54 protein-coding genes (1 of these 54 running past the window's edge) are annotated in these 57,671 nt (G+C 45.7%); 36 read left to right on the top strand and 18 right to left on the bottom strand.

The genetic code is table 11. From position 1 onward, the window contains the following. Positions 1-1,092, top strand: partial view of a 2-octaprenyl-6-methoxyphenyl hydroxylase gene (gene ubiH / locus ABUE30_RS15990; RefSeq protein ID WP_408624838.1) — the 3' portion only. The gene continues 99 nt to the left of window position 1, outside the view; the window shows 1,092 of its 1,191 coding nt (coding positions 100-1,191); its start codon lies beyond the left edge, outside the window; the stop codon is at positions 1,090-1,092. A gap of 147 nt (positions 1,093-1,239) precedes the next feature. Further along, on the top strand, positions 1,240-2,427 hold the full coding sequence (locus tag ABUE30_RS15985) for an FAD-dependent monooxygenase (RefSeq protein WP_408624837.1): 1,188 nt from the start codon (positions 1,240-1,242) through the stop codon (positions 2,425-2,427). 18 nt (positions 2,428-2,445) lie between these two features. Here the strand turns inward: ABUE30_RS15985 and rimK are convergent, their stop codons facing one another. From rimK to ABUE30_RS15970, 3 genes are all read right to left on the bottom strand, one after another. Beyond that, positions 2,446-3,366 (bottom strand): 30S ribosomal protein S6--L-glutamate ligase, encoded by a 921-nt coding sequence (gene rimK, locus ABUE30_RS15980; RefSeq protein WP_408624836.1) that lies wholly within the window; start codon positions 3,364-3,366, stop codon positions 2,446-2,448. Beyond that, positions 3,363-3,788: an ATP-dependent zinc protease family protein gene (locus tag ABUE30_RS15975; protein ID WP_408624835.1), complete on the bottom strand. Its 426-nt coding sequence runs from the start codon at positions 3,786-3,788 to the stop codon at positions 3,363-3,365. The genes rimK and ABUE30_RS15975 overlap by 4 nt, the downstream gene beginning before the upstream one ends. Positions 3,789-3,967: 179 nt before the next feature. After that, a complete protein-coding gene (locus ABUE30_RS15970) occupies positions 3,968-5,197 on the bottom strand; it encodes a multifunctional CCA addition/repair protein (protein ID WP_408624834.1) in 1,230 nt (409 codons plus the stop codon). A gap of 73 nt (positions 5,198-5,270) precedes the next feature. Between ABUE30_RS15970 and ABUE30_RS15965 the strand changes: the two genes are divergently transcribed. Beyond that, entirely contained in the window at positions 5,271-6,830 is a 1,560-nt protein-coding gene (locus tag ABUE30_RS15965) for an AAA family ATPase (protein WP_408624833.1), read from the top strand. Further along, complete coding sequence (locus ABUE30_RS15960; RefSeq protein ID WP_408624832.1) at positions 6,827-7,417, top strand: general secretion pathway protein GspB; 591 nt, start codon at positions 6,827-6,829, stop codon at positions 7,415-7,417. Before ABUE30_RS15965 ends, ABUE30_RS15960 begins: the two co-directional genes overlap by 4 nt. A gap of 19 nt (positions 7,418-7,436) precedes the next feature. On the opposite strand, the gene ABUE30_RS15955 is transcribed toward ABUE30_RS15960, so the two are convergent. The 4 genes from ABUE30_RS15955 to ABUE30_RS15940 form a co-directional block, all read right to left on the bottom strand. Then, the gene (locus ABUE30_RS15955) at positions 7,437-8,843 is read right to left on the bottom strand and encodes a sugar porter family MFS transporter (RefSeq protein WP_408624831.1); all 1,407 of its coding nucleotides are present in this window, start codon (positions 8,841-8,843) and stop codon (positions 7,437-7,439) included. Between the two features lie 320 nt (positions 8,844-9,163). Beyond that, positions 9,164-9,778, bottom strand: a complete 615-nt coding sequence (locus ABUE30_RS15950) for a TIGR04211 family SH3 domain-containing protein (RefSeq protein ID WP_408624830.1) — start codon at positions 9,776-9,778, stop codon at positions 9,164-9,166. Between the two features lie 138 nt (positions 9,779-9,916). Further along, a complete protein-coding gene (locus ABUE30_RS15945; RefSeq protein ID WP_408624829.1) occupies positions 9,917-11,182 on the bottom strand; it encodes an inorganic phosphate transporter in 1,266 nt (421 codons plus the stop codon). 24 nt (positions 11,183-11,206) lie between these two features. Then, positions 11,207-11,887 carry a TIGR00153 family protein gene (locus ABUE30_RS15940; protein WP_408624828.1) on the bottom strand — a complete coding sequence of 227 codons (681 nt, stop codon included), beginning with the start codon at positions 11,885-11,887 and terminating at the stop codon, positions 11,207-11,209. 281 nt (positions 11,888-12,168) lie between these two features. Between ABUE30_RS15940 and ABUE30_RS15935 the strand changes: the two genes are divergently transcribed. The 3 genes from ABUE30_RS15935 to glnE all read left to right on the top strand — a co-directional run bounded on the left by ABUE30_RS15935 (position 12,169) and on the right by glnE (position 18,528). Then, positions 12,169-13,665: a CYTH and CHAD domain-containing protein gene (locus ABUE30_RS15935; RefSeq protein ID WP_408624827.1), complete on the top strand. Its 1,497-nt coding sequence runs from the start codon at positions 12,169-12,171 to the stop codon at positions 13,663-13,665. Positions 13,666-14,146: 481 nt separating this feature from the next. Next, positions 14,147-15,676, top strand: coding sequence for a methyl-accepting chemotaxis protein (locus ABUE30_RS15930; RefSeq protein WP_408624826.1), 1,530 nt, complete (start codon positions 14,147-14,149; stop codon positions 15,674-15,676). Further along, positions 15,673-18,528, top strand: a complete 2,856-nt coding sequence (gene glnE / locus ABUE30_RS15925; protein WP_408624825.1) for a bifunctional [glutamate--ammonia ligase]-adenylyl-L-tyrosine phosphorylase/[glutamate--ammonia-ligase] adenylyltransferase — start codon at positions 15,673-15,675, stop codon at positions 18,526-18,528. Before ABUE30_RS15930 ends, glnE begins: the two co-directional genes overlap by 4 nt. Positions 18,529-18,577: 49 nt before the next feature. Here the strand turns inward: glnE and lpxL are convergent, their stop codons facing one another. Continuing rightward, complete coding sequence (gene lpxL, locus ABUE30_RS15920) at positions 18,578-19,549, bottom strand: LpxL/LpxP family Kdo(2)-lipid IV(A) lauroyl/palmitoleoyl acyltransferase (protein ID WP_408624824.1); 972 nt, start codon at positions 19,547-19,549, stop codon at positions 18,578-18,580. A 99-nt stretch (positions 19,550-19,648) separates the two neighbouring features. Between lpxL and hldE the strand changes: the two genes are divergently transcribed. Then, on the top strand, positions 19,649-21,076 hold the full coding sequence (hldE, locus tag ABUE30_RS15915) for a bifunctional D-glycero-beta-D-manno-heptose-7-phosphate kinase/D-glycero-beta-D-manno-heptose 1-phosphate adenylyltransferase HldE (RefSeq protein ID WP_408624823.1): 1,428 nt from the start codon (positions 19,649-19,651) through the stop codon (positions 21,074-21,076). 90 nt (positions 21,077-21,166) lie between these two features. Here hldE and ABUE30_RS15910 read toward each other — a convergent pair whose 3' ends face one another. The 3 genes from ABUE30_RS15910 to ABUE30_RS15900 all read right to left on the bottom strand — a co-directional run bounded on the left by ABUE30_RS15910 (position 21,167) and on the right by ABUE30_RS15900 (position 25,140). After that, the gene (locus ABUE30_RS15910) at positions 21,167-22,600 is read right to left on the bottom strand and encodes a carbon starvation CstA family protein (protein ID WP_408624822.1); all 1,434 of its coding nucleotides are present in this window, start codon (positions 22,598-22,600) and stop codon (positions 21,167-21,169) included. 133 nt (positions 22,601-22,733) lie between these two features. After that, entirely contained in the window at positions 22,734-23,453 is a 720-nt protein-coding gene (btsR, locus tag ABUE30_RS15905; protein WP_408624821.1) for a two-component system response regulator BtsR, read from the bottom strand. After that, positions 23,431-25,140, bottom strand: a complete 1,710-nt coding sequence (locus ABUE30_RS15900; protein WP_408624820.1) for a LytS/YhcK type 5TM receptor domain-containing protein — start codon at positions 25,138-25,140, stop codon at positions 23,431-23,433. The genes btsR and ABUE30_RS15900 overlap by 23 nt, the downstream gene beginning before the upstream one ends. A gap of 216 nt (positions 25,141-25,356) precedes the next feature. Here ABUE30_RS15900 and ABUE30_RS15895 point away from each other — a divergent pair, with 216 nt between their 5' ends. The 6 genes from ABUE30_RS15895 (at position 25,357) to rplS (ending at position 29,670) form a co-directional block, all read left to right on the top strand. Then, positions 25,357-26,439, top strand: coding sequence for a 3-deoxy-7-phosphoheptulonate synthase (locus tag ABUE30_RS15895; RefSeq protein ID WP_408624819.1), 1,083 nt, complete (start codon positions 25,357-25,359; stop codon positions 26,437-26,439). Beyond that, a complete protein-coding gene (gene tyrA, locus ABUE30_RS15890; RefSeq protein WP_408624818.1) occupies positions 26,432-27,565 on the top strand; it encodes a bifunctional chorismate mutase/prephenate dehydrogenase in 1,134 nt (377 codons plus the stop codon). The genes ABUE30_RS15895 and tyrA overlap by 8 nt, the downstream gene beginning before the upstream one ends. 134 nt (positions 27,566-27,699) lie before the next feature. Continuing rightward, positions 27,700-27,951 (top strand): 30S ribosomal protein S16, encoded by a 252-nt coding sequence (gene rpsP / locus ABUE30_RS15885; RefSeq protein ID WP_408624817.1) that lies wholly within the window; start codon positions 27,700-27,702, stop codon positions 27,949-27,951. A gap of 28 nt (positions 27,952-27,979) precedes the next feature. Next, positions 27,980-28,507, top strand: coding sequence for a ribosome maturation factor RimM (gene rimM / locus ABUE30_RS15880; protein ID WP_408624816.1), 528 nt, complete (start codon positions 27,980-27,982; stop codon positions 28,505-28,507). Positions 28,508-28,516: 9 nt separating this feature from the next. Next, a complete protein-coding gene (gene trmD / locus ABUE30_RS15875) occupies positions 28,517-29,278 on the top strand; it encodes a tRNA (guanosine(37)-N1)-methyltransferase TrmD (protein WP_408624815.1) in 762 nt (253 codons plus the stop codon). Between the two features lie 38 nt (positions 29,279-29,316). After that, the gene (rplS, locus tag ABUE30_RS15870) at positions 29,317-29,670 is read left to right on the top strand and encodes a 50S ribosomal protein L19 (protein WP_408624814.1); all 354 of its coding nucleotides are present in this window, start codon (positions 29,317-29,319) and stop codon (positions 29,668-29,670) included. A gap of 251 nt (positions 29,671-29,921) precedes the next feature. Here the strand turns inward: rplS and ABUE30_RS15865 are convergent, their stop codons facing one another. Both ABUE30_RS15865 and mutH read right to left on the bottom strand, forming a co-directional pair. Beyond that, entirely contained in the window at positions 29,922-30,245 is a 324-nt protein-coding gene (locus ABUE30_RS15865; protein ID WP_408624813.1) for an isoamylase early set domain-containing protein, read from the bottom strand. Between the two features lie 139 nt (positions 30,246-30,384). Further along, the gene (gene mutH, locus ABUE30_RS15860) at positions 30,385-31,047 is read right to left on the bottom strand and encodes a DNA mismatch repair endonuclease MutH (RefSeq protein ID WP_408624812.1); all 663 of its coding nucleotides are present in this window, start codon (positions 31,045-31,047) and stop codon (positions 30,385-30,387) included. Positions 31,048-31,721: 674 nt separating this feature from the next. Between mutH and rppH the strand changes: the two genes are divergently transcribed. The 3 genes from rppH to lgt all read left to right on the top strand — a co-directional run bounded on the left by rppH (position 31,722) and on the right by lgt (position 35,478). Further along, positions 31,722-32,267, top strand: a complete 546-nt coding sequence (gene rppH / locus ABUE30_RS15855; RefSeq protein ID WP_408624811.1) for an RNA pyrophosphohydrolase — start codon at positions 31,722-31,724, stop codon at positions 32,265-32,267. A gap of 74 nt (positions 32,268-32,341) precedes the next feature. Next, positions 32,342-34,603 (top strand): phosphoenolpyruvate--protein phosphotransferase, encoded by a 2,262-nt coding sequence (gene ptsP / locus ABUE30_RS15850; protein ID WP_408624810.1) that lies wholly within the window; start codon positions 32,342-32,344, stop codon positions 34,601-34,603. 77 nt (positions 34,604-34,680) lie between these two features. Continuing rightward, the gene (gene lgt / locus ABUE30_RS15845) at positions 34,681-35,478 is read left to right on the top strand and encodes a prolipoprotein diacylglyceryl transferase (protein ID WP_408624809.1); all 798 of its coding nucleotides are present in this window, start codon (positions 34,681-34,683) and stop codon (positions 35,476-35,478) included. Positions 35,479-35,546: 68 nt separating this feature from the next. Here the strand turns inward: lgt and ABUE30_RS15840 are convergent, their stop codons facing one another. Continuing rightward, positions 35,547-36,398: a thymidylate synthase gene (locus ABUE30_RS15840; RefSeq protein ID WP_408624808.1), complete on the bottom strand. Its 852-nt coding sequence runs from the start codon at positions 36,396-36,398 to the stop codon at positions 35,547-35,549. A 207-nt stretch (positions 36,399-36,605) separates the two neighbouring features. Between ABUE30_RS15840 and nhaA the strand changes: the two genes are divergently transcribed. From nhaA to ABUE30_RS15820, 4 genes are all read left to right on the top strand, one after another. Then, positions 36,606-37,778 carry a Na+/H+ antiporter NhaA gene (gene nhaA / locus ABUE30_RS15835; protein ID WP_408624807.1) on the top strand — a complete coding sequence of 391 codons (1,173 nt, stop codon included), beginning with the start codon at positions 36,606-36,608 and terminating at the stop codon, positions 37,776-37,778. 36 nt (positions 37,779-37,814) lie between these two features. Further along, a complete protein-coding gene (locus ABUE30_RS15830; RefSeq protein WP_408624806.1) occupies positions 37,815-38,165 on the top strand; it encodes a hypothetical protein in 351 nt (116 codons plus the stop codon). A gap of 100 nt (positions 38,166-38,265) precedes the next feature. Beyond that, positions 38,266-39,168, top strand: coding sequence for a transcriptional activator NhaR (nhaR, locus tag ABUE30_RS15825; RefSeq protein WP_408624805.1), 903 nt, complete (start codon positions 38,266-38,268; stop codon positions 39,166-39,168). A 5-nt stretch (positions 39,169-39,173) separates the two neighbouring features. Continuing rightward, on the top strand, positions 39,174-39,476 hold the full coding sequence (locus ABUE30_RS15820; RefSeq protein ID WP_408624948.1) for an ArsR/SmtB family transcription factor: 303 nt from the start codon (positions 39,174-39,176) through the stop codon (positions 39,474-39,476). A gap of 42 nt (positions 39,477-39,518) precedes the next feature. On the opposite strand, the gene rpsT is transcribed toward ABUE30_RS15820, so the two are convergent. Continuing rightward, positions 39,519-39,779, bottom strand: coding sequence for a 30S ribosomal protein S20 (gene rpsT, locus ABUE30_RS15815; protein ID WP_408624804.1), 261 nt, complete (start codon positions 39,777-39,779; stop codon positions 39,519-39,521). Between the two features lie 183 nt (positions 39,780-39,962). On the opposite strand from rpsT, the gene murJ reads away from it, so the two are divergent. From murJ to ABUE30_RS15765, 10 genes are all read left to right on the top strand, one after another. Next, positions 39,963-41,540: a murein biosynthesis integral membrane protein MurJ gene (gene murJ / locus ABUE30_RS15810; RefSeq protein WP_408624803.1), complete on the top strand. Its 1,578-nt coding sequence runs from the start codon at positions 39,963-39,965 to the stop codon at positions 41,538-41,540. Positions 41,541-41,585: 45 nt separating this feature from the next. Beyond that, a complete protein-coding gene (gene ribF / locus ABUE30_RS15805) occupies positions 41,586-42,548 on the top strand; it encodes a bifunctional riboflavin kinase/FAD synthetase (protein ID WP_408624802.1) in 963 nt (320 codons plus the stop codon). Continuing rightward, entirely contained in the window at positions 42,545-45,361 is a 2,817-nt protein-coding gene (ileS, locus tag ABUE30_RS15800) for an isoleucine--tRNA ligase (protein ID WP_408624801.1), read from the top strand. Before ribF ends, ileS begins: the two co-directional genes overlap by 4 nt. After that, the gene (gene lspA, locus ABUE30_RS15795) at positions 45,324-45,854 is read left to right on the top strand and encodes a signal peptidase II (protein ID WP_408624800.1); all 531 of its coding nucleotides are present in this window, start codon (positions 45,324-45,326) and stop codon (positions 45,852-45,854) included. The genes ileS and lspA overlap by 38 nt, the downstream gene beginning before the upstream one ends. Positions 45,855-45,857: 3 nt before the next feature. Continuing rightward, on the top strand, positions 45,858-46,301 hold the full coding sequence (gene fkpB, locus ABUE30_RS15790) for an FKBP-type peptidyl-prolyl cis-trans isomerase (RefSeq protein ID WP_408624799.1): 444 nt from the start codon (positions 45,858-45,860) through the stop codon (positions 46,299-46,301). Next, a complete protein-coding gene (ispH, locus tag ABUE30_RS15785) occupies positions 46,301-47,236 on the top strand; it encodes a 4-hydroxy-3-methylbut-2-enyl diphosphate reductase (RefSeq protein WP_408624798.1) in 936 nt (311 codons plus the stop codon). The genes fkpB and ispH overlap by 1 nt, the downstream gene beginning before the upstream one ends. Before the next feature lie 125 nt (positions 47,237-47,361). Further along, positions 47,362-47,829: a prepilin-type N-terminal cleavage/methylation domain-containing protein gene (locus ABUE30_RS15780; RefSeq protein ID WP_408624797.1), complete on the top strand. Its 468-nt coding sequence runs from the start codon at positions 47,362-47,364 to the stop codon at positions 47,827-47,829. After that, positions 47,826-48,743: a PilW family protein gene (locus ABUE30_RS15775; RefSeq protein WP_408624796.1), complete on the top strand. Its 918-nt coding sequence runs from the start codon at positions 47,826-47,828 to the stop codon at positions 48,741-48,743. The genes ABUE30_RS15780 and ABUE30_RS15775 overlap by 4 nt, the downstream gene beginning before the upstream one ends. Next, complete coding sequence (locus ABUE30_RS15770) at positions 48,710-49,141, top strand: hypothetical protein (RefSeq protein WP_408624795.1); 432 nt, start codon at positions 48,710-48,712, stop codon at positions 49,139-49,141. Before ABUE30_RS15775 ends, ABUE30_RS15770 begins: the two co-directional genes overlap by 34 nt. After that, on the top strand, positions 49,120-49,554 hold the full coding sequence (locus tag ABUE30_RS15765; protein ID WP_408624794.1) for a type IV pilin protein: 435 nt from the start codon (positions 49,120-49,122) through the stop codon (positions 49,552-49,554). The genes ABUE30_RS15770 and ABUE30_RS15765 overlap by 22 nt, the downstream gene beginning before the upstream one ends. Here ABUE30_RS15765 and ABUE30_RS15760 read toward each other — a convergent pair. Further along, positions 49,516-49,965, bottom strand: coding sequence for a GspH/FimT family pseudopilin (locus tag ABUE30_RS15760; protein WP_408624793.1), 450 nt, complete (start codon positions 49,963-49,965; stop codon positions 49,516-49,518). The genes ABUE30_RS15765 and ABUE30_RS15760 overlap by 39 nt on opposite strands. Before the next feature lie 251 nt (positions 49,966-50,216). Here ABUE30_RS15760 and ABUE30_RS15755 point away from each other — a divergent pair, with 251 nt between their 5' ends. Continuing rightward, the gene (locus ABUE30_RS15755; protein ID WP_408624792.1) at positions 50,217-50,555 is read left to right on the top strand and encodes a P-II family nitrogen regulator; all 339 of its coding nucleotides are present in this window, start codon (positions 50,217-50,219) and stop codon (positions 50,553-50,555) included. Between the two features lie 62 nt (positions 50,556-50,617). Here the strand turns inward: ABUE30_RS15755 and ABUE30_RS15750 are convergent, their stop codons facing one another. Next, positions 50,618-51,358: an outer membrane protein assembly factor BamD gene (locus ABUE30_RS15750; RefSeq protein ID WP_408624791.1), complete on the bottom strand. Its 741-nt coding sequence runs from the start codon at positions 51,356-51,358 to the stop codon at positions 50,618-50,620. A 126-nt stretch (positions 51,359-51,484) separates the two neighbouring features. Here ABUE30_RS15750 and rluD point away from each other — a divergent pair, with 126 nt between their 5' ends. The 3 genes from rluD to clpB all read left to right on the top strand — a co-directional run bounded on the left by rluD (position 51,485) and on the right by clpB (position 55,968). Then, the gene (gene rluD / locus ABUE30_RS15745) at positions 51,485-52,456 is read left to right on the top strand and encodes a 23S rRNA pseudouridine(1911/1915/1917) synthase RluD (protein ID WP_408624790.1); all 972 of its coding nucleotides are present in this window, start codon (positions 51,485-51,487) and stop codon (positions 52,454-52,456) included. Between the two features lie 41 nt (positions 52,457-52,497). Continuing rightward, positions 52,498-53,217: a peptidoglycan editing factor PgeF gene (gene pgeF / locus ABUE30_RS15740; RefSeq protein ID WP_408624789.1), complete on the top strand. Its 720-nt coding sequence runs from the start codon at positions 52,498-52,500 to the stop codon at positions 53,215-53,217. Between the two features lie 177 nt (positions 53,218-53,394). Continuing rightward, on the top strand, positions 53,395-55,968 hold the full coding sequence (gene clpB, locus ABUE30_RS15735) for an ATP-dependent chaperone ClpB (RefSeq protein WP_408624788.1): 2,574 nt from the start codon (positions 53,395-53,397) through the stop codon (positions 55,966-55,968). A gap of 31 nt (positions 55,969-55,999) precedes the next feature. Here the strand turns inward: clpB and ABUE30_RS15730 are convergent, their stop codons facing one another. Beyond that, positions 56,000-56,272, bottom strand: a complete 273-nt coding sequence (locus ABUE30_RS15730; RefSeq protein ID WP_408624787.1) for a hypothetical protein — start codon at positions 56,270-56,272, stop codon at positions 56,000-56,002. Positions 56,273-56,424: 152 nt separating this feature from the next. On the opposite strand from ABUE30_RS15730, the gene pssA reads away from it, so the two are divergent. Continuing rightward, entirely contained in the window at positions 56,425-57,300 is an 876-nt protein-coding gene (gene pssA, locus ABUE30_RS15725; protein WP_408624786.1) for a CDP-diacylglycerol--serine O-phosphatidyltransferase, read from the top strand. The last annotated feature ends 371 nt before the right edge of the window (positions 57,301-57,671 follow it).

The raw sequence follows: 57,671 nt of genomic DNA, 5'->3' as shown, positions 1-57,671 counted from the left end.
ATGCCACTGCGAGTTGCTTTGATTGAAGCTCAACCGCTTAATTATGGGAAGCATCCCGGGTTTGATGGCCGCGCGATTGCGCTCTCTGCTGGCAGTATCAGTGTCTATCAAGGATGTAACTTCTGGTCTCAGCTAGCTCCTTTTAGCGAATTTATTCAGCAGATCCATGTTTCTGATCGCGGCCATTTTGGGCACGTTGATATGCATGCCAAGGAGTATGGTTTAAGTGAGCTGGGTGCAGTCATTGAGCTCAGTCATGCAGGCGAGCAATTGCATCAAGCGTTGAGCCAGCTTAATCATGTCACTCTTTTTTGTCCGGCGACAGTCGCTAAGGTGCAGGCAAGCACTGCGTCGATACAGGTTAAATTATCTGACAATCGAGTGATTACTGGCAAACTATTGGTTGGCGCCGATGGGAGCCACTCACAAGTGGCGCAGCAGATGCGCTTAAATAGCCAGCTGTTAGATTTTGGCCAAAGTGCCATTATTGCTAATGTCGCTTGTCCTAACCCCCATCAACATCATGCTTATGAGCGGTTTACCCCGCATGGGCCAGTCGCTTTATTACCAATGCAAGAGCAACGCTGGTCGCTGGTGTGGTGTGTCCCACGCAGCCAGCAGCAACATTGGCTTAATGTCGGCGATGAAGAATTCTTAGCGGGGTTGCAAAAAGCATTTGGCTATCGAGTCGGGCATTTTCAGCGCGTTGGTCAACGCTCGGGTTATCCGCTGATTTTAACTCAGCGTCAGCGCGTGTTTGCTCAGCGTAGCGTTATTATTGGCAACGCTGCGCACAGTTTGCATCCTATCGCAGGGCAAGGATTTAATCTGGGGATCCGCGATGCTGCAACGCTCGCAGAACTCATGGTTTTAGCTGATGATCCCGGCGAGTTTGCGCTTTTAAATCGTTATCAAACGCAGCGCTGTCAAGACATAGAGACAACCGTTGGATTAACTAGTGCATTAGCGCTGGGTTTTGCCAGTACCGATAAGCTCAGCGTGATCCCACGTAATATTGGATTATTATTAATGCAACATTCGGCGAGTTTAAAGTCGAAACTGGTGCGCCAGACGCTTGGCTATACGCAATGACCTAAAACATGATGGCTGCCGCATAGGCGTGAGACGAGGGGCGTGCCCATATGGCGAATTTAAATATTCTTTCATCATCGAGTCATCTGTCCTAAGTGAGTCGCTAATGCCGGATCGTGCTCACTATCAGTTAATTGAGAGGAAGTAATGAACACCTTTGACATCGTTATTTTAGGGGGCGGCATGGTTGGCCTAGCTTTGGCTCGGGCGCTGGCTGATAGCCCTCTGTCGCTCGCTGTTGTTGAGCCATCCATTCCTAAACCATTAGCCAACGAGCGAGATTTTTCACTGCGAGTGAGTGCTATTAGCCCCGCCAGTGCGCAGTTTTTAGATGAGCTTGGGGTGTGGTCGGCATTGATGGAACAACGCGTCCAACCCTATAAAAAAATGCATGTTTGGGAAAAAGACAGCTTTGCGAAAATTGATTTTGATTGTCAGCAGGCCATGCTTTCGAACCTCGGTCACATTATAGAAAATGAGATCATTCGGGATGGTTTATGGCAACAAGTTTGCGGGCAAGCAAACGTAACGATTATTGATGAGCGTTGCCAGCAACTTGAACGCGGCCAACGTGAAGCTTGGTTGCAATTCGAGCGCTTTGGGATGGTGAGTGCTCAGTTAGTGGTGGGGGCCGACGGCGCTCATTCTTGGCTGCGTCAGCAGTGCGATGTGCCTGTGACTTTTTGGGACTATCAGCATCATGCGCTGGTTGCTTCGATTCATACTGAGCTACCTCATCAAGAATGCGCTCGGCAAGTCTTTAGCGCTGATGGGCCGTTAGCTTTTTTGCCGCTGAGCGATCCTCATCAGTGTTCGATTGTGTGGTCGTTGCCCCAAGCCCGGGCGCAAGCGTTGCAACAGATGTCCTTGGAGCAGTTTAACCATGAGCTTATGGTTGCGTTTGATCAAAAACTTGGTATATCGACGCGGGTGAGCGAACTGCAAGCTTTTCCATTACGGATGCGCTATGCCCGGCAATTTGCCGGTGATCGCTTCGTGCTCGTTGGCGATGCCGCGCATACTATTCACCCGTTGGCAGGACAAGGTGTGAATTTAGGTTTTGCCGATGTACAGGCGTTAGCCATGACGATAAAAACATTGGCTGCTAAAGGTGATGATCTTGGCAAACATCGTTTATTAAGAGCTTGGGAGCGTGAGCGAAAAGCGGATGCGATGGTCATGATCGCTGCCATGGAGTTTTTTAAGCAGCTCTTTGCCGGCGCCCATCCCGCTAAAAAACTGCTGCGCGGGATGGGAATGTCGATCAGTGATAGGCTTTCACCACTAAAACTGCAGTGGATGAGGCGTGCGTTAGGGCTGGCGAACCACTCATAAGAAACTAAATAATCGACTTTATTGGGGCTTTGATTGGCCCCGTATTCGAGCCTGACGAATTTGCGGGCGGCGACTACTTTCGATAAACCGAATAATCTTGCTGGCCACATCAATCCCCGTGGCGCTTTCTATGCCTTCAAGTCCAGGGGATGAGTTAACTTCCATCACCATCGGTCCTTTTTGTGAACGTAACAGATCAACACCCGCCACATTAAGTCCCATGATTTGCGCCGCCTTGACGGCAGTTTGTCGCTCAATGGGAGTTAGTTTGACCACGGATGCAACGCCACCACGATGTAAATTGGAGCGAAATTCCCCAGGTGCAGCTTGGCGTTTCATCGCCGCAATCACTTTATCGCCGATGACAAAACAGCGAATATCTGCCCCACCAGCTTCTTTGATGTATTCTTGGACCATAATATTGGCTTTAAGACCCATAAAGGCTTCAATCACACTTTCTGCTGCTTTACGGGTTTCGGCCAACACGACCCCAATGCCTTGAGTCCCTTCGAGCAGCTTGATGACGCAAGGCGCACCACCAACCATGGTGAGTAGATCAGGAATATCCACGGGTTTATTGGCAAAACCTGTTGTTGGCAGGCCAATGCCTTTACGCGAGAGTAATTGTAATGAACGCAGTTTATCCCGCGAGCGCGTGATAGCGACTGATTCACTAATCGCATACACACCCATCGTTTCAAACTGGCGTAAGACCGCGGTTCCATAAAAGGTCACTGAAGCGCCAATTCGTGGGATGACCGCATCATAAGAGGGTAAGGCTTGTCCCAACATATGAATAGACGGCTCTTGGGCATTGATATTCATATAGCATTTGAGTACATCAATGACATCGGCTTGGTGACCTCGACTGGTGGCCGCTTCCACTAAGCGCCGAGTTGAATATAATCCCGGATTACGCGATAAAATGGCAATCTTCATGCCGGTATTCCTTGTAAATAAGATGCTTGTGGATCCACTTGAAAATGCCCCGCGAGAGCGTTTCGCCCTAAAAGCATGCGGAACTGCATTCGATCACGATTGGTGAGCGTGATTTCAATTGGCCAAAGTAATGTACCGACCTGTGCTTGGGTTTGAATGACATAACGCTTTTCGACGTGTCCACCTGAATCTTTGACTACTCGCTGATCAACCACCGGAGCATTGAACCAAAACTCTTCTTGGCTATTTTGATGCGGATGGATCCCAATTTTTACCCATAGTTGTTGCGCATGTTTAAATGGCTCGAGCGCAAAAGCGTGTAAACAAGAGGTGCGAGCCCCTGTATCTACTTTCGCTTTTATTGGTTCGCAGCCAATAGCCGGTAGAGCGACCCATTCACGCCAGCCAACTAGTTGAGTCATCGTAGTAACTTTATCTTAGGTTAATTTTGCGCGAATTTACTGTAATTAAGTCGCTTAGCAAGTATTTTTGTAACCATATTCTAAAAGTATCTAAGAATATGAAATATGACGAATAAATGATCTATAGAGAGGGGGAGGATACTCTTTGTATCCTTGTTATGACCACTAATCAGACGTGGTTAATAGGGGTGTTGTGCGCGTAGCTTAGCTAAACATTGTAAGCGTTGTGCCCGCAGTTGCTCTCGAATAGCTGAGCCTTTAAACCCTGCTTGAACAATCGGTTGAACTTGGATTTGGCGTAGTTCGCTGAACATGTCCATTAATATCTGTGCTTGTGGATAATCATCTTCAGTGTGATGAAGACGCCCACGAATATCAGCCTGACAGACACTGAGAATCTGGCTAAAGCGCGCGGGTTTGCGCCACACATCACAGCTATCGAACATCATTAATAGCTGTTCATCACTTTGTTCGGCTTGCTTGTGGATAATGATATGCCAACGGCAAGCTAATAGTGCTAAATGGCGGCTATTATTGGGAACTGTTAATCGCTCGCAAAGCTTATCAATGATGGCCCCGCCTAAGAGGTCATGGCCACGATGACTGGGCCAATTGCTTTTGGGGGTGGCTGCTTTACCAAGGTCATGACAAAGTGCGGCAAAGCGCACTTCGCTGCAGTGACTTAAGCGCGCGGCCTGTTCTAGCACCATTAAGGTGTGTACGCCACTATCAATTTCTGGATGCCAATACACAGGCGCAGGGATACCAAATAAAGCATCAAGCTCAGGCAAGATCACGGCCAAGGCCCCGCATTGACGCAAAACTTCAAAAAAGACTTGAGGGGAGTCGCTAGTGAGTGCTTTTTCCATTTCTTGATAGACGCGCTCAGAGGTGAGGCTAGTGAGTTCACCAGAGCCTGCCATTTGGCTCATTAACAATAGTGTTTCATCAGCAATACGAAATCCTAAATGAGCGAATCGAGCGGCGAAGCGGGCAACTCTCAGAACTCGCAGAGGGTCTTCACTAAACGCTGATGAAACGTGGCGCAGTTGCCGCAGTTCTAGGTCAATCAAACCACCATAAGGGTCAATTAAGCGGCCATTTTTATCTTCGGCCATCGCGTTAATGGTGAGATCGCGGCGTTGCAGGTCAGTTTCTAGGCTGATCTCAGGGCCAAATTCACATTGAAAACCAGTATACCCACTACCCGTTTTTCGTTCGGTGCGCGCGAGGGCATACTCATCCCCTGTGTCGGGATGTAGAAATACCGGAAAGGACTTCCCAACTTGGTTAAATCCTTGTGCTTTCATCTGCTCGGCAGTTGCACCTACCACGACATAATCACGATCATTGACGGCTAACCCTAAGCGTTTATCTCGGACTGCTCCACCGACTAGATAAATTTGCACAAAAAACTCCCACTTCATGTTGAGATCGGTATTATACAGCCTTTAAACGGTTTATCAGGGGAAGATTAGGCGCTTGTATCATAACTATTTTGCGATGCGTGAAAATCCATTCTCAATTGCACCGAATCCAGCGTTTTTGTTTATTAGTGATCGTCATCGAGAAGCGCTCGCCCATCTCCGATATGGGCTGGAGGATACTGGCGGGTTTGTGTTGTTAACTGGTGAGGTGGGAACCGGTAAGACGACGTTGGCACGAACACTGCTGCGTGATTTAGATGAACACACCAAAGTCGCATCGCTGCTTAATCCCCAACTCAGCGGTGTTGAGCTTCTTGGGGCGGTGTGTGATGGCTTTGCGATCGATTATCCTGCTAATGCGGGAATGAAAATGTTGACGGATCGCTTGTCACAGTTTCTGTTAAATTGGCATCAGCAAGGGGGAAAATCCCTATTGTTAGTTGATGAAGCGCAGCAGTTGAGTATGGATGCCTTAGAGCTGTTAAGACTGTTAACTAATTTGGAAACGGATACACAAAAGCTGCTGCGTATTGTATTGGTAGGCCAGCCGGAATTGCAATTGATGCTCCGTCAGCGCGCGATGCGGCAAATTTCTCAGCGGATCACGGCGCGTTATCAACTTCTCCCTTTTAGTCTCGAACAGACACGCGAGTATATTCACTATCGGTTAGCAGTGGTTGATTGTCATCAAACGTTGTTTAGTCGCCGAGCGATTGCCTGTATTTATCGCTTAACTGGTGGGGTCGCGCGGCTAATCAACTTGCTATGTGATAGAGCCTTGCTAGGTGCCTACAATAATGGCGAGTCTCAAGTGAGCTTAGCGGTTTTGCACCAAAGTAGCATGGAACTTGAATTGACGGTGACTCAACCCTTGCTTAGCCGTTCTTTTCAAGTAGCCGTGTGGCTGTTGTTGGTGGCGGTTGGAGCGGCGGGATTAGGATGGCATCTTACCCCAAGGCGAGTTGATTCGCATGCACAGCTTCTTTTTGACAAGACCCGCCAAGCGCATCAGCAGCAATGGATCGCGTTGATTCAATCTGCCGATCAGCCCGTCATCTCGTTGCAACGTTTATTCGCGGTATGGGGCTATCAAGTGCCTTTTACCCAAGTGCATTGCTCGTTAAGTGACGCGGTTGGATTGCAATGCCTTCAAGGGCAGGCAAGTCTAGCCCAATTGCTGAAATGGAATACGCCTGCGGTTGTATCACTCGATTATCAAGGTCATATCGGTTATGCACTACTGCGCTATCAGCAAGGTTCTCAGTTGATCTTGTGGTTAGCCAACCAACAACTGCAGGTTACGTCTGATTGGTTTAAACAACATTGGCAGGGTGATTATGTATTGCTGTGGCAACCACCAGCTGGTGGCTCTTTACCATTGAAACAGGGAAGCAAAGGGCCCGCAGTGGCGCAGTTAAGTCAGACGTTAAACTTACTCAGTGAGACAAAGCGAGCTCCTACCTCAATCTATAATGAAGCGCTGCGTCAACAAGTAAGCGACTTTCAAAAACGTTATCAAATGCCGGTCGATGGGGTAATGGGGCCCTATACGTGGCTGTTATTGCAGCATATTGTTCATCCTGAACAGCCAAGTTTACAGGAGAGTCATTCATGAGCGGTGCTCGTTCCTTTAGGTTAATGACTGGGCGTGGTTGGCTAATATGGGTACTTGGCAGCGCCGTTGTGATCGCTAGCGCACTCTTTTGCGGGGCTTGGTTTAAGTCTCATTGGGCGCCAGCAACGATGCAACTGGCTCACGGGCAAATGATTGGTGCACCGCAGTTGCAAGCGTTACCCGAATTACACCCAAAGTCTGTTAACCTCGTGGCACTGCGAGAGCAAGCTTTACATCAGATTCCGAAACCCCTCCTCAATAACGTCTCCCGAACTTCTGTAAGTGCAGTCGATATTGCGGCAACGCCAGCTAAAGCAGGTCGTCAGTTGCCAACCAATTATGCTGATGCGGTGGCCTTTGATGAGCTTCCTGTTGATCTCAAAAAGCAGATCCCAGCATTTGTTTACAATGCCCACGTGTATTCATCCGATCCGACTATGAGCTATATCCAATTAAATGGGAAAACGCTTTATCAGGGCGATCACTATTTGGGGTTAACCATTGTGCTTATTCGCTATAATGAAACATTTTTTCGCTTTAAGGGCCAATTGCTTAAGCAAAAGGCCCTGCAGGATTGGCGTCAGTAGCAGTTAGCGCACCACTGATTTAGTTGATTGAAAGTGTTGCGTTGTCAATGTTTGCCTCGGTAACGCCGAGATCGCGTAATTTTTTACCGTGCATTAAGTTTGCTTCGATGTGCTCGAGTTCGATGCCTTTGGTTTCAGGGACAAATAATATGGTGACACCAATAAATATGATGTTTAACCCAGCATATAACCAAAAAGTGTTACCCGTGCCGATGCCATTGAGCAAGCTTAAGAAAGTGGCGCCTAGAACCATGTTCGAAACCCAGTTCATTGTTGTGGAGCAGGCCACCCCAAAATCACGGCCTTTTAACGGCTGAATTTCAGAACATAAGATCCACACCATCGGGGCTGCGCTCATGGCATAACCGACGATACATACAATAGCCATAACTACAGATAGATAACCGAATAGTGGGTTGTGATCGCCATTGTGGATCATTTCCAACAATAGACCTAAGCAGAACATGCCAGCGCCCATAATCGCAAATCCAATTTTCAATGCGGGTTTTCGTCCCCAAGTATCAACGACTTGCGATACTAAACTGGTGGCAATGACAAACGCTAATCCGACGAATATAGTACTGATCATTTGCTGCATATGGCTTGCAAACCCCGCCATTTTGAAGATGGTTGGAGCGTAATACATCAGAATATTCATCCCAGTGAATTGTTGCATAAACTGCAAGGCGATACCCAGCGTCACGCTGCGACGAAAGTTTTTGTTGGCTTTAAATAGTTGAAAACCAGATTCTTTTACTTTAAGACTCGCAACAATGTCTTGGAATTCTTGATGGGCTTCACGTTCTGATTGACGCAGCGATAACAAAATTGTTTTAGCCTCGCTCATCCGTCCTTTGGCAGCTAGCCAGCGAGGACTTTTCGGCATCATCCATACTGCGATGATTAATATAGCCGCTGGAATGACCAATACTGCAAACATCGCGCGCCAACTATCGAATAAACTAAAGAAGGTATCCGACAAAAACGCCAAGACAATCCCGACATTGACCATAACCTGATACATGGCTATTTTTTTCCCACGGACGGCTTTGTCGGACATTTCAGAGAGATAAAGTGGAGCGGCGTAAGATGCAATGCCGATTGAAAATCCCTGAATGACTCGAAAGATTAACATCATATGAATATTGATTGAAAAAGCGCAGCCTAATGTTCCCACTGCAAACAGGATCCCTCCCCAAAGTAGGCTGAACTTACGCCCTAGCCGTGAGGAAAGCCAACTATTAGCAATGGAGCCCAGCGTTGCTCCCAACATCATGGTACTCACAATCCACTCTTGTTGAGCAATACTGAGTTGCCAATCTTGGCTGATAAAAGGTAGCGCCCCTGCAATAATGCCGATATCTAGACCAAATAGTAGGCCTGCCAATGCAGCTGCGACAGTTACCAACTTTTTACTTTTAAACATTATAAGCCCCTTACAACAGGAATAGGATGGTGGCTAAGCCAGTAGTTGTTCAGTATGTTAGGGGCGAATAACAGCGAATTAGTTGCGTGGTTTCACACTTTTATCGAGCCGGCTATCCAGTCTATTACTGTAGCGTTAAAGTCCATGAAACTAATGGGCAAATGAGCACTTTTGTTATTTTAACTGATATAGATGAACGTGTTACGTCGAATTATTTGGAATGCGTTATTAACAAAGAGAGAGCGAGTAGCGAGTGTGTCTATTGAATTAGCTAAATTGAACAGTTGGAGTTGCAGGACAACTCCAACTGCCAGTTGATGTTACATCCAGCGATCGGCATTTCGTTTTCGCCGCCGTGGTAGATAGGGGACGACTAGACCGATGATTAAACCGACCACCGCGATAAGACCACCGCGTAATAACCATTGCATCTGCACGTTTTGTTGAATATTACTCAATTGGCTTGATAGCTTTTTATTGCTGACCAATAAATTTGAGAGTTTACTGGTTAGTTGTGTCGTTTGATTTTTCTCGGCAGCCAACTGCTGCTTTAACTGTTCGATTTCTTTAGCGCTGCTATTGGCACCTTGTTGTGACGCTGTCTCTAGCGTCTTTAATTTTTGCTGTGTGGATTGCAATTGTTGCTGCGATTGCTCAAGGCGAGTTTGTACGCTGGGCGTGCTGCTCAATTTGTCCGCCGCGATCCAGCCGTCTTTGCCTGAATCAAGCAATTTGATATGGGCAAACTGACTGTCTTTATCAAACTCCAGTTCATTGACTTTTTCGCCCGCATTGGCTGTCCCGACAATACGATAGTTATTCCCAGGTCCTGAGTGCATATAAATAAATAAGTCATTAGTTACATAACGCTGCGCTGCAAAAGCGCTGAAACTGAGTCCTGTAACCAAGACTGAAAGCAGTAGTTTGTATCTCACAAGCTATCTCGTTTTCGTTGTCATCAAAAGGTAAGAGAGTTTAAGTGTAAGTCTTTCCTTGGATAGGCTCAACCATCAAGCGATGAAAGCGCTGCAGGTTTCTCTTGCAGCACTCAAGTTATTGACTCAACTGAGCTGTTATTGAAAACAGGCTTTTAGAATATAGAAGAAAATTACTGAAAATGCCGCGCCAGCAGGTAAAGTGATAATCCACGACACAACAATTTTGCGAATAATGCCAAGATTAAGCGCGCCAATTCCGCGAGCCATCCCCACCCCTAAAATAGCGCCAACTAATGTTTGAGTTGTGGAGATAGGTAGGCCCGTTCCAGAGGCAATAACCACGGTGGATGCCGCGGATAGCTCAGCGGCAAAACCACGGCTGGGGGTTAAGTGCGTAATGCCTTTGCCGACAGTTGCAATGACATGATGCCCCCATACCGCAAGACCTGTCACAATACCTAATCCACCTAATGGCAAAATCCACCAAGCGATCTGTGCTTTAGCACCAATAATACCATCATGGTTAATAATACTGACCACAGCGGCCAATGGACCGATGGCGTTGGCAACATCATTAGAGCCATGTGCAAAAGCCATACAACAAGCAGTCATAATCATTAAAATGCCAAAGATCTTTTCGACATTGGTATAATGCATTTGCTTGTCAGAATCTGGATCAATATGTAAGCGATTGATCATTACACGCCCGATGGTGGCAATAAATAGCCCAATCCCTATTGCTAATAGATACCCATCCACGCTGTTGATATTCAGACCGATATGACTTAGTCCTTTTTTAATGGTGACTAAAGCGAGCACAAATCCGGCTAAAAACATATAACCTGGGACATAGCGCTTAGCCGCACGGATTGGGTTTTCGTTGTTAAAAATAAGTAGTTGAGCACTGGTAAACAAGAGATAAGAGAGCCCCCCTGCGATGATTGGGGTAATGATCCAACTACCGATAATACTGGATAGCTTTGACCATTCGACTGTCTGCGGACCAGATGAAACACAGGCAAAGCCGATAATTGCCCCGACGATTGAATGCGTCGTTGAAACTGGCCAACCTTTATAAGAAGCAATTAACAACCATGCACCCGCTGCAAGCAATGAGGCGATCATGCCATAGACCATGATTTGCGGATCATGAGAAAACAGAGTTGGATCGATAATTCCTTTACGTACTGTATTGGTGACCTCACCTCCGGCTAAATAAGCCCCAGAGAATTCAAAGATCATTGCAATAAACACCGCGTTACGGATGGTTAATACACCTGAACCGACGGATGTTCCCATAGCGTTGGCAACATCATTCGCACCAATGCCCCATGCCATAATAAAACCAAATAAAGCGGCAATTGCCACCAATATGGTGCCGTGATTGGCAATTATATCCATAATTGTAGAACCTGAATTAAAATTTTAAGCGCGGAAAATCATCAATTCCATACGAGCGCCAACGCGGAGGGCTTGATCGGCGAGTTCCCCGACTTTTTCGATCATGTGGTATAAAAACATGACATCAACTGGATTTAATTGTGACTCCAACTGGCGAAGTTTAAGACGCAGACCAATTTGCATATTGTCTGTGTCGTCTTCTATTTGATCTAGTTCAGCGACTAGCTTGCTCACGAGATCAACTTCGCGGCCTCTAAAGCCTGTTTCCAGTAAATCGTCGAATTCGTGGATCGCTTCTTGGGCTTTGGCGGTTGCATCAAGGCAACGCTGTAAGTAAGGTAAAAAATCGCCATGTAGCTCTTTGGGAACATACAACTGACGACCTACAACCCGGCCACTGATATCTTTTGCTTTATTCGCGATGCGATCTTGATGAGTTAATAACTCAAGCAGATCAGATCGCTCAACAGGCATGAAAATTCCACCGGGTAAGTTCAAACGAATATTTCGTTTTAAAGTATCCGCCTCTTTTTCAAGTTGATTGATATTTTTACGATATATGACAGCACGTTCCCAATCATCGGCAAAAACTGCTTCAAAAAAAGGGATCAAGTTTTCACAGCATTGGTGAACTTTACTGATATGTTCTTCTAACGGTTTAATGGGTGATTTAGCAAATAAACCAAGTAACGTATTGGGCATCATCTTTCCTAACGTCTATTCTAGCGCCGCGAATGTTAACCGATATCCAATCTCATGCAAGTAGATTCTTGCGCTATTGGCTCACGGAATATTGCTGATATATTTCATTATAATTATTTATGTTGCCGTGGTGGATACAAGTGTACAGCAATTTATTATTTCACCTGTTTTTCCCATCTTTTAGGCGCTCGTCAATAAATAATAACCTGTGTTAGGCCAATCGTTCATAGAGTATGGTATGCTGCACCATTGCGATTTTTTATGAACCCTGCAACAGATAAGCTATGAACAGTGAAATCGAACTGAAGTTTTATACCCCAGATGATTGTTTGGCAAAACTTCATAGAATTTTAGACGAATTTTCCATACTCCAACATGAGGTTCGTCATTTACGTAGCGTTTATTTTGATACCAATGATCGTCAATTGCGGCGTTGGCGTATGGGGTTACGTATCCGTAGCGGCGACGAAAAAAATGTTCAGACACTCAAAACCGCTGGACGCACGGTCGGTGGTCTTAATGAACGCCCTGAATATAATCAAGTGATTGATGGCCAACGGCCACAATTGAGTCGCTTTGAACAGTTGGACTGGCCCGCAGATGTGTCACTTGATACTCTCGAGCAAGCTTTATTGCCGATTTTTGTCACAGACTTCGAGCGTACGACTTGGCTGGTCGATCTTGACAATGAAACGTTGATTGAAGTGGCCTTAGATCGAGGGGAACTAGAGGCTGATGAGCGCAGGGAACCGATCCACGAATTAGAATTAGAGTTGATTAAAGGGGATGTGGGGCAGTTATTTTATCTGGCTCAGCAGCTCGCACAACTTGATGGGTTGTTACTGGCCTCAACCAGTAAGGCCAAGCGCGGCTATGCGTTGGCTGACGGGCTTCCTAATGAGCAACCAGCCCGATTGGGGTTCGTCCCGTTAACTCCACAGAATTCACTCTTAGACGCATTCAATCACAGTATTGAATATGCATTAGCTCATTGGCAACGTCATCAACAAATATTTATTGAATCTTCCCAATTACGTGCCTTATTTGAGATCAAGCAAGCTGCCCGATTGATGCATCAAATTTTGAACCTATACCAAGAGGTGCTAAATTTTGACTGCCCGTGGCATAGTGAATTGTTGTGGCTAGTTCGCCAGTTTGATTGGTTAGATGAGGCCACCCACATCCGTAGTCTACTCGATGAACAAGGCAAGTTTATTCGTAAGCTCAGTAACCGCCGCGTGGTGCGTAAAAAGCTTGATCAGCGTTTAGCTTTGTTACCCGATGCTGAGCAGATGATGCAATTTATTGGTAGTGCTCGTTATAATGCGTTAATACTCAATATGGCACTATGGATTTATCAAGGTGGGACTATCCAACCCAAACAGCCACAAGAACTGGTTGATTTTGCCAGCCGTACCCTAGAGCAAAGTTGGCAGGATCTGCGCCAATCGGAATTTGCGCTAGCGTCTATCGATTTAGCCCAATACACACGTATGGCAGGGCGGTTACGACGTAATTTAATGGTTGGTAATTGCCTTGGTGCATTATTTGATCCCAAAGCTCGAGATGAGTTTCGCTTACTTTGGCTTGATTTACTCGGTGGTATTGAAGACTTGCGCTTGTTAGAACCTATTGCCGAGCTTGCCCGTAATCTGAGTGAGCACGAAGAGGATGTCAAAAAAGTTCGTAAATGGTTAAAACGTAAACAAGCCTCCATTACTGATGCGATGGAATTTACTCGAACCGAAGCATTGGCCCGCGATGATTATTGGCATTTTTAATAATTAAAAATTAGTTAGAACAATGTATTAGGTGTCAACGCCCTAGTTTATAAAGTTGTTAATGGTGTCACATGTTGACTAGATAAGGCGGCTACGAGGCCGCTTTTTTTGTTTTTTTATTGTAAACTTGCTAGGTGATAATGGTGCAGTTCAAAATAAATGAACCTGTTATTTTCGGGCTCTTTCGCGTGTTAGGTGTACACTTTATGGCAGTGTCTTTTAGCGCTAGAGTGCGTTAAATAAACATTTAAAAACAACACATTAAATGTAATCACATCAATCTTCAGACATTGGATGTCGTTTGCTTGCATTTACAAAATATTGCGTGAAGCTAAGCAAACAAGACCGACAATCTAAGTGAGTGAACATAACAACGATGTTGCTCAAGTTTAGCAGGTAAACGTCGATGAGTTGTTATTAGTGTATGCGAGTGCACACTAAACTCATCGAATCAATGCCTCTTTGGAAAGGACTATTTTAGATGAAACAAGCGATGTTATCGCAATGGGAACGGCTCATTACGCACATTAGTCTTAAGCATAAAATTTACCTAATGATTGTTAGCAGTCTCATTGTGTTAGTGGCAAAACTGTTCTTTGACGGTTATTTAGTGACCCAAGATGTGAACAATATCCAATCGCACAATATGGTCACCGAAGCGCGTCAACTAGCGCAGTTAGCCGACCAGCATCAAGGGGATAATGGCTTTTTACAAACAATGATCCAAGCGAATGTTCACTATCAAGTGGCGATTGTTGATGCCAATGGTCAAGCCCTCGCAGGGCAACCGCCAGCAACCATCCCCGAAGCCGGAAAAGTAGTACAAGCTGCAGATTTTCTCACCTATGTTGTGCCATTGAATAATGGTCAGCAATTAGTGATGCAACATTCGCTTAATGCCGATAGTCATGTTGTCTCCCAGTTTTGGCAGCGCAGTTTAATTGTTACGGTGATCGTCGCTGTAGGTTTTATCGCGTTATTGATGGCTGCAGCGAGGGTGTTGATTAAACAAGTTGAGCTTTTGCGTCAACAACTTCGTCTGATGGCCAATAAAGACTTTACTGTTCCCAACATGATGGGCAGTCGTGATGAGTTTGGCAGTATTGAACGGGCAGCCAATGATACTCGAATAGATTTAGTCAAAGTTTTTACTGAGCAGCGTAAAACCACTGAGCAGTTGCTCGATCTCGCCGAGCAAATGGCGCTGTGTATGGATGAAACCAAAGATGCGACCCAAGAGGAATTTTCCCAAATTGAGCAGCTTGCCTCAGCCATGAGTGAAGTTGCCGCAACTGTCCATAATGTAGCTGATAATGCTGAACAAGCAGCACTCGCAACACAGGAAGCCAATAAGTTAGCCCATCAAGGCAACAATGATGTCACTCAAAGTATTAAGACAATCAGTTTACTGGCACAAAATATTGATCGTTCAACTCAAGCCGTGAAGCAAGTAGAAGAGCGGGTTGTGTCTATCGGCAGTGTTGTCGATACAATTAATAGCATTTCTGAACAAACCAATTTGTTAGCACTAAATGCTGCTATTGAAGCGGCTCGTGCCGGTGAACACGGGCGTGGTTTTGCGGTCGTTGCCGATGAAGTGAGAAATCTAGCGCAGCGAACCCAAAATGCGACAGTGGAAATTCATAAAATGATTGAGCAGCTGCAAGTCAGTGCTCGTGATGCTGGGCAATTGATGAAAGCGAGTGTTGAGTATGCGGAACAAAGCGTTGAGCAGGTCAGTGCCGCGGGAGATGGATTAGAGCAAATTGTCACCCAAGTACAAAAAATTACAGATATGAATAGCCAAATTGCAACCGCCTCTGAACAGCAAAGTGCGGTGGCCTTGCAGATGGATCAAAACCTGATCCAGGTAAAAGAGTTGATCCAAGGAAGTGTAACGGTCATTGATGAATTGGCTGAAACAGCGCAAATGATTGAGCATCAAGGTCGAGAACTTGGTCAATTAGCGTTAGCTTTTCGCATTAGTCAAGAGCCAGACGAAACAAAATGAGCGAAGTGCTCGGCATGATTGCGCAACTTGAGCGCTGGCCTGAGCTTTATGCCCTAGGTACGGAGCGTCTTGCGCAACTTGTTGATGCAACGCGTTTGTCTGCATTACAAAAAGCGCAGGCGCTAGCGATATTAGCAGCCAGTGATTATCTCTTTGAGCAATGTGTCCGTCATCCTCAATGGCTTTTCGAGTTGTTAGATACGTCATTGAGCGAACAACTGCCGACGTTGCTGAATGCGCCCTTATGGCAGCAACAACTTCTTGAATTGGATGAAGTTGCAGTGAAATGCGCCTTGCGAGAGCGTCGTCAGCAGGTTTTTACGCGCATCGCTTGGCTTGAACTGTCGGGGCAAATAAGCGTCGAGCAAAGTATCCAGTGGCTGTCACAATTTGCCGATTGCGCCATTCAAACGGCCATAAAATGGTTGGTGCACAACTTACAGCCTGTTTATGGCATTGCATCGGATGCGCAGAATAATCCTCAAAACATGACTGTTCTGGCGATGGGGAAACTCGGTGGAGGGGAGCTCAACTTTTCATCCGATATCGATCTCATTTTTAGCTACCCGCATCAAGGTCACACCCAAGGTGGACGTCGTCAGCTTGCCAATCAACAATATTTTATTCGCTTAGGTCAGCAGCTGATTCAATTGCTAGGGCAAACAACGGCTGATGGGTTTGTGTTTCGGGTGGATATGCGTCTGCGCCCCTTTGGCGATTCGGGGCCACTGGCGGTGAGTCACACGGCGCTGGAAGATTATTATCAAAACCATGGTCGAGACTGGGAGCGATATGCCATGGTCAAGGTTCGTTGCATCAATGATGAAGATGCTGATATCCAGTTGCAAACAATGCTCCGGCCCTTTGTTTATCGGCGTTATATCGATTTTGGTGTGGTGGATTCATTGCGACGCATGAAATCAATGATTTTAGCTGAAGTACGGAGGCGTAAGCTGTCTGGTCATATCAAACTAGGCCGTGGAGGCATTCGCGAAATAGAATTTATTGTGCAAGCACAGCAACTCATATGGGGGGGACGATTTGTCAGCTTGCAGCAACGCTCATTATTGGTGGCACTCAAGCAGCTAACCCTCGAAAATATTCTTACACCCTTACAACATCGCTGTTTAGCTGATAGCTATCTATTTTTACGTCGCGTCGAAAATTATCTGCAAGAGTTCCACGATCAGCAAACGCAGAGTTTGCCGCAAGACCCTTTGGCCCAGTGTCGTTTGGCTTGGGTAATGGGATACACCAGCTGGGCTGAGGCAGAACAGCAGATCCACGCGGTATTGCAGCAAGTAAGTAGGTGCTTTGATGACTTATTTGGCCACCCATTGCCAGAACAACATCCATTGGATAGTCAGTTTGAAGCGCTTTGGCAGGTCGATGATGATGATAACCATGCTGATTTAGATGTATCCGCGGAGTTTATTGGTTTAGTGCGTGAGTTTCGCCATCAAGTGCAGCGTCGCGTCTTCGGTGAAAAAGGCCAACAGACCTTGGACCAACTTATGCCACGATTACTCCCGATGATCCTTGCTTATCCAGCTGCGGAACAGTTGGCTAGCCGACTATTTAAGCTTTTAAGTCAGATCCTTTCTCGAAGCGCCTATTTACAACTCTTGTTGGAAAACCCAGGTGCATTGAAGCAGTTGTTGAAACTGTGTGATGCCAGCAAATTGGTTGCAGAACAACTGAGCCTCTATCCGATGCTGCTCGATGAACTGCTCGACCCGCAAATCCTCTATCAAGTTTATCCAGATGAAACGTATGCGCAGCAATTATCGCAATTTATGCTGCGTATTGCCCCTGATGATCTTGAGCAACAAATTGATGCACTACGTCAATTTAAGCAGATCCAAATTTTGCGAATTGCCGCCGCTGATAGCGCTGGCGCTTTGCCTGTGATGAAAGTAAGTGATCGCTTAACTGAATTAGCGCAGGCGCTTTGTGTCCAAGTGGTCGAACTGGCGTGGCAACAGATGATCGATCGTTATGGGTATCCCGATGGCATTGATGCGACTAACTTGCAGCGTGGCTTTGCGATTATCGGCTATGGCAAGTTGGGCGGGATTGAACTAGGGTATGGCTCGGATCTTGATTTAGTGTTTATCCATAATTGCGATAGTTATGCCTCAACCAGCGGGCCCAAAGTTATCGACAGTAAGCAGTTCTACTTACGATTAGCGCAGCGCATCATGCATCTATTTCAAACCCGCAGTCGTGCGGGCATCTTATATGAGGTGGACATGCGGCTTCGCCCTTCAGGAAATGCCGGATTGTTGGTCAGCTCATGGTCTGCTTATCGTGATTATCAACGTCAACAAGCGTGGACATGGGAGCATCAAGCGTTGGTTCGAAGCCGAATTATTGAAGGGGATGGTGCGCTTGAAAGTATATTTGACAGCTTACGACATGAATTATTAAGCCGCCCACGTGACATCAACGAGCTCAATGAGAATATTCTCTCGATGCGTGAAAAAATGCGTCAGCATTTAGATCGCTCTGATCAGCAACAAGTTGATCTCAAACAGACCGTTGGCGGTATGGTCGATATTGAGTTTATCGCCCAACAGCTGGTCTTAGCGCATAGCCATCAATATCCTCAACTCACGCGCTGGCCTGATAATGTCCGTATTTTTGAACAAGCCCAGACTTGTGGATTGTTAACCGATACGCAAGCTAAACAGCTCACTGAAACGTATTTAGCCCTTCGTAATGAGAGCCACCGACAAGCCTTGCAAGCACATCGTGAGATGTTCGCAAGAGAGAAACTTGCTCCCGAACTCGTTGCCGGAATGGCTAGCATTGTGCAGATCTGGGCTCAGATCTTTGAGTGCTCGGTTTAGCTGTGTGTTTCTTTGTATCAAACAAGCAAAGCACTCGTTAACACTGGGCTTAATAAACGGATGGTTCACCCTCCGGGCGAGATTTAAAGCGTCGGTGGATCCACATATACTCAGGGATCTGTTCTTTAATAGCGGTCTCAATGTGCTGATTGACCAGCGCTGCATCGGTGGTGATATCTCCGCTTGGATAATTACCTTCTAGTGGTTTGATAACTAAGGTATAGCCAGGGCGGTCTGTATGACGTCGCGTGTAACTAATCAGAAGGCGTACGCCAGGTACTTTTGCTAACGCACTGGTCCCAGTGACGGTTGATGCTTTGGGTACCGCGAAAAAAGGGACAAAGACGGACGATTTATGACTGCCATAGTCATGATCGGGGGCATACCACAGTGCTTCGCCTTGACGCAATGCTTTGATCATGCCGCGAAAATCGCTGCGATTGACTAAATAGTGGTTACAACGAACCCGAGCGCGATGTTGAAAGTGCTCATAAACCGGATTGGAGTTCGGTCGATAGACCCCAACACCAGGATCGATAGTGCCATACATTCGAGCGTGCCATTCGAGTGTATAAAAATGCATACTGATGACTAGTATTCCCCCTTTAGGATCCTCTTCACGAAGTTTGTGTAGATAATTACCGCCTTCCACATGCATATATTTAGCAAAGCGTTTTTGTGGCCAAAACCAAGCTGTAGCGGTATCTATAATGGCCAGACCGAAGCGTTCAAATGTTTCATCAACCCATTGCGTTAACTGCTGTTCTGAAGCGTCGGGAAAGCATAACTTCAAATTACGCTGGGCAATATGTCGCCGGGATTTGAGTAACCGCTTAGCTAATCGGCCGATACATCGCCCTAACCACCATGATAGTCGGGTGGGTAATAAACTTAATGTGAATAAAAACGCAATAATGAGCCACGCTCCCCAGTGCTTCGGAAGGAATGCTCGCCAGCTGAGACGTGGAGGAATGATCATAGCCATGTGGGTACCATCTAAATCAAGGAATTGCAAACGCATAAGGCGACTCATTGTAGAGGAAAATCAGCTGCTTTTAAAAGCCTCTATGATAGACTTTAATTATTATCAATTGATTGAGCTTAAAATAAAGGATTTACAATGCAAGTAGATCTTCCTGAATATGCGCCAGCTAAAGTTTTAGTTGTCGGTGATGTGATGCTTGACCGTTATTGGCATGGTGATACAGGGCGCATCTCTCCTGAAGCACCCGTACCCGTGGTGAATGTAAAAAGCAACGAAGAACGCCCAGGCGGCGCTGCGAATGTGGCGTTAAATGTCGTTGCCTTGGGCGCGTCGTCAACCTTGCTGGGAATGACTGGTAAAGATGAAGCCGCTAATGTGTTGAAAGTGCAATTGGCTAAAGTAGGCGTAGCTTGTGATTTTGCTCAGTTTGATAGCTTTCCAACCATCACTAAATTACGGGTCATGAGTCGCCATCAGCAGTTAATTCGGCTAGATTTTGAAGAAGATTTTCACTCCGTTGATGCGACTGAATTAGTTGATAAATACCGCGTGCAGCTCAAGTCTCACCAAGTGGTAGTGTTATCCGATTATAACAAAGGGGCGTTATCTCAAGTTAAAACGCTGATTAACTGTGCTCGGGAACTGGGCTTGCCTATCTTAGTTGACCCTAAGGGTTCAGATTTTGAAAAATATCGAGGAGCGACACTGTTAACGCCCAACTTTGGTGAATTTGAAGCAGTGGTTGGCCATTGTGATAGTGAAGATGAGATTGTCAACAAGGGGCTGCAGCTTGTTGAAACGTTGGATTTAAGCGCATTGTTAATTACACGCAGCGAACATGGCATGACGTTGCTGGAACAGGGTAAAGCACCGCTACATTTACCTGCCCAAGCCAAAGAGGTATTTGATGTCACAGGCGCCGGGGATACCGTGATTGCCACGCTTGCTGCTAGTTTAGCCGCTGGACAGAACCTTTCTCAAAGCTGTGCGTTAGCCAATGCTGCGGCCAGTATTGTGGTCGGCAAAATGGGAACATCAACTGTGTCAGCCCAAGAATTAGCCAAATTAATCTATGGCGGTAATGACAGTGGGTATGGCGTGGTTACTCAAATTCAGCTGAAAGAGGCCGTACATATTGCTCAAAGTCGCGGCGAGAAAGTGGTGATGACCAATGGCTGTTTTGACATTCTACATGCTGGGCATGTGTCATATTTAAGCAAAGCACGAAGCTTAGGTGATCGGCTTATTGTTGCAGTGAATGATGATGCGTCGGTGCGTCGTCTGAAAGGTGCTGAGCGGCCTATCAATCCGCTAGAGCGGCGTATGGCGGTGTTGGCTGGATTGAGTGCGGTTGATTGGGTGGTGAGCTTTAGCAGCGATACTCCTCAGCAATTGATCGCTGATGTGTTGCCTGATTTATTAGTGAAAGGTGGCGATTATCAAGTTCATGAAATTGCCGGACATCAAGAAGTGTTGGCGCATGGCGGTGATGTTCAGGTGCTACATTTTGAGGATGGTTGTTCAACTAGCGCTATTATTAATGCGATTAAAAAACGGCCGTGATGCGACCAGTAAAGCGAAACGGCCCGCTCTGTTAGTCGTTTATTAAACAAAAAAGCCCGCATACGGCGGGCTTTTTGATAATGAAGCGAGTTAATGCGGTTTGACTGCTGCACTATTGAGTGCGTGCGGGCCTTTAAATTTGATTAAAAAGGCGATCAGGGCAATAGCGGTAATGCCTAAGCCTACTGGTGTTGCAATTGACATCGGTAGATTAAAACCAATGGTGGCATGGCACAGGTAGGTGAAGGTAACGGCTGTCATAAATGCCGCAGGAATGGTACATACCCAGTGGAATTTTCCCTCTTTGGCTAAATAGGCAGCAGCAGCCCACAGCATGATCATCGCAGTGGTTTGATTAGCCCAACCAAAGTAGCGCCAAATGACCCCAAATTGAGCAAGTGTGATTAAGTAACCGACAACAAACATCGGAATGGCTATCCACAAGCGCCGAATTAATGATTTTTGCGTTAATTTTAAAAAGTCTGCAATAATCAAACGCGCACTACGAAAGGCGGTGTCACCAGATGTAATGGGTAAGATGACCACGCCCAAAATTGCTAATAAGCCGCCGAAACCACCGAGTAAGGATGTGGAAACATCATGGACAACGGCTGCTGGACCACCATGTAGAATCGTTGCTTCAAGGGCACCCGTGTCATGATAGAATGATAAACCCAGAGTACACCAGATCAACGCGATGATCCCTTCGCCAATCATGGCGCCATAAAATACAAAACGCCCTGATTTTTCGTTGGCCATACAGCGCGCCATCAATGGTGATTGAGTGGCATGAAAGCCTGATACGGCACCACAGGCAATCGTAATAAATAACAGTGGCCAAAGCGGGAGATTTTTAGGGTGGAGATTCTGGGTCAGTTGCAAGCCTTGATTATAAAAGTGGTGATCGCTGACAGCTAGACCAATCATTAGGCCAATTGACATAAATATGAGTAGGGCGCCAAAGATAGGGTATAACCGCCCAATAATTTTATCGATGGGTACAATGGTTGCCAAAATATAATAAGCAAAGATAATGGCGACCCAAATTGATACATTGATATGCATCATCTCGGCGAGTAATTTTGCTGGACCTAAGACAAAGACCACGCCGACCAACAATAGCAATATGACCGCAAAGATATTCATAAAATGTTTGGCAACATTACCGAGTTGATCGCCAACAACTGTTGGTACGGATGCGCCATTGGAGCGAATTGACAACATGCCAGAGAAGTAATCATGAACGGCGCCCGCAAAAATACTGCCAAAGACGATCCAGAGCATTGCAACCGGTCCATACAAAGCACCTAGAATAGGGCCAAAGATAGGGCCGAGGCCTGCAATATTCAGTAATTGCACCAGATAGATTTTTTTGTCGCTCATGACGACGTAGTCGACGCCATCGGCCATTTCCGTGGCGGGGGTTGCACGTTCAGGTTGTGGGGCAAAGATCCGCTCAATGATCTTGCCATAGATAAAATAGCCAGCCAGTAAAATGCCGACACACATTAGAAACCAAGCCATAGTAGCCTCCTTGTTTCATGCTATTAGGGGTAGATGCACGATGGCATTAGAGCAGATTACGGTGCTAGTACTAGGTGAATGGGGGGCAGTGGCTTTATTGGCGCGTGAACGGTCAAATTGCCACGGTAAGCGGTTAACCGGATAGTGAAAAAAGCTCGCGCAAGCTTTTTAAATAACGACGGCTTACCGGAATGTGCGCGCCGCTAAAGGTGACAAGCTGCGCACACCCGCCTTCTTGTAAGGTAATGCTGTGGATGGCATCGGGATGAATTAAATATTGTCTGTGACAGCGAATTAAACGCAGTTGTTCTTCAAGCGTTTTTAAGGTCAGAGAGGTATGTAATAACTGTTGACCGTCATAAATATGTACACCGCTTAAATCTGAAAAGGCGTATTCAATGCGCTGGCAGCGTACCCACTGCTGCTGCGCTTGGGTATAACATGGCAGTAAGCTAAGCGATGATAATTGAGGGCGAGTTGGTGCATGAATGACTGTGAGACGCTCGACTAATCGAGTCAATGTCTTCGCTAAACGGCTTTCTTCGATAGGTTTGAGAAGGTAATCAAAAGCTGCATTTTCAAATGCCTGCAACGCATAATCTTCATCTGCGGTGACTAACACCACCAACGGTGAATGATTGACATTGATGATCTCGAGAAGCTCAAGGCCATTGAGTTTTGGCATATGGATATCAACGAACAATACATCGATATTCAATTGCTCATGTTGACGAAGATAATTGACCGCATTGTCAAATTCAGCAACCACTTGTAAGCGGCTATCTTGGCTGAGCAACGAACGTAGTTCTTCGCGAGCTAAGGGTTCATCATCAATTAATATGGCGTTGAACATAATGGACTCCTGACATGGGAATTTGGACTTGAGTAAATAGGCCCGGTAGACATTCAACAGATAGCCCTTGCTGGTGGCCTAAATGGCTTCTGAGTCGAGTGTCGACAATATGCAGTCCCAACCCCTGCTTATCTTTGGATGGATTTTGGTATAAACCCGCATTATCTTCGACAATTAAGTACTCTTGGCGAGGTAAGTGGCGGGCATAGATACGGAGTATCCCTTGTCCAATTTTTTGCGATAAGCCATGTTTGATGGCATTTTCAACTAACGGTTGTAGCGTAAAACTAGGTAGTTGCAATGTCATCCATGACTCTGGAATATCGATTTCAACCTGGAGTCGTTGACCAAATCGGCTTTGTTCAATATTCAAATAGGCTCGGGTATAACGCAACTCTTCGGATAAACTGACTAACTCTTGGCGCTGCTTTAAACTTGTGCGCAAAAATAACGCTAAATCGGTGATTAAGGTGCGTGCTTGGTGGGTGTCTTTGCGCATTACTGCGGCAATGGTATTGAGTGCATTAAATAAAAAATGGGGGTGAATTTGGGCGCGAACCAACTTTAACTCCGACTGTGCGAGTAGGATCTGCTGCTGTTGATAATGGCTGCTGAGCATCTGTTCTTCAATGATCCGAGCGATCCCCTCACCTAACGTGCGATTAATCGTTAAAAATAAGCGGCGTTTAGACTCATACAATTTTACGGTGCCAATCACTTCACCCGCGCAGCGTAGTGGAATGATCAGTGCTGAGGTGAGTGGACAGTGTGCTGAACAACTGCACTGATAGACCCACTGTACGCCATCGGCAAAGACGACCTTATCTTCATCGATGGCTTGGCGGGTGAGGTCCGAGGTAATATCGGTGCCTGGTAGGTGGTGATCAGCACCTACCCCGATAAATGCAAGTACTTGCGTACGGTTGGTAATTGCCACGGCAGAAACACCAGTCTCTTGTTGTAAGATCATCGCCATCTGATTCGCGCTTTGCGTGGTTAGATCGGGTAATACGCCAACAATACGCTGTGCCAGTTGCAGCGCTTTTTCTGAGTAAGTGCGGCTGAACTTGTCATAAAGTGATTTGCGATCATTGATCATCGCCATAAATAGCGCGGCGCCCATTGAGTTGGCTAATAGCATGGGTAGCGCTATCACTCTAACCAGTGCGAATGATTGGACAAACGGTTTGGCAACGAGTAATAAAATAAGCATTTGCAATGATTCAGCAACCAAAGTCACCATAAAGACCTGTTTAGGCGAGTACAACACATCGCTAAAGCGGCGGTTGCGCCGAAAAAAACTATAGACGCATCCGGCAAATAATCCCTCACAGGTTGTCGATATAGCGCAAGCAACATTGGTAAATCCACCAAATTGATAGCGGTGTAGTCCCCCCGTCAACCCGACCAAAAAGCCTACGATAGGACCACCAAATAACCCGCCAAGCACGGCGCCAATGGCTCGGGTGTTGGCAATTGCATCTTGAATAGGCTGTCCAAAGTAGGTGCCAAGAATACAAAAACCAGAAAATAGTAGGTAGATAAATACCCGATGAGAAAAGCGCTGTGAGAGTAATACCACCGGCGTAAATAATGGAGTTTTACTCAATAGATAGGCCAGCACCAAAAACAGACTCATTTGCTGCGCTAATGAGACAATTAACATTCCGTGCGGTATAGATGGCATAGATCTCTTCCTTGATAACTAAGTTTGAGCCTATGCGCAGCGATACCACAAATCCAGTGCTTCGATACAAATTTGCGGCCGAGTTAGAAGAAATAGCGAAACTGATAAAATCGGAGCTCTTGCAAAACCCGTTGGCACTGGTATTGTGATCTTTTCCTATCTTTTTTAATCGACTTACTCGTTAAGCGCGCTAATTCCAAGGGGTTCATAGCTCAGATGCAAACCGATTCGATCAACGATAAACACATTCGCTCAGAACAGGTGATGATTACACCTGCGCAATTGCGAGAAAAAATGCCTTTGTCAGCAGCGGCTGAACAATTTGTGCTTGATTCTCGCCGAACTATTGCGAATATCTGCCATAAGCGAGACCCACGTTTTTTAGTTATCTGTGGGCCATGTTCAATCCATGACTTAGAGACTGCCAAAGATTATGCACGGCGCCTTAAAGCACTGCATGATCGCTATCAGGATCAATTGTTTATCGTGATGCGTGTGTATTTTGAAAAACCACGTACCACCGTTGGTTGGAAAGGCTTTATCAATGATCCCCACATGGATAATAGCTTTGATATCGAAACGGGCATGCATCGTGCTCGGGAATTGCTCACGTGGATTGCCGAATTAGGGTTACCTGCTGCCACCGAAGCGCTTGATCCGATTAGTCCGCAATATCTCAATGAGTTGTTTAGTTGGTCGGCCATTGGCGCGCGCACAACCGAATCACAGACTCATCGAGAGATGGCTAGCGGTCTGTCAATGCCAGTCGGTTTTAAAAATGGGACCGATGGTAATTTGCAAACAGCTATTAATGCGATGCGCTCTGCTTCATCTGCACATCGCTTTATGGGGATCAATGCTCAAGGGCAGGTCAGCTTATTGCAAACCCACGGCAATCCTGATGGTCACGTTATTTTACGGGGGGGGCAGCAGCCGAACTATGATTCTGTGAATGTGTCTATTGCTGAGGATGCGATGCAAGAAGCGGGTCTTGAGCCAAGCATGATTGTCGATTGTAGTCATGGTAATTCCAGCAAAGATCATCGTCTTCAACCGCGGGTGGCGAAAAATGTCGTCAATCAGATTATTGATGGCAATCGTTCTATTATTGGTTTGATGTTAGAAAGTCACATTCATGCTGGAAATCAGTCAAGTGATATGCCGCTGAGTGAGTTAAAATATGGGGTGTCAGTAACGGATGCTTGTATTGATTGGCCAACCACAGAAACGGTTCTCGAGCAGATGCATCAAGCCTTGAGTGGTCCACTAGTGGCTCGTTTGGAGCCCACTGATGAGTGATCCATTAGGCCCCTTACGTGATCAAATTGATACGCTTGATCAACAACTTATTGAATTATTTGCCAAACGGCTCGCTGTGGTCAAACAAGTTGGTGAGATCAAAAGTCAACATGGCTTGCCCATTTATGTCCCTGATCGCGAAACGGCCATGATATCTAAGCGCCGCGCTGAAGCGTTAGCGCAAGGCGTCCCTGAGCAGCTTATTGAAGATGTGTTGCGTCGAGTGATGCGCGAATCTTACAGCAGTGAACATGATAATGGTTTTAAACAGATAAACCCCAACGCAGGACCGATTGTAGTGATTGGCGGCGGCGGACAACTGGGTGGTTTGTTTGTCAAAATGTTTCGTTTGTCAGGCTATCAAGTGCGGATATTGGAGCGCCAAGATTGGTCACGCAGTGAGTCCATATTATCGGATGCTGCGCTGGTGGTGGTTTCCGTCCCGATTCATCTGACCACAGAGGTCATCGCCCAGCTTTCATCATTACCTAAAGATTGCATTCTCGCCGACTTGACCAGTATTAAAGCGCGTCCACTTGAGGCGATGTTACAAGCACATAGTGGGCCAGTGGTCGGCTTGCACCCCATGTTCGGTCCTGACGTGGCAAGTTTTGCCAAACAAGTTGTGGTGTATGCTGATGGGCGCGGAGAAAGTACTTATCAATGGCTGTTAGAACAGATCCGCATTTGGGGCGCGCATTTGTATCCGGCGCCAGCTAAACAACATGACCAAGCGATGTCGTTGATTCAAGCGCTGCGTCATTTTACCTCGTTTGCTTATGGGGTTCATCTTTGTCATGAAGCGCCAGAGCTGGAACTATTGTTAGATCTAAGTTCACCTATCTATCGGCTCGAATTGGCGATGGTTGGGCGTCTATTTGCACAAAACCCAGAGTTGTATGCCGATATTATTATGGCTCAACCCGAAAATTTGGCAATGATCCGTCGTTATCATGAGCGCTTTGGTCAATTGGTTGAGCTGCTGGAGAGCCACGATCAACAAGCTTTCATCGATGAGTTTTCGAAAGTTCGCCATTGGTTTGGCAGTTATGCTGATCAATTTATGCAAGAAAGTCGTAATTTATTGGCGCAGGCCCATGATCAGCGGCATTATCAAGTGCGCTAATGGCCTTAAATAAGGCAAATTGAGCGCAGGTCTATTCGCTTGCTTTTTGTCTGAAAAAGAGTAAAATTTGGCGGCTTCAATTAGCGGGTGCTCCATTTGCTGGGGCAAAAAATTTATTAATTAGTGAGGACGATATGGTTACCATTCGTTTACAACGTGGTGGCGCTAAAAAGCGGCCATTTTATCAAGTTGTTGTCGCTGACAGCCGTAACGCTCGTAACGGTCGATTCATCGAGAACTTGGGTTTTTATAATCCTATTGCGAAAAACGAAGCGGAAGAAAGTGTGCGCATCGATATGGAACGCATCACACACTGGATCAGCCAGGGTGCGACTGTTTCTACTCGCGTAGAACGATTGATCAAAGACGCACAAGCTGCGGCTTAATCAAGCAAGTTATTAGAAGGTAAATGAGATGAGTCATCCAGATGTTGTCATTGTAGGTCGCCTTGGTGCGGTATATGGCATTAAGGGGTGGCTGAAAATCAACTCCTTTACTGAACAACATGAAGCTATTTTTGATTACCCAAACTGGCTCATTGGTCAAGATAATCAATGGCAGTCTGTGGTTATAACTGAGTGGCGCCGCCACAATAACGCACTGATAGCCAAATTTGAAGGCTACGATGCGCGCGAACAATCGCAGACCTTAACTGGAATGGAGATTGGCATTGCTTCTGATCAGTTAGCAACGCTCGCCGATGATGAATTTTATTGGCGTGATTTACTGGGAATGAAAGTGGTGAATCGTCAAGGGTACGATTTAGGTCAGGTGACTGATCTAATGGAAACTGGCTCCAATGACGTATTGGTGGTTAAAGCGAATCTTAAAGATGCTTTCGGTAAAAAAGAGCGGCTAATTCCGTTTATTGAGTCACAGATGATTGACTCTGTTGATCAGCAGGCTCAAGTAATAACAGTTGATTGGGATCCTGACTTTTAGGTTGTCCTGATGAGTGATAATAAAGCAAAACTTTGGATTGGCGTGATCAGTTTATTTCCAGAGATGTTTGATGCGATAGCTGAGCATGGGGTGAGCGGTCGAGCCATTAAGCGTGGTTTAATTGAATTACACCGTTGGAATCCACGTGATTTCACAACAGATCGCCACCGCACCGTGGATGACCGACCTTATGGCGGTGGTCCAGGAATGCTAATGATGGTACAGCCTCTGCGCGACGCCATTCATGCAGCCAAAGCGGCAGCGGGTGATGACGCTCAGGTTATCTATTTGTCACCGCAAGGACATACTTTTAATCAGGCGAGTGCTGCGCAATTGGCTCAATCAGGAAAACTTATTTTTCTGGCTGGCCGTTATGAAGGGATCGATGAGCGGTTGATTCGTGCTGAAGTGGATCAAGAGTGGTCGGTTGGTGACTACGTCTTAAGTGGCGGTGAGTTACCGGCAATGACAATAATTGACGCTATATCACGATTAGTACCTGGTGTTCTAGGTGATAGTGCATCAGCTGAGCAAGATTCCTTTTCGGCAGGATTGTTAGACTGTCCGCACTACACGCGTCCGGAAATTTTGGATGGGCAGACAGTTCCTGAGGTTTTACTCAGTGGCAATCATCGGTTAATTGCCAAGTGGCGCGAACAACAATCACTGGGACGGACTTACCAAAGACGACCAGAGTTATTAGAACTTCTAGCTCTGACTGACGAACAGCAAGCACTGCTTGCTGAGTATATTCGTGATAATAACGAATAAACACACGACAGTTTCAGTTAATACTAGGATGAGAAATTATGAGCAATATCATTAAAGCGCTCGAACAAGAGCAAATGAAACAAGACATCCCTGCATTCTCTGCAGGTGATACCGTTGTCGTTCAGGTTAAAGTAAAAGAAGGTAACCGTGAACGTTTACAGGCTTTTGAAGGCGTTGTAATCGCAAAACGTAACCGCGGTCTGCACTCATCTTTCACTGTCCGTAAAATTTCAAGCGGTGAAGGTGTTGAACGTGTATTCCAGACTCACAGCCCGTTAATTGACAGCATAGCTGTGAAACGTCGTGGTGACGTTCGCCGTGCTAAAATCTACTACCTGCGTAATCTGTCAGGTAAGAAAGCACGTATTAAAGAAAAACTGGATAAAAAATAAGCTTTTCTTTATGCGATTAAAAAAGCCCGGTATAACCGGGCTTTTTTTATACCTCAAAAAGAGGCCAGCATGCATCAATATGGCTTGGAATGGTTTATGCTCATTTAGTCGAGGTTCATTTGGGGGCAAAAATTCTTCTGGCGCATCTAATAGCCAGCATGACAGATGCCCGCTGTGCTCACTGATCCCATTAGTATCAATCTCGGATAGGTTTTATTGCTTACTGCATCAACCATAGACGAAACTAGAAATTAATAGCTCACCATAACCACCGAGTTATCTTCGCCATAACTATTGGGCTGATAAGCATCCGCGTTCCAATCATTATCAAAGGTTTCTTCACCATCCATCCCGCAGAATTTATAACGAAATTGATAGCTAGGTTGTTGATCGGTCGGCAGACTAATGACAGTTTTAAATTTGCCATTTTTTAGATGCTCAAGTTCGACTGGAGTCCAATCATTAAACTCGCCAAGTAGGTATACTTTTTTTGCGTTATGGGTCGCTTGTTTATTAATTTCAAATGTTACTCGAACTTCAGGACGAGATTTCAAATATTGTTTTTTCAGCGGCATCGTACTAGCTCCTCAGCCAAATATGTAAATAAACTCAACATGTGACTCTGGCTTGCGCTCAAAAGAGGACACAATATGAGAGCATAGTCTAATTTTTATAGAAGCTTGTCATTTGATCAATATTTATTCGCGATTGCCGTTAAAAATAATTTCTAAGCAAGGATTCGGTAAAACTACGTCGAAGATAAAAGCCTCGGGGTAGTGTTTCAATAATTTGACCATTGGGGCCAATTGCTTTGGTTCGCACTTGACTGTTTGCCGCTTTGGGACGTAGCTGTAATGCCTCACCATGACGCGCTGTAAGCTGTTCTATTTGGCCAAAGGCGACCGCTTCCATCAATTCTTCCCAGTCTTGTTTTAATATAGTTTCTTGCGCTGCGCTCGGTCGCCATAACAGCGCATTACCGACGATTCGCTGGGCGATTGGAATAGCACGTTCCGCCAATATAGGAACCCACAACACCTGTGCTAGCTTATTGCGTACATTACAGCTTTGCCAAGTTTCGCCGCGTGCGTTAAGAAGCGGTGTCATGCACACATAGGTACTCTCAAGTGGTCGGCCATTGCGATCAATGGGGAGAGTTTTTAGCTCGACGCCTAAATGAGGAAAATCTTGTTGGGGTTTACTGCCCGCGGTTGCGCCAAGCCATAGTTCAATAAGTTGTCCTGTCCAACCTTTTTCTTTACGCGCATTGGCGGGAAGTTGCACGCCCAAATGAGCTGCGATCTCCGCTAGCGTGAGGCCTGCAATTTGTTCGCTACGGGTTAAAAGAGCATCAATTGTTTGTGGGGATGAGGGCATTAATCAGTCGTATGTGCAAAACAGTCAATTATTGTACAACAGTTAATTGGGGATTGCTGAAGAAATCGTATTGTGTTGGTAGTGATTTAAAAGGACAGTAAAAACATTAGGTTGGATTCTATCGCGTGAATAATTTAATTTCTTAGAAAAATCGTTCACGGGTTATGCCTAACGACTCAGAGACAACACACAGACTTATCCACAAATATATTGAATAACCTGCTACTTAATCAAATGCTTCACAAAATGCGGTGAATAACTTAAGCGTTGATTAATAAATATGCAATTTGCGTTGAGGTTGGGCTGTTTTGTTATCATTTGATTATTTTTTAGACAGTTTTTGTGTGACTTTATCATCACCGTAATTAGATTCTCAAAATTGAATAAAAAAACATATAAAAACAATAAGATAAGCTAATTTTTAGAAATTATAAAATATGGATTTATACACAGTTACAAAGTTGTTTGTGTGTAACTGATAGGTTGTTCAAGTGTTTATCCACAGATATTCTGGAAAAGTCCCTCTCTTTTAACGGCGCTCTGTATAGTTTTATTGAAAGAAGGTTTGCAGAGGCGTTAGATTTCTGCTTGTTCACAGCATTATTGGTTTGCTGCCGCTTCGCTTATATGAAAGAATCGACTCATAGCTTTGAATGTAAACTGAAGGTATTTCAGTGATTGATGGTGATGGTTATCGTCCAAATGTTGGCATCATCATTTGTAACAAACGTGGGCAAGTGCTTTGGGCCAGACGGTTTGGTCAGCACTCTTGGCAGTTCCCCCAGGGAGGTGTGAACGATGGTGAGACGCCGGAACAAGCAATGTTTCGGGAATTATTCGAAGAGGTTGGTCTAAAACCAGAAGATGTTCGAATACTTGCTGTAAGCCGACCTTGGTTGCGTTACAAATTGCCAAAACGATTAGTTCGATGGGACAGTAAACCTGTCTGTTTGGGACAGAAGCAAAAATGGTTTTTGATTCGCTTGGAAGGTGATGAGTCGCAGATCTGCTTTAATAGCTGCGGTCATCCCGAATTTGATGATTGGCGTTGGGTGAGTTATTGGTACCCCGTGCGACAAGTTGTTTCATTTAAACGTGACGTGTATCGAAAAGCATTGAAAGAGTTTGCGCCGCAATTGATGGGACAAGTGACGAAAGAACGCCCGAGCCGTCGTCGTCGTAAGCGACGTCTACCTAGTCGCTCTAATAGTCCATCATAGACAATCAGATGTGCTCGATCGTCAGGAAGATGTGCTTTGGGGTTCGATCTGCCTAATAGATAGAAGGAGTTTTCGTGTTAACTGAGTTGCGCCGAGTGATCGAAAAGGTTGCTCAAGCTTCTTCTTTTGAAGAAGCTATCCACTTTTTAGTCAGTGAAGTTCGCGCGACAATGAAAGTGGATTGCTGTTCGGTTTATCAAGCTGATAATCAGCATCAACAGTTATTGCTTAGAGGGAGCGACGGGTTAGCACAATCTGCTGTTGGCAGAAGTACTATTGGTTTTGATGAAGGGGTGGTTGGATTAGTGGCTCGGCGCGAAGAGCCACTCAATATTGCCGATGTCTATCAACATCCCAGTTTTAAATACCTCCCCGAAGCAGGTGAAGACTCATTTAAGTCTTTTTTAGGCACTCCGATTATCTATCATCGCGAACTACTCGGGGTGTTGGTTGTGCAGCAATCACACATCCGTTCATTTAGTGATACTGAAGAAGCTTTTTTAATTACGCTTGCCGCACACCTGTCCAGTACGTTACGTCATGTTAATTTATCGGATGTCATACAGCAACCTCAGCAGCTACAACGAGCCGCTATTCGAGGTATTGCTGGCGCATCTGGGATCGCCATGGCGGATGGCTGGGTGTATCAACTTCCTGTCGATCTTTCTGAATTAGAGTTGGTGAGCACCACGCAAATCGACACGGAATTAACCTTGCTTGAGAAAGCTGTTGCACAAACTCATATTGATATTGAAAAAATGTCGCAGCGTTTAAGTGGGCAATTACCGCGTGATGTATTGTCGATTTTTAAGGTCTATCAGGGGATGCTCAATGATGCCAGCTTTATTAAGTCATTACGGCTTAAGATCAAGCAGGGCTACAGTGCAATAAGTGCGCTACAACTGGTTTATCATGACTATCTTGATCAATTTGAAGCATTAAGTGATAGCTATCTACGCGAGCGAGCAGTTGATCTCAAAGATCTTTGTCAGCGTATTTTATTGAACTTAATGCCATCAAAGCACAATCAAATGCCGACTCACCGATTTATCTTAGTTGCTGAAGAGGTGACTGCGACCATGTTGGGTGATATTCCCCGTGACAAGCTAGTTGGTGTTATCGCGCGGCAAGGAACCAGTAGTTCTCATGCGGCTATATTAGCTCGCACGATGGGAATCCCCGCTGTGGTGGGGGTCAGTGCCAATGTTGAGCTTTTAGAGCAACGCTTTTTGATTGTCGATGGTTATAATGGGACCATTTTTGTTGAGCCTGATAGCCTGTTATGTAGTGAGTATCGACAGCTGTTGCGTCAAGAAAAAGTGATGAATGCGCAGATCAATCAAGAGTTACAACAAGCGGCCGTCACCATAGATGGACATAGTATTGAACTATTGGTCAATGCGGGGTTAAGTACCGATGCTGGGCGCGCGGAGAGTGTGGCTGATGGTGTTGGGTTGTATCGCACTGAAGTGCCATTTCTACTGCAAAATCGCTTTCCTTCCGAAACTGAACAATATCAGAGTTATTCGCGCATTTTAGCTAGTTATCATGGCAAAACAGTGTGCATGCGAACATTGGATATTGGTGGTGACAAGCAATTACCTTATTTTCCAATCCATGAGGAAAATCCGTTCCTAGGGTGGCGAGGGATTCGAATGACTCTCGATCATCCGGAAATTTTTCTATTGCAGTGTCGGGCCATGTATCGCGCTGCTTTAGAGTATTCCAATTTATCGATTATGCTGCCGATGATAAGCTCGATCCAAGAGGTCGAACAGGCAAGCGCGTTGCTGGATCGCGCTTGGAATGAGATTATCGAAGAGTTTGGATCTGGGAAGGTTTTTCAGCGCCCAGCATTAGGCGTGATGCTCGAAGTTCCGTCTGCCTTGTTAATTTTGCCAGAACTCGCTGAGCACGTCGCATTTTGGTCAGTCGGCTCCAATGATTTAACGCAATATCTACTGGCTGTAGATCGTAATAATAAACGAGTGAGCAATATCTATTCTAGCTGCCATCCGGCAGTGATTCGTTCTCTTGACTTTATTCGTCGAGAATCTCAGCGTTTCAATATTCCGGTTAGCGTTTGCGGCGAGATGGCAGGCGATCCGCTCGGTGCCATTGCGTTACTCGTCTTAGGTTATCAACGTCTGAGTATGAGTAGTTTTAATTTAGCGCGCATTAAATATCTCATCCGACGTGTTTCGTTGACTGAATTGCAATGTTTGCGTTCACGCTTATTAGCAGCCCCAAGCACTGATGCGGTGAACACCTTACTATTGGACTATGTTGAGCAACAAGGATTGATGAACTTGGTTCGAGGCTATCGCCAAGAGTGATAACTTGTGTTCTTTCAGGGAACACTGCACAATCAACACCTACTTTTGTGTTACTGACTGAATAGAAGGGTAAAGTAGTGACGACACCTTGGCATTTTCCACACATTAATCCAATTGCGTTTAGCCTCGGGCCTATTGAGGTTCATTGGTATGGCTTAATGTACTTAGTTGGGTTTTTATTTGCGCTGTTTTTTGCTAATCGACATGCTGATAAACCAGATAATGATTGGACCCGAGAACAGGTTAGCGATCTATTATTTTACTGCTTTTTAGGCGTCATTTTAGGTGGCCGAATTGGGTATGTGTTGTTTTATCAATTCCCCTTGTTTATTGCCCATCCGCTCTATCTATTTAAAATTTGGGATGGCGGTATGTCATTCCACGGTGGTTTAATAGGGGTGATTCTGGCGATGCTCTATTTCGCTCGTAAAACGCAGCGACGCTTTTTTATGGTGGCCGATATGGTTGCGCCGCTCGTTCCCTTCGGTTTAGGTGCTGGTCGCATCGGTAACTTCATCAATGGTGAGTTATGGGGACGAGTTACAACCATGCCTTGGGGGGTTGTGTATCCCAATGCCGGCCCATTGCCTCGTCATCCCTCAGAGCTTTATGAGTTTTGCCTTGAGGGAATATTGCTGTTGATTATTTTGATGAGTTATGCGAAACGTAAACCCCCGATGGGCGCTGTTTCTGGCTTGTTCCTATTCTGTTATGGGTGTTTTCGTTTCTTCGCTGAGTTTTTCCGCCAGCCCGATCCACAGCTGGGTTTTCTTACGTTCGGTTTAACAATGGGACAGATCCTCTCTATTCCGATGATTATTGTAGGGGGCATTATTATCGCTTGGGCGTATCGGCGTCATCGACAAGTTCGATAACACTTGATTGGTGCAAAAAAAAAGAGGTCCTAGACCTCTTTTTTGTTTGCGCATGTTAATTGGCTGAGTTACACCGAAAAAGGATATTGGATCGGTTGGTGATGTTGGTAGCCTTCTACCTTAAAATCATCCAAACTGACCCAACTCTCTAAATCGTGTAGCGTTTTAATGTTAGAGTTTATGATAAATGTCGGTGAAGGGTAAGGTGTTCGTTTGAGCTGTACATCTTGCATAAGGGGCAATTGATCGGCATAGATATGGGCATTGACGATTTTATGGAATACCTTACCTGGTTTGTGGTCGGTGATCTGCGCCATGATGGCCAGTAAGAAGTATGCTTGCACCATATTAAAATTGAGCCCTAATGGGACATCGCAGCTACGTTGCGTGCTATTAAGGTATAAGGTATCACCTAAAAGCGAAAAGTGATGGCTATACATACAAGGGCGCAAGCAAGCGCGATCAAACACACCTGGGTTGTAGAAAGTTAAAATTTCCCCGCGATTATCGATCCCTTGGCTTAAATCATCGACAATTTGTGCTAATAGATCAATTCGTTGGCCTTCTGGGGTGCGCCACCCACGCCCTACAACTCCATAAGCTTCGCCAATATCATCTACTCCTTTTCGATGTGGATTCGCTAGCCACTGTGCATTCTTATTAGCATTTGCATCCCATGTTTTCGTGCCAATACGACGAAAATCGGCGGCGCTGGAATATCCTCGAAGATAGCCTATCATTTCAGCAACGGCTGCTTTCCAAAAGCTTTTACGAGTAGTCACGAGCGGAAATATGCCGTTCTCAACGTCATAGCTGAGATCGGCATTGATGACGGTGAGACAGCGCTTACCAGTGCGTTTGTTATCGACCCAGACACCTTCATCAACGATGCGTTGGCATAATTCTAAGTATTGCTTCATATCGGATGCTTTTGCTTCATATTGGTTGCTGATTTTATCATGCTCGCCTAAGTTTTATGAGGCGCTAAACAATATTTTTACTCATTGAGAGGGAAATGCGTCTGCTATGGTCGGAAAAATCGATGTTGATCTAAATTAGAACTGAATTTATTTGTGTCTAAAAATAGCTACACTAAATAGTAATTGAGTCAATTGTAAGGAGTTAAAGTGCGTCAATTTATAGACCGTTTCTTAAGTATGGAGGCTGCCAGCGGTATTTTACTCATCATCGCTGCTTTGATTGCCCTCATTATGGCCAATTCGCCATTGAATCATTTATATGTTCATCTATTTGACACCACCTTGCAGGTGCGTATTGCTAGTTTAAATATCGAAAAGCCACTATTGCTGTGGATAAATGATGGACTGATGGCTATTTTCTTTCTTGTGATAGGGTTGGAAGTTAAACGTGAGGTTATCGAAGGCGAGCTTTCAAGTCGTGATAAGGCCAGTCTACCAGTATTTGCTGCTATAGGTGGGATGGTCGTTCCTGCGTTGATTTATCTGTTTTTTAATCATCACGATGCTGATTTAAAGTCTGGCTGGGCAATTCCTGCTGCGACTGATATTGCCTTTGCTTTAGGCGTGATGGCTCTATTAGGCAAACGTGTGCCCGCAAGTTTGAAGGTCTTTCTATTAGCCCTAGCCATTGCCGATGACCTTGGCGTCGTTGTGATCATTGCACTTTTTTACTCTCATGGCTTATCACTGCCAGCATTAGGAGTCGCGGGTGTGGCGATGCTTGGATTATTGATGCTCAATCGTCGTGGCTGCGTAAGTTTAACTCCTTATTTGTTAATGGGCGTCGTGTTGTGGGTGGCGATTCTAAAATCGGGAATGCATGCCACGGTTGCGGGAGTTTTATTAGGCTTTATGATCCCGCTGCGAATCAAGGGCCATAATCATTCACCACTTGAGCGCTTAGAGCATTCTCTACATTCTGTGTCGGGTTATATTATCTTGCCGATTTTCGCATTTGCTAATGCGGGGATTAATTTAATCGATGCTGAATCAGTCTTTCATATTTCTTTATCCCTTGGGGTAATGCTAGGACTGTTTTTAGGCAAACCGATAGGTATCTTTGGCGCGAGTTGGCTAGCTATTCGACTCGGTGCAGCGAAGCTTCCGCAAGGTACGCGTATGCTGCAGTTGTTTGCGACAGCTGTGTTAGCAGGCATTGGTTTTACTATGTCGATATTTATCACCTCACTGGCATTTCCCGGCATGGATGTTCAGATCGACCAAGCGCGTCTTGCCATTCTTATGGGATCATTTTTTGCTGCATGCGGAGGCTATCTATTACTGCGCAGTTGCACTCAAAAGCCGAGTTCATCAGCGTAGCGAACCGTTGTTCATTGAGCCTAAAAAGGAGCATTTATGAAGATTCAATATTGGCTGGTAATCGCCTCATTAGCCTTATCTGGTCGCGTCATGGCTAAGATGCATAACCCCTATGACTGCCAAAAACAACCTGAGTTGTGTCAAGCTTATATCCAAGGAATCGTGGATAGTTTAGTGCAGTTAAAAGCGCAGTCTGATATGCAGGATGCGTTTTCTGATCGCGCTTTAAATAGCCGTAGTGGGCAACGTTATCAATGGGCAATGGGGCGTTACTGTGATTATCAGAGTATGGCTCATTGGAATAGTTGGGCTAAACAGCAACAGCTGTTGCCCGAACAGCAACAATGGCTTACAGACAGGCTTAAAGGGCTTAATGGGTGTCAATAAGTTGCTTGTGAGATAGAGCTCTAAGATAATAGGTGGTGGCTTGTTCTATTGCGACAATATTCATTCGTCGCTGTCGTAGTTTGATGTTATCGAGGGGCCTATGGCACATTTAAATTATAATCATCTGTACTATTTTTGGATGACCTATAAACGTGGTTCGGTGACCGCTGCAGCTCAAGCTTTATTTTTAACGCCGCAAACAGTAACCGGACAGATTAAGCTATTGGAAGAGCGCTTTCATGGTGCCTTGTTTATTCGCAAAGGACCGCGGATTATTCCAACTGAGCTGGGGCAACTGGTGTTTAAATATGCCGACAAAATGTTCTCTTTAAGCTATGAGATGCTCGATATTGTCAATTATACTGGGCAGGAGAGTTTGTTATTTGAGGTTGGCGTCGCGGATGCCTTAAGCAAAACGCTCGCCTCGAAGGTATTGATGTCAGTGATGCCGCAAGATGGTAAAATGCAGTTGCGTTGTATTGAGTCGACTCATGAAATGTTGCTCGCGCAGCTGAGCGAGCATAAATTAGATATGATCCTCTCCGATTGCGCCATTGACAGTGATAAGCAAGATACTTTGTTTAGTAAATGGCTTGGTGAATGTGGGGTGGCCTTTTTTAGTGCTCACCCTATTGACGATGTGCCGTTTCCGGCTTGTCTTGAAGTGAGTCCGTTGCTAGTTCCTTCACGGCGCAGTGCCTTAGGGCGTAAGTTGCTCAGTTGGTTTGACGAAGTGGGGTTGTCAGTATCGATTATGGGCGAATTTGATGATGCCGCGCTGATGACAGCATTTGGTTCAACCTGCGAAGGTATTTTTGTAGCGCCGGCTATTTATACTGAAGAGATCATGCGCGACGTGCGGATCCATCAGTTGGGTATGACAGATGATATCAAAGAAGAGTATTATGTTATCTTCGCCCAGAGGATGATTCAACATCCAGCCGTAAAACGGCTTTGTAAGAGTGACTTTAGTGAGCTTTTTGCCGGATTAAACCAATCATGAACGATATTAATATAGAACAGATGCAAGCCAATGCACGTAACGCCCTTGATTTACTCAAGGCGCTGGCTAATGAACACCGACTAATGGTGCTCTGTTATCTGGTAGAGGGGGAGTTGTCGGTTGGAGAGTTAAACCAGCGTTTAGCGTTGAGTCAGTCAGCATTGTCCCAACATTTGGCGTGGCTACGCAATGCGCAAATGGTCAAAACACGCAAGCAGGCGCAAACAATCTATTATTCGTTGTGTGGGAATAACGCACGCGAAGTTTTGCAACTGTTACATCGACTATACTGTGAGAATCATGTATAAAAAAACCGGCAGAAGCCGGTTTTTTTATACATTAAAGACAACTTAGAGTGCTTTAATTTGAGCGTTCAAGCGACTCAGATGACGAGCTGCTTTGTTTTTATGAATCAAGCCTTTGGCACCGGCACGATCCAGAATAGGTTGAGCTTGTGTCAAAGCGCTCTGAGCTGCTTCTTTGTCGCCTACTGTAATGGCAGCAACTACTTTTTTCATGTAGCTACGCATCATGGAGCGGCGGCTAGCATTGTGCTTACGGCTTTTTTCAGCCTGAATAGCACGTTTTTTAGCTGACTTAATATTAGCCAAGGTTTACTCCCGAACTCGAATCTGTTAAAGGCCGTGGAATATGCCTTTTTTTCAGTGTGATGTCAAACAAAATTTAACCAATCGCGGTGAACTATTATTTCTCATCACTCAAGGTTAAACTGAGGGCAATTCTAGCAGTTTCTGTTAGCCACGTCATGGTTGTTGATTGAGGTTATTCCTAGTTTGAGCAAAAAATTATTAAAATCTGGCGCCATTGTGAGCTCTATGACGCTGGTCTCGCGCGTTTTAGGGTTAATCCGCGATATGGTGGTAGCTAATTTGTTAGGTGCAGGGACTGCCGCAGATGTGTTCTTTTTCGCAAACCGGATCCCTAACTTTCTGCGGCGGTTATTTGCTGAAGGGGCGTTTGCCCAAGCCTTTATTCCTGTTTTCACTCAATATAAACAACAAGAAAATGAAGATGAATTGCGCGAGTTGGTGGCCCGTGTCAGTGGTACTCTCGGTTGTATTGTCACTGTCGTAACCATCATCGGGATGGTAGCATCGCCAGTGGTTGCGATGATTTTTGGGGCCGGTTGGTTTATTGATTGGTTGCACGATGGCCCCAATGCTGACAAGTTTATACTTTCATCACTGCTACTTAAAATCACCTTCCCCTATTTATGGTTTATTACCTTTACTGGGATGTCTGGTGCGATATTAAATAGTTTTGGACGTTTTGCGGTTGCCTCGTTTACCCCTGTATTTTTAAATGCCGCGATGATTGCGGCTGCATTATATTATGCACCTTCATTGGCACGTCCAGAGGTCGGGCTGGCATGGGGAGTGTTTGTTGGGGGATTATTGCAATTTAGCTTTCAACTCCCTTTTTTATGGCGGCTAAACATGTTGCGCTGGCCGCGTTGGGGGTGGAAACATCCTGGTGTTCAAAAAATCCGCACTTTGATGTTGCCCGCATTATTTGGTGTGTCGGTCAGCCAAATCAATCTGTTATTTGACACGTTTATGGCAAGTTTTTTAGTGAGTGGCTCAATCAGTTGGCTTTATTATTCAGACCGACTGCTTGAATTTCCGTTGGGGATCTTTGGTATTGCCATTGCAACGGTGATACTCCCGAGCCTCTCTGAGCGGCATGTGGATAAAGATCCGCGTGAGTTTCGCCAGACCATGGACTGGGCCGTGCGGATGGTGGGCTTGCTTGGAATTCCGGCCATGGCGGGGATGATCGTGTTGGCCACCCCTATGCTGAGGGTTCTTTTCATGCGTGGCGCATTTGATAGCAGCGATGTACTGCATGCCTCACATAGCTTAATTGCCTTTTCTTGTGGCTTGATATTTTTCATGTTGATTAAAATATTTGCGCCCGGCTATTATGCTCGGCAAGATACTCGTACGCCGGTACGCTATGGGATCATTGCGATGATTTCAAATATCGTTTTAAATGGCGTGTTTGTTCTTCCCTTTGGCTACATTGGGATGGCTATGGCAACGGCCATATCCGCTTTGCTCAATGCCACTTTATTGTATCGCGGTTTGGTCAAAGGCAATATCTATCGCATCAGCCGCTACAGTTGGTTGTTCTTAGCCCGAGTGTTTGCTAGTACATTGTTAATGGCAGGTGTGTTGTGTGTCCTGTTACCTTCGTGGTCACAGTGGCTGAGCTTCGACTTTTTACATAGTTTACGACTATTGCTCGAATCAATCATCGGTGCGATTGTCCTCTACGGCGTCTCTCTGGTAGCCTTAGGGGGACGACTGGAACATTTGAAAAGCAGCAGTGGGGCTGTATCTGACGATTAAACAGGCTATAATTCCGCGCTTATCATGGATAATTGGGCTTAATGAATGAAACTGATCCGTGGCATTGATAATATTCGACCTGAACATGCAGACAGCGTGTTGACTATTGGTAACTTCGATGGTGTTCATCGAGGCCATCAACAGGTGATTGGTCAACTGATCGCAGAGGCTAAGCGGCTGGGTAAAAAAACGACAGTCATGTTGTTTGAGCCTCAGCCGATGGAGTTCTTTGCCGCAGAGTTAGCGCCTGAGCGAATCAGTTCTTTTCGTGATAAATACCAGCAGTTGGCTGCGTTAGGTGTTGATCAGCTACTGGCAGTGCGTTTTTGTCAGCGCTTTGCTGCGTTAAGCGCTGAGCAATTTATTGAGTACCTTCTAGTACAGCAGCTAGCGGTCTGTCACCTTGTTATTGGGGATGATTTTCGTTTTGGTTGGCAACGCAGCGGCGATTTTGCGATGCTGCAAGCAGCGGGGCAAACGCATGGTTTTTCGGTACAAAATACCGAGTCGTTTTGTGCCCGTGGCGAGCGGATCAGTAGCACCCGAATCCGCCAAGCGCTCAATCAAGGCAATTTTGCCTGTGTGAATGACTGGCTAGGGCGTCGCTATCAGATATCTGGCAAGGTAGCTCATGGGCAAAAATTAGGTCGGCAGTTGGGGTTCCCAACAGCGAACTTACATCTACCTCGCGGTTCGAGTCCATTACGCGGTGTGTATGCGGTTATGGTGCGGATGGTGAATGGTCAGGCGTTGCAATGGCCGGCGATCGCTAATTTAGGTAAGCGTCCAACCGCGAATGGCCATGAATTACTGTTTGAGGTGCATATCCTTGATCAGCAACTGTCTTTGTATGGACAGCGGTTAGTGGTTGAACCACTGATGAAATTACGAGATGAAGTGAAATTTGATTCGCTGGATGCGCTAAAACAGCAAGTTCATGCAGATATTCGGCGAGCGAGAATTTGGTTTGATAACCAAGATTATTTAACTGGAACTGTGGATCGATGAGCGATTATAAAGAGACGTTAAATTTGCCAAGTACGGATTTTCCAATGCGAGGCAACCTAGCACAACGTGAGCCTGCAATACTAAAACGTTGGCAAGAAAAAAACCTATATCAGGCTATCCGGGCGGCTAAAAAAGGCAAAAAAACATTCATTTTGCATGATGGTCCTCCCTATGCCAATGGCACCTTGCATTTAGGCCATGCAGTTAACAAGATCCTCAAAGATTTTATTGTTAAATCCAAAACATTATCTGATTATGATTCGCCTTACATTCCTGGTTGGGATTGTCATGGCCTGCCAATTGAACTGCAGGTTGAGAAAAAAGTAGGGAAACCTGGGCAAAAAGTTAGCGCGGCTGAATTTCGCGAAAAATGTCGCGCATATGCGGCCAAGCAAATCGATGGCCAACGTCAGGATTTTATCCGAATGGGGGTGTTAGGCGATTGGCAAAACCCATACCGGACAATGGATTATCAAACCGAAGCGAATACCATTCGCGCGTTGGCTAAAATTGTTGACAATGGCCATCTGCTGCAAGGGGCTAAACCAGTACATTGGTGTTTAGATTGTGGCTCAGCACTTGCCGAAGCAGAAGTTGAATACGAAGATAAAGTCAGCCCTGCGATCGATGTGCGTTTTCCCGCATCTGACCCACTCGCATTATCGAGTGCCTTTGGCACGACAGTGGGTGAAGGTCCCCTCTCGGTTGTGATTTGGACTACCACTCCTTGGACATTAGCCGCTAACTGTGCGGTCGCTGTTCATGCCGATTTAAGCTATGTATTAGTGCAAATCAACGGTCCTGATGGCGTTGAGCGGATTGTCTGCGCTGAAGCGCTGTGTGAGTCGATGATAGCGCGAATTGGGGTTGAGTCGTATCAGATCCTCGGCGCTTGTGAAGGTAAAACGCTAGAATTAATGAAGGTTAATCATCCATTTTATGATTATCAAGTGCCGATTGTTTTAGGCGATCATGTGACTACCGATTCTGGGACCGGCTGCGTTCATACCGCGCCTTCTCATGGTCAAGAAGATTACGTTGTCTGTCAAAAATACCAGATCGAGGCGCGTAATGTGGTGGGCTCGAATGGTGTCTATACGCCAGATACACCGTTATTTGCTGGGATGCACATATTTAAGGCCAACGACGCTATTTTTGCGGCGATGCGTGAGCACAACAGCTTATTACATCTAGAAAAAATTACTCACAGTTATCCACACTGCTGGCGTCATAAAACGCCGATTATCTTCCGAGCAACACCGCAGTGGTTTATTGGGATGGATCAAGCGCAGCTGCGTGAGCATGCGTTGTCAGAGATTGAGAAAACCCGTTGGCTGCCAAGCTGGGGCAAAAATCGTATTGAGTCGATGGTTTCTAACCGTCCGGATTGGTGTATTTCACGTCAGCGCACATGGGGAACGCCCATTGCTTTGTTCGTCCATAAAGAAACGAGTGAATTACATCCGCGCAGTGTTGAGCTGATGGAAGAAGTTGCTAAACGCGTTGAGAAAGCAGGTATTCAGGCGTGGTTTGATTTAACTGCCGATGATTTGTTGGGGAGTGAAGCTGACCTGTACCGTAAAGTTGAAGACACCTTGGATGTGTGGTTTGACTCAGGTTCCACCCACTACAGTGTGGTTGCTGAGCGCGCCGAGTTCACAGGTCACAGCGCCGATCTCTATTTAGAAGGCTCGGATCAACACCGTGGTTGGTTCCAATCATCGTTGATGATCTCAACTGCAATTAATGGCCATGCACCTTACAAAGAGGTATTGACTCATGGGTTTACCGTTGATGCGCAGGGCAAAAAATTCTCTAAATCATTAGGTAATGGGATTGCTCCTCAAGATATCTGGAATAAATTAGGCGCAGATATCTTGCGGTTGTGGATCGCGTCAACCAATTATACCGCTGAGATGACCGTTTCTGATGAGATTATCAAGCATGCTGCAGATGCCTATCGGCGTATTCGCAACACCTCTCGGTTCTTGTTGGCAAACTTAAGTGGTTTTGAGCCCAGTGAACATATGGTCGCGACTGATGAGATGGTGGCGCTTGATCGCTGGATGGTGCAACGTGCGCAAGCTACGCAACAAGTGATTGTTGATGCCTATGAAAATTATCAATTCCATGTGGTCTATCAGAGTTTGATGCATTTTTGTTCAATCGAACTGGGGAGCTTCTATTTAGATATCATCAAAGATCGCCAATACACGGCGAAGAGCGATGGTCATGCTCGCCGTTCATGCCAAAGTGCGTTGTATCATATTGCTGAAGCACTCACGCGTTGGATTGCACCTATCTTGAGTTTTACCGCTGACGAAATTTGGCAACAGTTACCGGGTGAGCGTGATGAGTTTGTCTTTACTGGAACTTGGTATGACAAATTCGGGATACAAGGTGACGAGCAAGCGGATCAATTTTGGCTGCAGTTGCAACAAGTTCGCGATGAAGTCAATAAAGTGCTTGAGCAGTCGCGTAATAACAAAGAGCTAGGTGGTCAGCTAGAAGCCAATGTTACGTTGTTTGCCGATGACAAACTCAAAGCTGCTTTAGACTCACTGGGTGATGAATTGCGCTTTATTTTGCTCACCAGTGAAGCGCATGTTGCGCCGCTTAGTGAAGCGGACAACAGTGCACAATCGACTGAAATCGAAGGATTGCGCGTCGCGGTTGTAAAAGCAGCGGGTGAAAAATGTGAACGTTGTTGGCAACACCGCACGGATGTGGGTGAACATCTAGAACACCCAACCTTATGTGGTCGCTGCGTTAGTAATGTCGCAGGGGCCGGTGAAACGCGGACTTTTGCTTAAGATGGCCGCTAGCAATCAAATGCGCTGGCTTTGGCTCAGCGCATTCATGCTCATTGCCGATCAAATGACTAAACATCTGGTTGCATCGAGCATGGCGTTGTATCAGTCGATACCGATTAATGGCTTTTTTGACTTAGTTTATGTGCATAACTATGGTGCTGCATTTAGCTTTTTAGACTCACAAGGTGGCGCGCAGCGCTGGCTGTTTAGCGCTCTGGCGATCGTTGTTTGTCTATTTTTAGCTTGGTGTTTAAAACGCATGAAAGAGCCGCAGCCATTAACCGCTTGTGCGTATGCGCTGATTATTAGTGGCGCACTAGGCAATGTTATTGATCGTCTGATGTATGGGTATGTCATCGACTTTATTGATGTGCATTACGGCAACTATCATTGGCCAGCATTTAATGTGGCGGATAGCTGTATCTGTGCAGGGGCTGTGCTACTCATTTTGGATAGCTTTGTCCATTCAAGTAAACGGATAGAAAAGGAGTAGCGGGTGATTGAGCAAGGTAGTCGAGTTACGCTGCATTTTGTATTGATCACCGCTGATGGACGAGTCGTCGAGTCGACTTATGAGCGAGGTCAACCCGTTGAAATAACCATCGGTGATGGTCATTTTCCTGAGTCATTTGAAACGTGCTTACTTGGGTTAGAAAGTGGCGTTAAAGAGCAGTGGGAGTTATCGCCAGAGCAAGCCTTTGGTCAGTCCAGCGAAGGTCGCATTTCGACCTTTACGCGTGCCCAGTTTCCATCTGACAGCCCTGTTGAAGAGGGAATGGTTATGGGGTTTAGTCAACCGAATGGTGATGAACTGCCCGGCATCATTAAGACTGTTGATGATGATGTTATCACTGTGGATTTTAATCATCCATTATCCGGTGAAACCATCATCTTTGCGGTTGAAATTGTGGCTTGTTACGCACCTGAACGGAGGTCATAGTGGAGATTATTTTAGCTAATCCACGCGGGTTTTGCGCCGGAGTTGATCGCGCAATCTCGATTGTTGAGCGAGCCTTAGAGTTGTTTGATCCCCCTATCTATGTTCGCCATGAAGTGGTTCATAATCGCTTTGTTGTCGATGGGTTGCGCCAGCGCGGTGCGGTATTTGTTGACGAGCTTGATGAAGTTCCACCTCAGTCAATTTGTATTTTTAGTGCTCATGGCGTAGCGCAAGCGGTGCGCCAGCAAGCCAAAGATCGACAACTCAAAGTGTTTGATGCGACCTGCCCATTGGTAACCAAGGTGCATATGGAGGTGACTCGCGCTAGTCGCCGCGGTATTGAATGTATTTTGATTGGCCATCACGGTCACCCTGAGGTTAATGGCACCATGGGGCAATATGATAACTCTCAGGGCGGGATCTATCTGGTTGAAACGGTCGATGATGTCGCCAAATTGACGATTAAAGATCCACAGAAATTGTTTTATTGCACTCAAACTACACTCTCTGTGGATGATACATCCGCTGTGATCGATGCGTTAAAAACTCGTTTCCCGACCATTCAGGGACCACGCAAAGATGATATTTGTTATGCTACACAAAACCGCCAAGATGCGGTGTCAAATCTGGCCGTGACTACCGATGTTGTGCTGGTGGTTGGCTCAGCAAATTCATCTAATTCTAATCGCTTACGTGAAAAAGCCGCTCGTTTAGGTACGCCAGCCTATTTAATTGATAGCGCTAAAGATATCGATCCCACATGGTTTAGCCCCGATAGTAAAATTGGAGTCACCGCGGGGGCATCAGCGCCGGCCGTGTTGGTTGATGATGTGGTCAGTCATTTACAAGCGCTTGGGGCGAATCGTGTTACTCAAGCACATGGACGCGAAGAAAGTATCGTGTTTGAGGTGCCAAGCGAACTGCGAATTTTATAACTACTCACATTGATGCTTGTCGCTTTGATGCTAAAAAACCCTCTGTATGGTGTACAGAGGGTTTTTTTGTAGGGGAAGCCCAAGATGAGCTTGTTTGATGCTAATGATTTTATTATCATTAATGTATGAAGCAGCATGGTTTTAGTTTAATTGAAGTGTTAGTTGCTAGCTTACTGTTGGGACTTTCGTTAGTGGGGCAGTTTGGCGCAGAGCAGCGAAGCATCGCCCTTGAGCGTGATGCAAATGCCCATTATCAAGCGATGGTTTTAGTTCAAGCAGTGCTTGCGCTAGCGCAAGCTGATCGCCGGATCTGGCTTAAACAATCCCCTTGGAACTGGCAATTCAACAGCCAAAGCACCCAGCAATTGGGGACTGTTGCAATGATTGATGACGATCTCTCATCGATAGCGGAGCTTGTGGCTGAGCAACATCAAAATGGCTGGCAGGCACTTTCTTCATTGATGATTAACGTCAGCCTATCAGCTGCGCAGCGCTTGTTAGTTGTCGTGCGTTGGCAATCGTTTACATGCACGAGTGCCGACGAGGTTTGTCCACAGCGTCAGATCCGGCGCCAAACTTTGTTGCTACCATGATGCAGCGTATGCGAGAACAGGGGTTCTCATTAGTTGAAGTGCTCTTTAGCTTAAGCATTGCATTAATACTGCTTGCAGCGGGGTACCACAGTTATGTCACTGTGCAACGACAGCGTTTAAGTGCTCATCAGCGCGGTGAACTACGTTTAACCGAAACGGCTGCCATGCAGGCCATTGGGCATTGGCTCAGGCATGCGAGTGACTTTGCGCTGCTACGGTTTGCTCCGCCGATTCATCTTCCCGCTGCAATGGCGAACGATTCGTGTCATATCCCTCAACTACCTCTGCAATTTAACAGCGAACGTATGCCTGTTCCTATACAGGCTCTTAATGTGTCAAAGGATGTGACCGCAATGGGTTGTCTTGGCTCAGTGACTCATCCGTTGGTCGGCGGTTCATCAATATTGGTTATTCATGCGATTAGCGGACCGTCTCAACATCATTTAAGTCAAGCGATCAGTTGGTCGGTAAAGTCTGGTAAAGCGGGGGACGTGCATTATTGGGCGTATCAACCTCAATGGCTCTTTATCGTAAAAGATGGCCAGACAACAGGACTGATGCATCTGTATCGGGATATCCAAGGGATCAAAGGGGCCAAGCAAGGGATCTTTATTCGTGGGGTGGAAAAAATGCTGATGAAGTTCGCAATTTGTAGCCCGAATGGGCTCCGCTGGCGGACGCTGCAGGCGATGCGCCCGGATGATTGGACACAGGTTCAGTTGGTTCAACTTGGACTACTAGTGAGAGCTCGAAATAAGGCTGCTAATTATACCAATCAACGCATCTATCAATTAGCGGGGACAAAAGTTGGGCCATTTAATGACCATTATCGGCGAGTTGCGGAGAATCGGTTGATTGCACTCTCCTCAGAGACAAGTTTATGTGTGATAGATACCAAGGTGGTCTCATCCTAGTCGCGATGATGATGTTGATCATCCTATTGATGGGGAGTGTATTGATCAGACTTGAACAAGCGCATGATCAGGCTGAGTCAGTTCGTTTAGTTAGAGTCAGTGCGCGCCAGCAGCTTAGTTTGCGTAATCAACTGTTTGCTTTTGCAACACAGCTATCACCGAATTTGCCAGTTGATAGCGATGATCAGTTGAGTTTCACTCACTATTGGCTATGCCAAGCCCATTGTCTGCATCATGCTAAGCGCTGTGCGATACAGGTGTTTACCGCAGCAGGTCATCAGCATACAGCGTCTGTTGCGGTGATTGCGCGCTATCAACAAGCGACATTACCTTTTTGTAAAACACGCTCATTCTTACAACCTGTCGGAGCGATGGTATGGTTCAGTCAAGCCAATTAAGCGGGTGGACACTCATTGAGTTATTAATTGTTATGGCGATCAGTGCGCTACTGTCGACGCTAGCAATTCCCAGTTATCAACATTGGTTGGCCGTTCATCGTCGCCAACAAGCACAAATCCAACTATATGAAATACAAAGTGCGGTGGAACAGTTTCAGCTAGATGAAGGTCAGTGGCCTGAAAAACTGACTGACCTGTCGAAGCCTGCCGCTAGCGTTGATGGTTTTGAATTTTCCTTGCAGGTTAGTCAATCGCCGGCGTTACCACCAACCATTATCGCCTATCCGTTGTCATTGCAGCGCCAGCATGACCCTGATTGTATTCGTATAGCGTTGCTAATCAATAGACAATGTTCTGTTTACCATCAAGATGACTCAACCAGCCGTTGCTTTGCTACAGGTAACTCGAGTTGATGATGAATGGATATTGCCCGTCATGCTAATGGTAATTTTTAAGCCAGTGTGATGGCTACACAATGTGAGGGTTTGATTAGTTCCGTAAGCCATCCCTTGTTGGTTAAAATGGATGTAATTACGTGAGTCTATGAGCTCAATTGCCGAAGGGATGGTGATCTCCTTTAATGGAGTCTGATTTGGATCTGGCGTACTATCGATAAATATGCTGATAATATGTTGCCAGTGACTATCACATTGATGGTGGCTATCTAATGAGCATATCTTGATAGTCTGCTGAGTTTGTATGGCCTGCAGCCTTGCCCAGTGGAGATCGTCCATTAGTCGTTGATGCGCTTGTTGTAATTGCCGCTGGTGAAAAAATTGGCTGTCGGTACCCAAAGCGAATGATGTTAATAGGCTAGTGATCATCAAAGTGATCAATATTTCGACAAGGCTAGTCCCTTGCTGGGATATTTGTGTAGCCTTGAACTGAATGTTGAAAAAATAATGCATAGTCTATAAAAGCGGAGCGATGAGAGGATTCACAGGAAGTTACATTGAGTGATTGTCTCTTTTGTTGACCTTTAAGTCAATAAAAGGGGCTGTCAAAATTGATTATCGATAATCGTTTGAGAATAGGCCTTGTGCCAGTTTGAGCGAACTAATGGAGAGGCGTTCACATGAAACAAATAATCGCGGTGATCAAGCCATTTAAGATGGATGATGTACGAGAAGCTCTGGCTGATATGGGGATTACCGGTATGACTGTCACCGAAGTAAAAGGATTCGGTCGGCAAAAAGGTCATACTGAACTCTACCGAGGTGCTGAGTATAAAGTCGATTTTCTACCCAAAGTTAAAATTGAACTGGTTGTCAATGATGCTGATCTGGAACGTTGTATTGACGTTATCGCAAAAACGTCTCATACCGGTAAAATTGGCGATGGTAAAATTTTTGTGCAAGAAATTGAACGGGTGATCCGCATTCGCACCGGTGAACAGAACGAAGAAGCGATTTAGTCCTTCGTTCTGTTGAGCTTTGCACATAAGGCGCTAAGTTTTAGCGCCCTAATTAAGCGATATCAAGATGACTTGCTTTGGGCGTCAAGTACTTGCTGACTGCGTTTTGCTAGCTGAGGTAATTCTAACTTGGTGTACCCCTCAATCATCACCTTCAGGGCAGCCCGAGTTTGAGTTGATCCCTCATAGGTTTGTAAAATATCTTTCGCTCGGTTGACGGCTGCCAGATACGCTTCTCGCTTCATATAATAATGAGCAATATCGATTTCGTGGCGTGCCAGTTTATCTCGTAAAAAGATCATACGCTTACGAGCATCTGCTGCGTATGGGCTTTGCGGATAATGAGCTAAGATAATTTTAAAATCTTTAAAGGCCGCTTTACTATAACTTGGATCACGACTAGCACGGTCAATCCCAACGAGTGATTGCACAAAATTGTAATCATATGCCATATTGGTCAATCCACGCATATAATAGACATAATCTAATGCCTTACTGGTCGGATTGTTACGAATAAAGCGGTCAATATTAGCAAGCGCTTTTTCATTTTCGTTGCGTTTGTAATAAACATGGATAAGTTGCAATTGCACTTGATCCGCATAAGGGCCAAATGGGTAGCGATTGTCCAAGGCTTCTAAGTATTTTTCCGCACGTTGGTAATCGTCAACCGACAGTGCATTTTGTGCTTCAGTGTACAATTGAGCGGCAGGTTTATCTGGAATGGCAGGTTTATCCTGACTTGCACAACCGGTCAGTAATGCAACACAAAGCGACAGGCCGGTAATTATATGACTATAACGCATAAGTAGTATGGGTCTTCCCTAAATGACTGTGTGCATAAAATGTAAAGTATCCTTTATGCTTTTCCAAAAGAAAAGCTAAAATAGCCAACTTTGCTAAATTCGATATTAAAATCACAAGTGGTTGCTATGAGTCAACAGATAGAGTTACAGGCTGAAGTGGGTGAACAACATACCGGAATGCGTCTTGATCAAGTGCTTTCTGAACTGTTTTCCGATTACTCACGTTCGCGATTGAAAGAGTGGATCTTACAAGGACGCGTGAGTATCGATGGAAGTGTTGTCGATAAACCACGTGAAAAGCTGCAAGGTTATGAAACGTTGACCGTGCAAGCGGTGATTGAAGATGTGATCGAATGGCAGCCAGAAGCGGTCGTGTTGGATGTTGTGTACGAAGATGATGATATCTTGGTGATCAATAAAGCGGCTGGGGTTGTGGTTCATCCTGGGGCAGGTAATCACACGGGGACCATTTTAAACGGATTACTGCACAATTACCCGCAAAGCCGCCAGTTAGCGCGAGCGGGGATCGTACATCGTTTAGATAAAGATACGACCGGTTTAATGGTCGTTGCTAAAACGGTTGCTGCGCAAACCCATTTGGTTGAAGCGTTGCAAGCGCGTCAAATAACGCGAGAATATGAAGCGATTGCCATCGGGCAGATGACAGCAGGGGGTTTGGTCGATGAGCCGATTGGGCGTCATAAAACCAAGCGGACTCAAATGGCCGTCGATCCTGCGGGGCGCCCATCGGTCACTCATTATCGAGTTGCTGAAAAATTTCGGCAACATACGCGGTTACGATTGCGCTTAGAAACGGGGAGAACGCATCAAATTCGCGTGCACATGGCCTATATTGGTCATCCGCTAGTGGGCGACCCTGCTTATGCTGGGCGACTGCGCCTGCCTAAAGGGGCTAGTCCTGAACTCATTGCTGTGCTTCGTGGGTTTGAACGCCAAGCACTGCATGCTGCGATGCTACGTTTAATGCATCCTATCACTGGTGAGGAGATGGAATGGCATGCACCTGTGCCTGAGGACATGCTTAAGGTGGCTGAGGCGTTGCGTCAAGACAGTTTAGAGCATGACTGGCAAGATTAAAGAGTATTGCTAACACAGGTTAACTAAAAAAGGAGCAACTTATGGCCGTCAATTTGATTGAATTGGTGTTTCCCCAAGATGTTAACGCCGTGTATAGCGATCGCCTCGGCGGTTTTAGTCAGCCTCCCTATGCCAGTTATAATTTAGGGGCCCATGTCGGGGATAATGCCGCTTTTGTTGCGCGCAATCGCCTTGACTTTGGCCGCTATTTACCCCGTGAGCCTTGCTGGCTGAATCAGGTGCATGGAACTGATGTGGTGGATGCTGCGCTAGCACCTACCAATGCTGATGCTGATGGTGCAGTGACGCGTGGCCGACATATACCCTGCGTGATTATGGTGGCTGATTGCTTACCTATTTTACTGGCTGATCGCAACGGGCGCTGCGTGGGCGCCGCTCATGGCGGCTGGCGTGGTTTGGCCAGTGGAATAGTGGCAAAAACGGTGCAGGCGATGCAAACGCCAGCCCAAGAGATGATTGCCTGGTTAGGTCCTGCAATTGGTCCGCGGACTTTTCAAGTGGGGGCTGAAGTGCGCGAAGCATTTGTTAATCAATTACCCGCAACTGAGCAAGCCTTTAAAGTGGATGGTGAACGATATTTAGCTGATATTAAACAGTTAGCGGTACTGCAGTTAAACCAGCTTGGTGTAACACAAATCACGGTTCACTCAGGGTGTACTTACAGTGATGAGGAACGATTTTTCTCTTATCGGCGAGATGGCCAAACCGGACGCATGGCCGCTGCCATTTGGCTGGCCTAATTTTAGCCGCTTATTGATATTGACGGCTTTCATTTTCATCTCATCTCACATATTGCGATAAATATTACCTCCATATTGTTTTAGCGTGCAATATTCGCTACTGCGCACTTGAATATTGTCTACATTGTACCCACATAAAGGATAATATAATTGAACGATCATTGACGTGGAGGCCATATGCGTTTAGATCGATTTACTAGTAAATTTCAGCTTGCAATATCCGACGCACAATCATTAGCTCTAGGGCGAGATCACCAATATATTGAACCTGTTCATCTGATGGTTGCGCTACTCAATCAGGATTCGGGATCAATTCGTCCTATTTTGTTAGGTGCCGGTATTGAAAGCAGTGCGCTGCGTTCTCAGCTGACCAAAGAATTAGAGAAAATCCCACAAGTGACTGGAATTGGTGGGGATATTCAACTGTCGAATGGGTTGATTTCACTACTGAATTTGTGTGACAAAATCGCGCAAAAGCGTAAAGATAAATACATTTCATCAGAAATATTTCTAATAGCGGCTATTGATGACAAAGGTCCTTTAGGGGAAGTGTTGCGTCAACTAGGCGTTAAAAAAGATAAGTTAGAAAAAGCCATTGAAAAAGTGCGTGGTGGTCAGGCGGTTGATGACCAAAATGCTGAAGATCAGCGCCAAGCATTAGATCGATATACCATTGATCTAACCGAACGCGCCGAGCAGGGCAAATTGGATCCGGTTATTGGTCGTGATGAGGAAATTCGCCGCACTATCCAAGTGTTGCAGCGGCGCACCAAAAATAATCCTGTTTTAATAGGTGAACCGGGCGTCGGTAAAACGGCGATAGCAGAGGGGTTAGCCCAGCGAATTGTCAACGGCGAAGTGCCGGAAGGGCTGAAAAACAAGCGAGTATTATCGCTGGATATGGGCAGCCTCGTTGCGGGGGCTAAATATCGGGGTGAGTTTGAAGAGCGCTTAAAAGCGGTGCTTAATGAGCTGTCTAAAGAAGAAGGGCAGGTGATCCTCTTTATCGATGAGCTTCATACGATGGTTGGTGCTGGCAAAGGCGATGGTGCGATGGATGCGGGTAATATGCTTAAACCCGCACTTGCGCGCGGCGAGTTGCATTGTGTTGGCGCAACGACACTTGATGAGTATCGTCAATATATTGAAAAAGATGCGGCGCTAGAGCGGCGTTTTCAGAAGGTGCTAATTGAAGAGCCCAATGTCGAAGATACCATTGCCATTTTGCGTGGACTAAAAGAGCGTTATGAATTGCATCATTCGGTAGAAATTACCGATCCAGCGATTGTGGCTGCCGCGACCTTATCTAATCGTTATATTTCTGATCGTCAACTGCCTGATAAAGCTATTGATCTCATCGATGAAGCTGCATCGAGCATTCGGATACAGATCGATTCTAAGCCCGAAGAACTTGATCGAATTGATCGCCGCATTATTCAATTGAAGTTGGAACAACAAGCACTGCAAAAAGAAGATGATGCTGCCAGCCAAGGACGTCTTGCAAAAATTGAAGAAGAGCTCCTCGAGCGTGAAGGCAAATCCCGTGAGCTTGAAGAAATATGGAAAACGGAAAAAGCAGCTTTGTCAGGCACGCAGCATATCAAATCTGATTTGGAACAAGCGCGTTTAGATTTAGATGTAGCCCGCCGAGCAAGTGACTTAAGTCGAATGTCGGAGTTACAGTATGGCCGTATTCCTGAATTGGAGCGTCAGTTAGATCTTGCGTCGCAAGCAGAGATGCAAGATATGACTCTATTGCGTCATAAAGTCACTGAAAATGAGATAGCGGATGTATTGGCGCGTTGGACGGGTATCCCAGTGAGTAAAATGCTTGAAGGTGAACGAGCTAAATTATTACATATGGAAACCGAACTGCATCAACGGGTGATAGGTCAGGATGAAGCCATTAAAGCAGTGGCTAGTGCTATCCGCCGCAGTCGGTCCGGATTAGCAGACCCGCATAAACCGATCGGCTCATTCCTATTTTTAGGTCCAACTGGCGTTGGGAAAACAGAGCTGTGTAAGGCATTAGCTGAGTTCATGTTTGACACCGAGGCCGCAATGGTGCGCATCGATATGTCTGAGTTCATGGAAAAGCATTCGGTGTCGCGGTTAGTTGGGGCACCTCCCGGATATGTGGGGTATGAAGAGGGTGGCTATCTCACTGAAGCTGTTCGTCGGCGCCCTTATTCGGTGATTTTACTCGATGAAGTGGAAAAAGCGCATCATGATGTGTTCAATATCTTGTTGCAAGTTCTCGATGATGGTCGTCTTACCGATGGGCAGGGGCGCACCGTTGATTTTCGTAATACTGTGATTATCATGACGTCGAATTTAGGCTCAGATATTATTCAAGAAGGTTATAGTGACTCTAACTACGACGATATGAAAAAAGTGATTATGGGTGTGCTCACCAATCATTTTCGCCCTGAGTTTTTAAACCGCATTGATGAGACGGTCGTCTTTCATCCTCTGACTCCGGATGATATTCGTCAAATTGCGAAAATTCAGATTGACGGATTGATTCCCCGATTAGCAGAGCAAGGCTTTGAAATGACGATCACCGATGAGGTCTTGGATAAGTTGGCTCATAGTGGGTTTGATCCAGTCTATGGCGCCCGGCCGCTTAAACGGGTGATCCAAAATCAGTTAATTGATCCATTGGCTGAAGGCTTACTGGCGGGGCAATTTACACCTGAAAAACTGTTGAAAATCGTGTTGGTGAATGACCAAATTAGTGCAGTACAGTAAAAATTTAGCCGAGAGGTTGTTAACTTCTCGGCTATTTGATTTGTAAGAGTTTGTGTTTAAACATCTGATGATCATCAGCAATCAAGTGCAAATAGTGTTGTTGTTGTTTTTGAGTTAATAAAGCACAGATCTGCTGATGTTTATTCTGTGACAGTTGGCGTAGAGATTTAAGCATTTTTCTAGCGCTTAGATCATCACCAAATACTTGTTCTGTTAGTTCGATATAACGCGCCTCTATGGCTCTAAGCTCTTGGGTTTGTTCTGTCGTCAATTTGAGCAACGTTTGCAACTCGTCTATAGTCATAGCGCCCCCTCAGTTCATAGTCCTGTAAGTATAGCAATATCTTAAACGGGGGGATGAATTGATAAATCATTTATAGTCGCGATGTAAAACAGCGTTGATTATGCTATTTTATTCCCCATTTTTAAGCTCCCCACATTGTATAGGTTGGATATATGAGTGATCTAAAAACGAATAATTCAGGAAAATCACGGGGAATCTATCTGTTGCCGAACCTATTTACGACAGCGGCTTTATTCTCAGGTTTTTATGCCGTTGTTGCATCCATGAATGGTCGATTCGAATCGGCAGCCATCGCTGTTTTTATTGCGATGATCTTCGATGGATTAGATGGCCGGATAGCTCGGATGACTGGAACAGAAAGTGCCTTTGGAGCCGAATATGACTCGTTATCCGATATGATTTCATTTGGGATAGCGCCATCTCTAGTCGCCTATAATTGGGCTCTCCATGATTTAGGTAAAGTAGGTTGGCTGGCCGCATTCATTTTTGCTGTAAGCGCGGCTCTGCGCCTAGCTCGGTTTAATACTCAAGTTGGCAAAGCAGATAAACGCTACTTCCAAGGTTTGGCAAGCCCTTCGGCCGCAGCCATTGTGGCTGGTATGGTCTGGACTGGACAAGACTTTGGTTTAAATCCGCACAATTTCCCCTATCTCGTCGCTTTGATTACGGTATGTTCTGGTTTGCTTATGGTGACAAATTTTCGCTATTACAGCTTTAAAGGAATTGATCTTAAAGGGAAGGTGCCATTTGTGGTAGTGCTGTTAATGGTACTTATTTTGGTTGTAATTGCAATAAGCCCATCGATCGTACTCTTTACTACCTTTGCGCTATATGCCATCTCTGGGCCTGTTTATACGATAAGGACTGTGCGTAAACTTAAAATGGAACATGTGGTTGGTGATGAAGATACCGATGATGCAGATTTTGAACAAACATCACAGCAACCTGCTTCATCTAACCATGAATCTTACGCTCAAAACGAAGCATCTTCAGATGACGCCGCATCAGACGATCCTAAAGTTAAATAGCAAGCTTGTTTGCCTTCGATGTTGTAAAAGCCCGATATTGCCGGGCTTTTTACGTTTCAGGCACCAAGCTATTATGTTGCTCGCGCAACGCTAATCTTCTTTAGCGTTTTTATTGAAAAACTGTTACACGCAAAATAAAGGGATAAGTAATAAGACTATGTGGTTTTCTGCCAATTGACTATTTTTAGCACAAAGTACGAGCTTTTGTGTATATAGTGAGCGTCTTTGGATGAAATCTCTACAAACAGTTAAAAAAACGCAAAAAAACATAAAAAAGGGTTGCGTAAAACCGAGCTATCCCTATAATGCGCAACCACTGAGACGGCACACCGCTTCACAGCGACAGCCACTCAGGGTTCAGACGGTTTAAC

This window comes from Celerinatantimonas yamalensis, assembly GCF_046054155.1.
GTDB lineage: Bacteria > Pseudomonadota > Gammaproteobacteria > Enterobacterales > Celerinatantimonadaceae > Celerinatantimonas > Celerinatantimonas yamalensis.
The sequence above is the reverse complement of the archived record's forward strand: the minus strand, read 5'-3'. Positions and strand labels throughout refer to the sequence as shown.

What these genes read in the sequence shown, in the direction of transcription:
- glnE (WP_408624825.1), top strand. Translation starts at nt 15,673, where the DNA reads ATGAGCGAAGTGCTCGGCATGATTGCGCAACTTGAGCGCTGGCCTGAG.
- ABUE30_RS15955 (WP_408624831.1), bottom strand. Translation starts at nt 8,843, where the DNA reads ATGTTTAAAAGTAAAAAGTTGGTAACTGTCGCAGCTGCATTGGCAGGC.
- ABUE30_RS15730 (WP_408624787.1), bottom strand. Translation starts at nt 56,272, where the DNA reads ATGACTATAGACGAGTTGCAAACGTTGCTCAAATTGACGACAGAACAA.
- ABUE30_RS15960 (WP_408624832.1), top strand. Translation starts at nt 6,827, where the DNA reads ATGAGCGGTGCTCGTTCCTTTAGGTTAATGACTGGGCGTGGTTGGCTA.
- tyrA (WP_408624818.1), top strand. Translation starts at nt 26,432, where the DNA reads ATGAGTGATCCATTAGGCCCCTTACGTGATCAAATTGATACGCTTGAT.
- rplS (WP_408624814.1), top strand. Translation starts at nt 29,317, where the DNA reads ATGAGCAATATCATTAAAGCGCTCGAACAAGAGCAAATGAAACAAGAC.
- trmD (WP_408624815.1), top strand. Translation starts at nt 28,517, where the DNA reads ATGAGTGATAATAAAGCAAAACTTTGGATTGGCGTGATCAGTTTATTT.
- rpsP (WP_408624817.1), top strand. Translation starts at nt 27,700, where the DNA reads ATGGTTACCATTCGTTTACAACGTGGTGGCGCTAAAAAGCGGCCATTT.
- ileS (WP_408624801.1), top strand. Translation starts at nt 42,545, where the DNA reads ATGAGCGATTATAAAGAGACGTTAAATTTGCCAAGTACGGATTTTCCA.
- ABUE30_RS15765 (WP_408624794.1), top strand. Translation starts at nt 49,120, where the DNA reads ATGGTTCAGTCAAGCCAATTAAGCGGGTGGACACTCATTGAGTTATTA.
- hldE (WP_408624823.1), top strand. Translation starts at nt 19,649, where the DNA reads ATGCAAGTAGATCTTCCTGAATATGCGCCAGCTAAAGTTTTAGTTGTC.
- ABUE30_RS15940 (WP_408624828.1), bottom strand. Translation starts at nt 11,887, where the DNA reads ATGATGCCCAATACGTTACTTGGTTTATTTGCTAAATCACCCATTAAA.
- ABUE30_RS15985 (WP_408624837.1), top strand. Translation starts at nt 1,240, where the DNA reads ATGAACACCTTTGACATCGTTATTTTAGGGGGCGGCATGGTTGGCCTA.
- ABUE30_RS15755 (WP_408624792.1), top strand. Translation starts at nt 50,217, where the DNA reads ATGAAACAAATAATCGCGGTGATCAAGCCATTTAAGATGGATGATGTA.
- rimK (WP_408624836.1), bottom strand. Translation starts at nt 3,366, where the DNA reads ATGAAGATTGCCATTTTATCGCGTAATCCGGGATTATATTCAACTCGG.
- nhaR (WP_408624805.1), top strand. Translation starts at nt 38,266, where the DNA reads ATGGCACATTTAAATTATAATCATCTGTACTATTTTTGGATGACCTAT.
- mutH (WP_408624812.1), bottom strand. Translation starts at nt 31,047, where the DNA reads ATGCCCTCATCCCCACAAACAATTGATGCTCTTTTAACCCGTAGCGAA.
- ABUE30_RS15770 (WP_408624795.1), top strand. Translation starts at nt 48,710, where the DNA reads ATGTGTGATAGATACCAAGGTGGTCTCATCCTAGTCGCGATGATGATG.
- lspA (WP_408624800.1), top strand. Translation starts at nt 45,324, where the DNA reads ATGTCGCAGGGGCCGGTGAAACGCGGACTTTTGCTTAAGATGGCCGCT.
- rluD (WP_408624790.1), top strand. Translation starts at nt 51,485, where the DNA reads ATGAGTCAACAGATAGAGTTACAGGCTGAAGTGGGTGAACAACATACC.
- ABUE30_RS15945 (WP_408624829.1), bottom strand. Translation starts at nt 11,182, where the DNA reads ATGGATATAATTGCCAATCACGGCACCATATTGGTGGCAATTGCCGCT.
- ribF (WP_408624802.1), top strand. Translation starts at nt 41,586, where the DNA reads ATGAAACTGATCCGTGGCATTGATAATATTCGACCTGAACATGCAGAC.
- ABUE30_RS15975 (WP_408624835.1), bottom strand. Translation starts at nt 3,788, where the DNA reads ATGACTCAACTAGTTGGCTGGCGTGAATGGGTCGCTCTACCGGCTATT.
- ABUE30_RS15895 (WP_408624819.1), top strand. Translation starts at nt 25,357, where the DNA reads ATGCAAACCGATTCGATCAACGATAAACACATTCGCTCAGAACAGGTG.
- ABUE30_RS15900 (WP_408624820.1), bottom strand. Translation starts at nt 25,140, where the DNA reads ATGCCATCTATACCGCACGGAATGTTAATTGTCTCATTAGCGCAGCAA.
- ABUE30_RS15775 (WP_408624796.1), top strand. Translation starts at nt 47,826, where the DNA reads ATGATGCAGCGTATGCGAGAACAGGGGTTCTCATTAGTTGAAGTGCTC.
- ABUE30_RS15760 (WP_408624793.1), bottom strand. Translation starts at nt 49,965, where the DNA reads ATGATCACTAGCCTATTAACATCATTCGCTTTGGGTACCGACAGCCAA.
- ABUE30_RS15750 (WP_408624791.1), bottom strand. Translation starts at nt 51,358, where the DNA reads ATGCGTTATAGTCATATAATTACCGGCCTGTCGCTTTGTGTTGCATTA.
- pgeF (WP_408624789.1), top strand. Translation starts at nt 52,498, where the DNA reads ATGGCCGTCAATTTGATTGAATTGGTGTTTCCCCAAGATGTTAACGCC.
- ABUE30_RS15910 (WP_408624822.1), bottom strand. Translation starts at nt 22,600, where the DNA reads ATGGCTTGGTTTCTAATGTGTGTCGGCATTTTACTGGCTGGCTATTTT.
- lpxL (WP_408624824.1), bottom strand. Translation starts at nt 19,549, where the DNA reads ATGCGTTTGCAATTCCTTGATTTAGATGGTACCCACATGGCTATGATC.
- clpB (WP_408624788.1), top strand. Translation starts at nt 53,395, where the DNA reads ATGCGTTTAGATCGATTTACTAGTAAATTTCAGCTTGCAATATCCGAC.
- pssA (WP_408624786.1), top strand. Translation starts at nt 56,425, where the DNA reads ATGAGTGATCTAAAAACGAATAATTCAGGAAAATCACGGGGAATCTAT.
- ABUE30_RS15865 (WP_408624813.1), bottom strand. Translation starts at nt 30,245, where the DNA reads ATGCCGCTGAAAAAACAATATTTGAAATCTCGTCCTGAAGTTCGAGTA.
- rimM (WP_408624816.1), top strand. Translation starts at nt 27,980, where the DNA reads ATGAGTCATCCAGATGTTGTCATTGTAGGTCGCCTTGGTGCGGTATAT.
- ABUE30_RS15935 (WP_408624827.1), top strand. Translation starts at nt 12,169, where the DNA reads ATGAACAGTGAAATCGAACTGAAGTTTTATACCCCAGATGATTGTTTG.
- ABUE30_RS15840 (WP_408624808.1), bottom strand. Translation starts at nt 36,398, where the DNA reads ATGAAGCAATACTTAGAATTATGCCAACGCATCGTTGATGAAGGTGTC.
- ABUE30_RS15930 (WP_408624826.1), top strand. Translation starts at nt 14,147, where the DNA reads ATGAAACAAGCGATGTTATCGCAATGGGAACGGCTCATTACGCACATT.
- ABUE30_RS15780 (WP_408624797.1), top strand. Translation starts at nt 47,362, where the DNA reads ATGAAGCAGCATGGTTTTAGTTTAATTGAAGTGTTAGTTGCTAGCTTA.
- ABUE30_RS15830 (WP_408624806.1), top strand. Translation starts at nt 37,815, where the DNA reads ATGAAGATTCAATATTGGCTGGTAATCGCCTCATTAGCCTTATCTGGT.
- btsR (WP_408624821.1), bottom strand. Translation starts at nt 23,453, where the DNA reads ATGTTCAACGCCATATTAATTGATGATGAACCCTTAGCTCGCGAAGAA.